Here is a 57,342-nt window from a genome sequence, read left to right as displayed (position 1 = left end):
CCCGTTCCCGCGCCTTACTCTTTTACTTCTCCGTCACGTGTTGCTCAAGCGCGTCGTGCTGCTCGGCGACGTCGTGTTGCTCTGCCGCGTCATGCTGCTCGGCAACGTCGTGCTGTTCCGCCGCGTCATGCTGCTCGGCAACGTCGTGCTGTTCCGCCGCATCATGCTGTTCGGCGACGTCGTGCTGCTCTGCCGCGTCATGCTGCTCGGCGACGTCGTGCTGTTCCGCCGCGTCATGCTGCTCGGTAACGTCGTGCTGTTCCGTCGCGTCATGCTGCTCGGTAACGTCGTGCTGTTCCGTCGCGTCATGCTGCTCAGTCACGTCGTGCTGTTCCGTCGCATCATGCTGCTCGGAAGCGTCCTGCTTCCCGGCGCTCAGCATATAGTCCCACTGTGACGGAGCAACCGGGGCGCCGCCGTCAACCGGGTCATGCATTTCCTTGGCATCGTGCAGTTCCGATGCGTCATGCAACTCCTCCGGATCGTGCATTTCCGAGGCGTCGGCGCGGACGGGCTTCAGCGGCGTGACGGCGATTTCGCGCGGCGGGGCCTGATCGGCGGCCATGCCGGGGCGCACGATCTGAAGCGACACGGCATGCAGGGCCGGCGCCTTGCGGCCAACCAGGGCCGCCTTTTCATCCTCCGTCAGGCCCGCGAACAGGCTGACATAGGTCTTGGGATCGCGGCGGAAAGCATCGGCAGCACCGGGATTGCCGGCCATCTGCGAGAGGATGCGGTACAGCGCCTTGGAGGTCTGACGCTCCCGCCCACCCAGCGGCTCGCGGCCAAGACGGGCGATGGCATCCATTTCGAACGGGCCGTAATCGCCGGTCGGGCTGACCGGAAGCTGGTCACCGGTCCGGGTGCGGTCAGCCGGACGTTCGATGCCCAGCCGTTCGGCCATATCCGGATCGATGGGCAGAATGTCCTTGGGCGGCAGATAGAAGCTGCAGGCCTGATGCACCGATGCGCGGACAGCCGGATCGCGATAGGCCTTCAGCGGGCGGCGGATGATCTGGCTGTCCAGGCCGGGGAAGGTGGCGCCGACATAATGATAGGTGGGGTGGTTCTCGCCATAGATCTCGATCAGGCGCTCGAACAGGATGGCGCGCTTGTTGTTCTTGAAGCCCTTCACCGAATAATAGCTGTCACCCACGGAGCCGACCTGCAACAGCACGACATGGCTAGAGGTCACGACAGGCCGGTTGCGCAGCAGCAGGTCACCGGCATCCAGGATCTGGCAGCCATTGACCGACGGATCGATGCGCAGATCGGCAAACAAATAGTCGGTGGAGGAAATGCCGGGCAGCATCTCCGTCCGGTGGCCTTCCTTGCGCGCGATATTCAGGGCGCGGCGGGCGGGCGACACGAAGAAACCCGGATGGCCGTAGAACACGGCGGTCACGCGCTTGCCCTCGCGCACGGCACGCAGGATCAGTTCGGCCATCTGCACATAGGTGATCAGGCGGCGCTTGTCCTCGCCATAATGCAGAGCCAGATTATAGGAATTGGGGTTCAGTTCCCGGATGAAACTGGCCGTGACACCATCGGGAACACCAAAGAACACGACATCGGCATCACGGATATGGCCGATGGCCTCCTGCGTGAAATGCGAGATCGACCGGATACCCGTGCCGACGACGGTCAGGCTGCCATGGGTCTGGCCGGTCACAATCGGCTTGGACAGATCGAAGGAATTGGGCATCGTCCTTGGTCCCCCTGGGTACGTATCTGAGGTTGGTCAATTTCCAAACGGGCTACGCCGAAGGCGCCATGACCCTAACGCATTCGAGGCATGAATGCATGCCGCAAAATTAGAGCGAGTTGCAATGCGATACATCTCAGATTTGTTACCAGTCATTGGGTTAGATCCCATGTACGCGCGCACACCAGTAAAAGTCATTCCATGATGAGTAGCATGGCGCAATCAACACACAGCGGCCCGCCCCCGGTGGCGATCATCCTGGCGGGTGGTCTTTCCAGCCGCATGGGCGGTGGCGACAAGGGCTTGCGGCTGCTGGCGGGGGAGCCGCTGCTGGGCCGGATCATTGCGCATGTCCGGCGGTGGGGTGATATTGTCCTGCTGTCCGCCAATGATGATGCGGAGCGTTTCGGTCATGTACCGGGGTTGCCCCCCCTGACGGTGGTGGCCGACACGGTACCGGACCGGCCAGGGCCATTGGCTGGGATATTGGCTGCCATGGACTGGACCGCCACACACAGGCCGGACCGTACACATATCCTGTGCGTGCCCTGTGACACGCCCTTCCTGCCCGCCGATCTTTATCCGGCACTGGCGGCTGCGTTGACCGGCGGCGGGGCAGTGGCCATGGCGGTGGGGCCGGATGGCATCCGGCACCCGACCGTCGCCCTGTGGCCCGTCAGCCTGCGCGAGGACCTGCGCATCGCCCTGCGGGACGAGGGGCTGCGCAAGGTTGGGATCTTTGCCGCCCGGCATGGGCGGGTCGACGTCCCCTTCCCCGCCGGTCCGGACGGCATCGACCCGTTTTTCAATATCAACGGCCCGGACGATCTGGTCCGGGCCGAAGGGTTTATTCGTAGCGCAGGGCCTTGACCGGCTTTTCCACGGCCACGCGTGCCGCATGTCCGGCCACGGTGGCCCAGGCGATCACCATGGCCCCCAGACCGGCAACCAGGAACAGCAGCGGGTCCAGGTCCACACGATAGGCGAACCCCTGCAGCCAGCGGTTCAGCCCGTACCAGGCAACGGGCCAGGCGATCAAGTTGGCGATCAGCACGGGGCGGGAGAACTGCCAGACCAGCAGCCGCACCAATTGCAGGACGGACGCGCCCAGCACCTTGCGGATGCCGATCTCCTTCGTCCGTCGTTCCGCCGTGAAGCTGGCCAGGCCGAACAAGCCCAGGCAGGCGATGATGACGGCCAGCCCCGCGAAGGCCGCGAACAGCTTGCCCTGGCGGATATCGTCGGCATAGAGCAGTTCCACGCGTTCATCCAGGAAATGCCGGCGCGCCGGGACATCGGGCACCATCTCCCGCCACAGGCTGTCGATGCGGTTCAAGGTGGCCGACACGTCATCCGGACGGATGCGGACCATCAGCACCCTCGTTTCCAGCGGTTCCGGGTGATAGATGGTGGCAACCGTGCTGTTGCGGGCGGATTTATACTGAAGGTCGGTGACGACGCCCACCACCTGCAAGGTGATGTCGCCTTCATCCTGTGGATAGTTGATGGTGCGTCCGATGGCCTCTGCCGGGCTGCCCCAGCCGAACTGCTGTACCGCGGTCGCGGAAATGATGGTGGCGGCCGTCCGCCCCTCCTGGCGGGTACCTTCGGGCAGAGACTTGATTTCGTCGGTCCCGCGCACCTTGTCAAAGCTACGGCCCGCCACCATGCTGGCGCCCAGCGTTTCGAAATAGCCGAAATCCACCGGCTCAGTCCGGATGGTCACGGTTTCATTCTGTCCGCCCGTGATGATGCCGTAGGTCGAGGTCCGTTCCGACGAGTCCGATGGGGCCCAGGGCGCGCCGGCCACGGAGACCACTGCGGGATCGACCAGCAGCCGCTGTTTCATCGCCTCCAGCTTTGACTTTGCGGCTGCATGTTCAAAACCGCGCAGCAGAACGATATTCTCCTTGTCGAAGCCCAGTTCCTGGCTGCTGGCATAACGGGTCTGTTCCAGCACGACCAGGGTGCCGACCGTCAGGCCGATGGCGACCGCGAACTGTGCCACGACCAGGGTGGCGCGCAGCCGCCCGCCACCGACACCGGCAGATTTGTTGGACCGCAGCACCTGCGACGGTCGGAACCCCGACAGGACAAAAGCCGGATAGATCCCGCCCAGAAGGCCCAGCAGCACGGACAGACCCAGGGTCAGCGCGCCCAGCAGACCCATCCCATGAAAGGCCGAGTCCATCTTGATGTCCAGGGCCGTCTGGAACGGCTCCAGCCCGACCTCCACGATGGCCATAGCCAGCAGGCCGGCCAGCAGGGTCAGCAGCAAGCTTTCGCCCAGAAACTGCAAGATGATCAGGCGGCGCGGCGCGCCCAGCGTCTTGCGCAGGGCCACTTCGCGGGCCCGCATGGTGGCGCGCGCCGTGGCCAGATTGACGAAATTGATGGCTGCGATCGCCATGATCAGAGCCGCCAGTGCCACAAGGCCGGAAATGACGGCCATGCTGGTCCCGGTGCCACCCGGAAGCGGATGGGTGCGGATATCCAAAAGCGGCTGCAGGCTCAGGTCGGCACGATATCCGCCATCCGACCCCGGCGTCGTGCTGGGGCGGACCCTCGCCAGAAAGTCCTTCAGGTTAGCCTTCAGCCTTTGCACATCAGTATCGGGTGCCAGTTGGAGATAGATTTGCAGCCAGTTATTTCCCCAGTTATCCCGCTGCCGTTCCAGGTAGGGCAGCGGTGTGGAAATGGAGATCAGGGCCTCGACCTCGCCCGTCACATTGGACGGCGGGTCCTTCATGACACCCGTGACCGTCAGGGCACGGCCATCGACAAGGGTGATGGTGCGGCCCTGCGCGTCCTGGTCGCCAAAGATTTTCGTCGCCAACGCCTTGGTTAGAACCGTGCTGTTGGGTTGGGACAGGGCCGTGCGCGGATCGCCCGACAGGAAAGGCCAGTCGAACAGGCGCAGATAATCCACATCCACGGCATTGAAAGTGACATAAAGGCTTTCATCCCCGCGCCGCACGATTTCGCGCGTGCGGCCCGATCGGACAATGGTCTCGATCTCGGGGAATTCCTGCTTCAGGGCCGCTGTCATAGGCATGGACATGGCCGAATGGGTCGCGGGCGGACGGCCCGGCAGATGTTCGGTCCGCACAAGACGCAGGGTCCTGTCCGCATCCGTGAACATGCTGTTGTAAGACAGCTCATGCCGCACAAAGACCGTGATCAGCAGGGCCGCCGCCAGTCCGGCGGCCAGCCCCAGGACATTGATGCTGGTATAAAGCTTGTGGCGCAGCAGGTTGCGCAGCGCCACCATGATCCAGTTCCTCAGCATATCCCCTGCTCCCCCTTATTCATACCGCAAGGCGCGAACCGGCTTTTCCGCGGCTACCCGCGCCGCATGGCCCGCAACCGTGGCCCAGGCAATGACCAAAGCCCCCAACCCCGCCGCCACGAACAGCAGCGGGTCCAGCGCCACACGATAGGCAAACCCCTCCAGCCAGCGGCTGAGCCCGAACCAGGCCAGCGGCCAAGCGACCAGATTGGCGATCAGCACGGGGCGCGAGAACTGCCAGACCAGCAGACGCACGAGATCCCCGACACTGGCGCCCAGCACCTTGCGGATGCCGATCTCCTTGGTCCGGCGTTCGGCGGTGAAACTGGCCAGACCGAACAGGCCCAGGCAGGCGATGATCACGGCCAAACCGGCGAAGGCCGCGAACAATTTCCCTTGCCGGACATCCAGCGCGTAAAGCTGCTCAATCCGTTCATCCAGGAACTGCCGGCGCACCGGCACCTCGGGCACCATCTCCCGCCACAGGGCGTCAATGCGGTTCAGCACGGCAGGTGCGGCATCGGGCCTGATCCGCACCATCAGGGTGCCGATCTGGCCCTGGTCGATCTGATAGACGGATGCGACGGTACGATCGCGCGCCGTGCGGTATTGCAGGTCGTCGACGACGCCGACGATGGTCAGGGTCACGTCACCCTCATCCTGCGGATAAAGCAGGGTGTGGCCAATGGCATCCTGCGGACTGGCCCAGCCCAGCTGCCGCACCGCCGACAGCGACAGCAGGGCGGACGCGGTGCGGCCCTCCATCCGCTGTCCCGACGGTACATCGGCGGCGGCTTCGGCCCCGTATTTCTCATCAAAGGTGCGACCGGCCAGCAGCCGGGCACCCAACGCTTCGAAATAGCCGTAATCGACATTGTCGGTGCGGATGGTGACGCTGGCATTCTGGCCGTCATCGGTACGGCGATAGGCGGCGGTGGTTTCGGCCCCGTCGGACGGAACCCAGGGGGCACCCGCCACCGCGACGACACCGGGATCGGCCAGCAGCCGCTGTTTCAGGGCGGCCAGCTTGGGCTTGGCCGCCTTGTTGTCGGCACCGCGCAGCAGCACGACATTATCCTTGTCGAAACCCAACTGCTGGCTGCTGGCATACCGTGCCTGTTGCAGCACGACCAGGGTGCCGACGGTCAACGCGATGGCCACCGCAAACTGTGCCACCACCAGAATGGTGCGCAGCCGCCCGCTGCCGGCATTGCCCTTGCTGTTGCCGCGCAGCACATGGGCGGGCCGGAAGCCGGACAGGACCAGGGCCGGATAGAGGCCGCCCAGCACACCCAGCACGAAGGACAGACCGGCCACGATGACGGCCATGGCCCAAAGCTCACGATAGGCGGGATCGATGGCGACCGACATGGCATTCTGGAACAAAGGCAGCGTCACCTCCACCAGGGCCAGGGCCATCAGGCCCGACAGGAAGGTCAGCAGCAGGCTTTCCCCCAGGAATTGCAGCACCAGCAGCCGGCGCGGCGCGCCCAGCGCCTTGCGCATCGCCACCTCACGGGCCCGCATGCTGGCCCGCGCCGTCGCCAGATTGACGAAATTCACCGCCGCGATGGCCAGGATGACGGCAGCCAGCGCCGTCAGGCCGGAAATGACGGCCATGCTGGTCCCCTCATCATCGGACAAGGGGGCCGTGTGGACATCGCGCAGTTTCTGAAGCGTCAGGACGTTGCGGTCGCCCTGGCTTTCATCCTCCACCGCGTTGGGATTGTTCCGGCGCACGAAGTCGGGCAACGCCGCCTCCAAACGTGCGACATCGGTACCGGGAGCGAGGCGGACATAAGTGTCGATCCAGTTCCAATTCCAATGTTCCCGCGCCCGGTCGATGGAGGGCAGCGGCGTGGACAGGGCGATCAGCGCCTCTGGCCGGTGGGTGACGTTGACGGGCGGGTTTTCAATCACACCCGTCACGCGCAGGGTGATGCCGGACCCCAGCTCGATGGTCCGGTCCAGGACATTGGTGGTCCCGAACAGCTTTTCCGCCGTCGCCACCGTCAGAACGGCGCTGTTGGGCTGCGTCAGGGATGATGAAGGATCACCGGACAGGAAGCGCCAGTCGAAAATGTCGAAATAGTCGGGGTCCACGGCGGAGAACAGTTGATAAAGACTGTCCCCGTCACGGCGTACCACCTCCCGCACGCGGGCCACACGCACGGCCTGCACCACCTCCGGGAAGCTCTGTTTCAAGGCGGGGGCCAGGGGGATGGCCTGTGACGCCGTCGGTTCCGGCGCCCGGCCATTGATCAGCAGGATGCGGTTGAGCCGCCAGGTGCTGTCGACATTGGCGAACCGGTCATTGAACGACAGCTCATGCCGGACGAACACAGCAATCAGCAACGCCGCCGCCAGCCCCGCCGTCAGGCCCAGGACATTGATCGCCGTATAGAGCCTGTGGCGCATGAGGTTGCGCACCGCCACCATCAGCCAGTTCCGCAGCATGGCCCCTCTCCCCTATTCATAGCGCAAAGCGCGGACGGGCTTTTCTGCCGCCACCCGCGCCGCATGGCCCGCGACAGTGACCCAGGCGATGATCAAGGCACCCAGACCGACACCGATGAAAATCAATGGATTGATGGAAACCCGGCTGGCGAACCCTTCCAGCCACAGGCTGACCCCGTACCAGGCCAGCGGCCAGGCGATCAGGGTGGCCAGCAGCACGGGCCGTGAGAATTGCCAGACCAGCAGGCGCACGATATCGGCCACACTGGCCCCCAGCATCTTGCGGATGCCGATCTCCTTCGTCCGCCGCTCTGCCGTGAAGGCGGCCAGACCGTAAAGACCCATGCAGGCAATGATGACGGCGAGGCCGGCGAAGGTGGCGATCACTGTCCCCTGACGCGCCTCCGCCTCGTACAGGCGGTCGATCGTCTCGTCCAGGAACCCGCGATATAGTGGGGTGTTCGGCGCCAGTTGCCGCCAGACATCGCCCACCGCCGCCAAGGTCGCCTTCTGATCTCCGGGCAGCAGCCGCAGCAGCATCGCCCCGAACTGCGACTGGTCGATCACGAACAGGGCGGCTTCGGCTTCGACGCGCGCAGAGCTGAACCGGAAGTCCTCCACCACGCCGACAATCGTCAGTATCTGTTGACGCGCGGGTTCACCAACCACACCACCCCGTAACTGCTGCCCCAATGCCGCCGCGGGGTCACGGACACCCAGCTTCGGCAGCATGGCCCGCGTCACGACAATATTGGCCTCCGCCCTTTCGTGCGGTTCGTTCGGCAGCCTCATGATGTCAGGCCCATGTGCCCGGTCGAACAGGCGCCCTGCCAGCAGGGTCGCACCCATCGTTTCCAGGTAGCCGAAATCAATGGCTTCCTTGCGCAGATGCACTGTCGCTGTCTGACCCGGCAGACGGAAACCCATGCTTGCCTTCGATCCCCCTGCCGGCGCCCAGGCGGAGAGGGCGACCGACTTCACACCGGGAAGACGGCTCAATGCATCCCTCAATGCCTCAAAACGACCGGCCCCACCGTCGGTGGGCAGGCGATTGATGATCAGAACATTCTCGCGGTCAAAACCCAATTGTTGCGTCGCTGCAAACCGGGTTTGATGCAGGATGAACAACGCGCCGATGGCCAGCACGATGGCGATGACGAATTGCGACACCACAAGTGCCGTGCGCAGCCCGCCCCCTGCCGCCGGCATGCCTTTCGCCCCCGTGGCCACGCCTGTGCGTGACAGGACCAGGGCGGGGTAAAGGCCCGCGACAAAACCCACCAGCGGCGGCAACAGCAGCAGACCGGTCAGCAGCGCCCGATCCGCGAACGGATCGGCCGGCACATCGATCTTCAGCAGCCGCAGAAGCGGCAGGATCAGTTCGGTGGCCGGCAGCGCCAGGGCACCCGCCAGACTGGCCAGCACAATGGATTCCGTCAGGAACTGCATGGCCAGCCCGGCACGTTTGGCACCCAGCGTACGGCGGATGCCAATCTCCCGCAGGCGCAGCCCAGACCGTGCCGTTGTCAGATTGATGAAATTGATCCCGGCGACGAGCAGGACCAGCATGCCGGTCAGCAGCATTCCCTGGATAACCGGCATCGGCGTTCCCGCCTCTCCCGCCACCGGGTTCGTGCGGATGTCGGTCAGGGGCTGCAGCGCAAGTCTGAAAGTGTAGATACCTTTGGCGTCGTCGGGTGACCGATAGTCAGGCACCAGGGACGGCAACAGCGTATCAATCTGCCTTTCCAAAGCCGCCACATCCACACCGGGACGCAGCAGCAGGTAGGTGGTGAGCCAGGAACTGTTCCACTGCCCTTCCCGTTCGCGAAACTCCCGATCCGCCTGATCGCTGACGCTGGTCGCAATCGGGGTCAGAAGACCGGCCCGCAAGCTGGAATTGCCGGGTGGGTCCGCGATGATACCCGTTACTGTCAGGGTGCGACCGGATTTCAGCCGCAGTACCTGCCCCATCGCCTCGCCATCGCCGAAATATTTCCGGGCGGTGCTTTCGGTCAGGACGGCATCACCGGGCCGGGCCAGCGCCAAGGTCGGATCACCCTTCAAGAAAACCAGATCGAAGACCTGAGGATAGTTCGGATCGACCCGCAAGGCGGCCTGGGTGAACACCTGTCCGTCGGCCCGTTCGACAGAGGTCAGGAACGGGATGGTGCGGACAACCTGCTCCAGGTCGGGCAGACGCTCCGCCAGGGCGGGCCCCACCGGCAAACCGGTGACACTTCCGAACCAGGGGGCCTGCCCGGACATGTATTCGATGCGGTTCACCCGCACGATGCGGTCGGCCTTTTCGTGATAGCCGTCGAAACTGGTTTCAAACCGGACAAGGGTGCCGATGATCATGCAGACGGACAGGCCCACGGCCAGGCCCACCACGTTGATCGCGGTATAGAGCCTGTGCCGCAGCAGATGACGCCACGCGATCAGAAGCCAGTTCCACACCATACGCCACCCCCTTCCCGGTCCCCCGCCAAGACGGCCCCTACTCGTGCCGCAGCGCCTTGATGGGGGGGGCCATGGCGGTGGTGGCGGCGTGGCCGGCGACGGTGACCCAGGCGATGATCAGGGCCGTCAGGCCTGCCGCCACGAAATAGGCCGGCGACAGGTCTACACGTTGTTCGAACCCGTCCAGCCAGCCGCGCAGCAGCCACCAGGCGATGGGCCAGGCGACGAGGTTGGCGATCATGACGGGGCGAGAGAATTGCCAGACCAGCAGGGCCACGATCTGTGCGACCGTCGCGCCGAACACCTTGCGCAGGCCGATCTCCTTGGTCCGCCGCCGGGCCGCAAAGCCGGACAGGCCATAAAGACCCAGACAGGCCACCAGGATGGCAAGGCCGGAGAAGGAGGCAAAGACGGTGGCCTGTACCCGCTCCTCATTATATTGGGCGGCGATCATGTCCTCCACGAAGGCGGCGGTGAAGGGCCGGTCGTTGATCATGCGGGCCCAGAGCGACTGCACCTGCGACAGCAGCGCCGACGGATCGCGCCCGTCGAAACGGATGGAGAGCGTGTCGAACTGGCGTTCGGCCTGGAACATCACAGTCGGCTGTATCCCGTATTTCAGGGACCGGAACCGGATATCCGGGATGACGCCGACAATGGTCAGGTCGAAGGGCGCGTTGCCCAGCGTCTTGGTCTTCAGGACACGGCCCACCGCCTCGGCATTGGTGGCAAAGCCCAACAGGCGGGCTGCCGCTTCGTTGATCATGGCAGAGGCCTGCCCCGTCTCCCCATCCGCCGGCGGGCGGATCAGGTCGGTGCCGAAGGAGGGGTTGAAGACACGGCCAGCCACGGGGGCGACCTTGTACAGTTCCATGAACCCGTCACCCAGGCTCTGGTAATTCAACACCTGCCCCTTCTCACCGGAGCCTTCCAACGTGAAGATCATGTTGTTTTCGTTATTGTCGGTGGGCACGTCGGAGGACAGGGCAACATCCGTCACGCCGGGCAGGCGGCGGACCTGTTCCATCACGGCCTCGCGCGTCGACTGGAACCCCGCCCCGCCCAGGTTACGCAGGGCCAGCACATGCTGCCGGTCAAAGCCCAGTTCGGCATTGGTCGCGAAAATGGTCTGGCGATAGACGACCAGGGTGATGATCGACAGGCCGATGGCCACCGCGAACTGCATCACCACCAGCAACTGCCGCAGACGCGCGCCACCGCCATCCGCCGCGTCCTCACCCTTCAGGATGCGGGCCGGTTGGAAGCCCGACAAATACAGCGCTGGGTAGGCACCGCCCAGCAGGGTGACCAGCAGCGACAGGCCCAGCAGCGCCGACAGGAACAGCGGGTCCAGCAGCGGGATCGACAGGTCCTTGCCCGTCACGCCATTGAAGGCCGGCAGCGCCAGCTCCATCAGGCCCAGCGCCACCAGGATAGACAACACGACCATCACCGACCCTTCGGTCAGGAACTGTGCCACCAGGGAGCGGCGGCGTGCGCCCAGCACCTTTCGTACTGCCACCTCCCGCCCGCGCAGGGAGGAGCGGGCGATGGCCATGTTGGTGAAATTCACGCAGCCCAGCGCCAGGATCAGCAGGGCCACCATGGACAGGGCCGTCACCAGCCCGGCATCGCCCGCCGGCTTCATATCGCCGATATCGCCGGCCTGCTGCTTGGCATGCAGGCGGATATCGCGGATGGGCATGAAATGCTGGCGCGTGCTGTCGGAGGTGCGGACATTGTTGTTTTTGTTGGGGATCATCCGGTCGATGAAGGCAGCATTGTCATCGGCCAGCCGGGCGATGTCATCCGCGCGGCGCAGCTTCAGATAGGTGAAGACATTGACCGAGGTCCAGGTATCCAGGATGTTGGGAAACCCGGCCAGACGCTGCGGCACGACGGGGGCCAGCATCTCCACTTTCAGATGCGTGTTGAGCGGCAGGTCGGCGATCACCGCCGTAACGCGGTGGTCATACCGGTCGGGACCGATACAGCAGATGGTCAGGGTGCGACCGATGGGATCGGCATCACCGAAATATTTGCGCGCAGCACTTTGCGTCAGCACAAGCGATGACGGGTCCGACAGGGCCGTTGCCGCATCACCTTCCAGGAATTTCAGGCCGAAGATGGCAAGGGCCGCCGGGTCCGTATAGGTCACGGTCTGCGGAATGACGGTACCGTCGCGCAGGATGGAGGTGTCATAGGGGAACATGCGGACCGCCACCTCCACCTGCTCTGGATAGGCGGTGGTGAGGGCGTCCATCATCCGGCCCGCCGAGCGGACCGTGTTGAAGGGCGCGCGGCCCGGTATCTCATAGCTGGTATGGACGCGCACGATGCGGTCGGCATCGGGCACCCAGGCGTCATAGGACAGCTCGTCCCGGACATGCAGCATGATCATCAGGCAACTGGCCAGACCCACGGCCAGACCGGTGACATTGATGGCCGTGTACAGCTTGTGCCGCAGCAGATTGCGTACGGCCACCATGACCCAGTTCTTCAGCATGATATCCCCCCTCTCTATCCCTTTAACCGTCACTCGTACCGCAATGCCTTGACCGGCTTTGCCTGCGCCACGCGGGCGGCATGCAGGCCCACCGTCACCCAGGCAATGGCCAGCGCCACCGATCCGGCGCCCAGGAACAGCAGCGGGTTCAGGTCGATCCGGTAGGTAAAATCCGACAGCCAACGATCCATGCAGAACCAGGCCACGGGCCAGGCGATCAGGTTCGCCACCAGCACCGGCTTTGAAAACTGCCAGACCAGCAGGCGGACAATGTCGGGCACACTAGCCCCCAGCACCTTGCGCAGGCCGATCTCCCTGGTCCGGCGTTCGGCGGTGAAGCTGGCCAGACCATAAAGACCCAGGCAGGAGATGAAGATCGCCAGACCCGCAAAGGTCGCGAACATCTGCGAGGTCTTCTGTTCGCGCTGATACTGGTTGGCGATGTTCACATCGAAGAAGCTGCGCTCAATCGGGCGGTCGGGGATCAGTTCGGCCCAGGTGCGGTCGATCTTGTCCACCACCGCCTGCAACTGCCCGGCCTTGGCCCGTATGGCCATGGCATGGTGACGGCCCTCGTCGCTGATATACATCACGGCGCGGATGGGCTCATGAACGGAGCGGTAGTGGAAATCCGCCACCACGCCGATGACGGTGCCCATCAGATAGGTGGTCATGTTGTCCATGATCTTCACCTGCTGACCCAGGGCCGCAGCCGGGCTTTCATATCCCAGGGTCTTGACGGCGGTTTCGTTCAGCACGACGCCGACCGGCAGAAGGATTTCCTTGGTGCCTTCCGGCGGCGGCTTGTTCTCTTTCATCCAGTCGGGACGCTGGACCAGATCGGTGGCACGGGTGCGGTCGAAGGTACGACCGGCAACCATGCGCATGCCCAGCGCTTCGAAGAAGCCGGGTCCGACACTGTCCTGACGCATCACATGCTGTTCAGGCTTGGTCCCGGTCAGCGGCTCGATCACGGTGTTGTTTTCCCCGCCATCGCCGGGGATATGGGCCGCCACACCCACACCGGCGACATTGGGATCGGCGCGCAGCATGTCCATGAAGGTCTCGCGCTTCTCCCGCACGCCTTCATCCAGGAAATGGCCGACGATCACGACATTCTCCGTGTCGTAGCCAAGGTTCTTGTGCTGGGCATAGATGAACTGGCCATAGACGACCGAGGTGGCGACCATCAACGTGATGGAAATGGCGAACTGCACCACCACCAGCACCGTGCGCAACCGACCGGAACCGCCACTGGTGCCGGACCCGGCGCTTTTCATGGTCTGGGCCGGGTTGAAGGATGACAGAAGGAAAGCCGGATAGGCCCCGCCGCCGATACCGACCAACAGCACCAGCCCCAGCAGCATGGGCAGCAGCAGCGGGTCCTGGCTGAAATCCAGCACCAGTTCCTTGCCCAGGAACGTGCTGAACCCCGGCAGGGAAACTTCCACCAGCGCAATGGCGATCAGCAGGGCGAACAGGGTCATCAACACGCTTTCGCCCAGGAACTGTGACACCAGCTGTGCACGGCTGGCGCCCACCACCTTGCGCACGCTGACCTCCCGCGCGCGCTGGGTGGCACGGGCGGTCGCCAGGTTCATGAAATTGATGCAGGCGATGATCAGCACCAGAAAGGCGACCGCCGTGAAGATGGTCAGCTCTGTCTGGCTGATCCCCGGCGTCACATCGCCGCCCATGGGTTCCGTATGAATGCTGGTCAGCGGACGCAGGCCGGGAAAGGCCAGGGCGGACAGATCAATGGGGCCCTGCGGTGTCTGCAACGGCGTGAAGGTGCGCTTGACCCATTCCTGCATGCCGGCGTGCAGCGGCTCCACCGACGCACCCGGCTTCAGCCGCAGATAGGTCTGGCCCTGCGTATTGCCCCAATTCTTTTCTTGTTCGATCATCCAGGTGCCGGCGGGATGACCCATAGGCAGCAGCACGCCGAAATCCAGATGCGTGTTGCGCGGCAGGCTGGCCACCACCGCCGTCACCTTCAGTTCATACTTGTGATCCAGCGTCAGGGTCTGGCCCAGGGCCGGCGCATCGCCGAAATATTTCCGGGCCATTTCTTCGGTCAGGACCACGGAATAGGGATCTGTCAGCGCGGTAGCGGCATCACCGGCCAGCAGCGGAAAATCAAAGATCCGCAGGAAGGTGGGATCGACCGTGAAGGTCCATTCATAGAATTGCCGGTCACCGACCGATATGATGGCCCGGCTTTGAAGGAAGCGGGTGAAATCCTCCACCTCCGGATGGGCGTTCTTGAAGGCGGGGCCGAAACCCATCTGGGTATAGGCATTGCGCTCCGGCTTGCGGCCCGGCACATGCCATTCGATGGTCGCCTGATAGATGCGGTCCGCGTCCTTGAAGAACCGGTCGTAACCGGTCTCATTGCGAACGTACAAAAGGATCAGAAGACAGGCGGCCAGCCCCACGGCCAGGCCCGACAGGTTCAACAGGGCGTGCAGACGGTGACGCAGCAGATTGCGCAGGGCCACCATGATCCAGTTGCGAAGCATCGTTCTCCCCCCTCTTGGTAGCCCCATCCCTGAACCAGGGAACCCTTGCGGGTCCGGTCCCCACCGGACCCGCAAGGGCCAGTCGCTCACTCGTAGCGCAGCGCCGTCACCGGCTTGGCCTGCGCCACGCGGGCCGCATGCAGGCCGACCGTGGCCCAGGCGATCAGCAGCGCCACCGCACCCGCCGACACGAACAGCAGCGGATTCAGGTCGATGCGGAAGCTGAAGCCGTTCAGCCACTGATCCATGAAGTACCAGGCCACGGGCCAGGCGATCAGGTTGGCGACCAGAACCGGCTTGGAGAACTGCCAGACCAGCAGGCGGACAATGTCCATCACGCTGGCGCCCAGCACCTTACGCAGGCCGATCTCCTTGGTCCGGCGCTCCGCCGTGAAGCTGGCCAGACCGAACAGGCCCAGGCAGGCGATCAGGATGGCGAGACCCGAGAAGGCAGCGAACATCTGCGAGGTCTTAGCCTCCCGCACATACTGCGCCTGGATACGGTCATCCAGGAATTCGCGGTTCAGCGGACGGTTCGGGAACATGTCGCGCCACACCCGCTCGATCTCCACCAGCGTCTTCTGCACGTTGCCGGGCTTCAGACGGACCAGCACGTCGGAGAAACGGTCGCGGTTGATGACGAACAGGGCCGGCGGGATCGGGTCATGGACGGAGCGGAAGTGGAAATCCGCCACAACACCGATGATGGTCAGCTTGTTGGTGCCATCATCATCGGCCCCGACCTCGAACTGCTTGCCGATCGCATCCTCGTTGCTGGCGAAGCCCAGACGCTTCACCGCAGCCTCGTTGATCATAACGGCACCGGCATAGGTGCGGGCAGCCGTATCGCCTGCCGGCACCTGGGCCGGGTCGGCAAGGGGCGGCAGCTGGTCGGCGGGGCGGTTGCGGTCGAACTCACGGCCAGCCACCAGTTGCAGACCCAGCGCCTTCACAAAGTCCCAATCAACACCACCCTGACGCAGGACCAGCATCTGATCCGGGTTGGCACCCGGCAGGCGGACATTGGTGTTGTTCTCACTACCATCGCCGGGGGTGCTGCTGCTGCCCGCCGCTGCGACAACGCCATCCAGCTTGGCCAGCGCCTCCACCAGCGTCTGCTGGCGGGCCTGATCAACGGAGCGCGGGAAGCCGCGCAGGACCAGGGTGTTTTCCTTCTCAAAGCCCAGATTCTTGTTCTGGGCATAGAGAAGCTGACCATAGACCACGGAGGTGGCGACCATCAGGGAGATGGAGATGGCGAACTGCACCACCACAAGCGCCATGCGCAGCCGGCCTGAACCGCCGCCCACACCAGACGATGCGCCCTTCAGCACGCGGGCCGGATTGAAGCCCGACAGGAAGAAGGCCGGATAGGCACCGCCCGCGACACCCACGACCAGCGCCAGCCCCAGCAGGGCCGGACCCAGCAGCGGATCGGTGAACAGATTGAAGCTCAGCTTCTTATCCAGGAAGGCGGAATAGGCCGGCAGGGCCAGTTCGACCAGGGCGATGGACAGGACAAGGCCGATCACCGTCAGCAGCAGCGATTCTCCGATGAACTGCATGATGATCTGGCTGCGGGATGCCCCCACCACCTTGCGCACGCTGACCTCACGGGCACGCTGGGTAGCGCGGGCCGTGGCCAGGTTCATGAAGTTGATCGAGGCAATCGCCAGAACCAGGGCCGCCACCGCCGCAAACGTGATGATCTCCGCATAGGAGGTGGCCGGACGCATTGAGGTCATCACCGGGTCGGTATGGATGTCCTTCAAATTGCGCAGGCGCGGCGTGAAAATCTCACCCAGCACGACATTGCCGGTGGGGGAATTCAGCGTCGGGGCCGTGGTCTTGAACCAGGCGGGCATCCGGTCGCTCAGCGCCTTGCCATCCACGCCCGGCTTCAGCCGGACATAGGTCTCGCAGCAGACAGCGCCCCAGTTGGTCTCGATGCCGCGCATGGCCTGGGCCACCGCCGCATAAGGACGGATGATTTCCAGATCAAAATGCGTGTTGGAGGGCATGTCGGGGATGACGCCCGTCACTTTCGCAGGGGCCGAACCGTCAATATCCAGGGTCTGGCCCAGCGGGTCCTGATCCTTGAAATATTTGCGCGCCATGCTTTCGGTCAGGACGATGCTGTTGGGATCGTCCAGCGCCGTCATGCGGTCACCGCGCAGGAAGGTGAAGTCGAATATCCGGAAAAAGTCGGGGTCCACGGCGCGGGCGGTTTCAGAGAAGCTTTCGCCACCCTGCTTGATGACGACGCTGTTCTGGATCACCCGGGCCGTCATCTCCACCTCCGGCAGCCCTTCCTTCATGGCGGCGGCCAGGGGCAGCATGGAGGCGGCGAAATGATCCACCTGACGGCCCGGCAACTGCGCCTTGAAGGCCACCTGATAGATGCGGTCATTGTCGGTGAAGAAACGGTCGTAGGACGTCTCGTTGCGCACAAACAGCAGGATCAGGACGCAGGTCGCCAGACCCACGGCCAGACCCGTGACGTTGATCGCCGAATAAAGCTTGTGCTTCAGAAGGTTGCGCAGGGCAACCATCAGGTAGTTCTTCAACATGGCAGATCCCCCCGGATGCCGTGGGCCGCGATCATCAGGCAGCGCGCAGGTTCTCGGCCACGACCTGTCCGTCGAACAGGTTGATGATGCGTGTGGCGTACTGGGCGTGCGGCATGGAGTGGGTGACCATGACGATGGTGGTGCCTTCGGCATTCAGTTCGGTCAGCATGCGCATGACCTCGTCGCCATTGGCGCTGTCCAGGTTACCGGTCGGCTCGTCCGCCAGCAGCATCTTGGGCTTGGCGACGACGGCGCGGGCGATGGCCACGCGCTGCTGCTGACCACCCGACAGCTGCTGCGGCAGGTGACTTTCACGGTGGCCGATATTTACCTTCTCCAGGGCGGCCTTGACGCGTTCCTTGCGTTCACGCGCCGGGATGTCGTGATAGAGCAGGGCCAGTTCGACATTCTCGAACACGGTCAGCTCGTCGATCAGATTGAAGCTCTGGAAGATGAAGCCGATATTCTTCTTGCGGATATCGGCCAGCTTGCGCTCACCGTATTTCGACACCTCCTCGCCATTGAACCAGTATTGGCCGCTGCTGGGCGTATCCAGCATGCCGACAATGTTCAGCAGCGAGGACTTGCCGCAGCCCGACGGGCCCATGATGGCGACGAATTCGCCGTCACGAACATGGATGTTCACCGAATTCAGCGCCGTGGTTTCAACTTCCTCGGTGCGGTAGGCCTTGACCAGATCAACCAGCTTCAACATTCCCTTGGTCCTTCCTGCTAAGATTTCGTTTTCCCTCAAGCGCCGGGCGCCGCCATCCGGCGGCACCAAGCCTCAATTCAACTGGATACGATCCATGCGGATCATGTCGCCATAGGCCGACGTGACCACCCGTTCACCCTTGTCCAGGCCGCTTTTCACCTCGATCACCTGGGCATTGCGGCGACCCAGCTGGACCGAGCGCTTGGTGGCATATTTGCCGTCGGAACCGACGACGAACAGCCACGCCCCGCCCGTATCCTGATAGAAGGCGCCGTTGGGGATCAGCAGCGCCGTGGTCGTATCGCCCAGCTTCAACCGCAATTGCAGGCTCTGGCCGGGGCGGATGTCCTTGGGCGCTTCGCCCGCGAATTCCAGTTCGACCCGGAACTGACCGTCACGGACCTGCGGGAAGATCTTGGCAACGCGCAGCATGAAGGTGCCGGCCCCGATAGCCGCTTCCGCCGTCTGGCCGGTTGCCAGACGCGGCAGGTAGAATTCATCCACCTGCGCCACCACCTTGAACCCGTCCATCCGGTCGATGCGGCCCAGACGCTCACCGCGCGTCTTGTTCTGGCCCACTTCGGCCTCCAGCGAGGTCAGCTGACCATCGACCGGGGCTTTGACGATCAGGTTGTCCAGGTTGCGACGGGCAAATTCCAGGTTCTCCTGCAATTTGCCGGTGCTCTCCTTCAGCTTGCCGAACTGTTCGTCACGCAGACGGTCGGTGACGGTCTGCGTCTCCTTCAGGACGTCGCGGCGACGCTGGAGATAGGTGTATTCGTCCTGGGCCTCGTCATACTGCGCCTGACTGATGGCCTTGGTCTTGATCAGTTCGGCACGGCGGTCCAGCGTGCGCTTCAGCTGCACCAGCTTGTATTCCACCTCCACCAGGGCCTGGCGGTTGCTGAGACGGGAGACCTCCAGGTTCAGTTCCACCGTGCGCAGCTGGTTCAACTGCTCGATCACCTGCGCTTCACGGCTGATCACCTCCAGCTGCAGGTCGGTATTGGTCAGCTCCAGCAAGGGCTGGCCCGCCTTCACGAACTGCCCAGCCTCGGCGAAGCGGCGTTCCACACGGCCCCCCTCGACACTGTCGAGGAAGATGCTGGTCAGCGGTTCAACCGACCCACGCACGGGGATGAAATCCTCGAACTGGCCCTGATTGACGGTGGATACGATCAGCCGATCCTCCGCCACGCGCACCGTCTGTCCGCCGGTGCCGCCGAACGCCATGTAAAGGCCGCCGGCCCCCACCAGCAGGGCGATGGCCGCCCCGGCAATGGCCTTCTTGTGCTTCTGGAGACCCGTCTTCTCGATCCGGCGATCCATCGCCATGATGCCCACTCCCTACCCTTGTTTGGTGCCGGTCAGGCCAGCCAGTTGATCAGCACGGCCAGCATCAGGCCGGCGAGCCACAGGTCCGGATGGACGCTGAGGACGGCGTCCTCCACCCGGTCCATCAGGTCCGTTCCTTCGGTGATCATTTCCAACTGCTGCTGCGCCTGACGCATGATCAATCCCCATCCCTTGCCGTCGGTCCCGTCGCCGGCGTTCCGGGTTTCTACTGGCAAGGGGCGTGCCAATAAGAAGTTTGTTTATTTTCAACACATTGGTCGAATAGCGCGATTGTTCGGAAACGAACAGTGTCCGATTTCGGACAGAGCGCGGCCCAAAGGCGGACACTGGACGAATTACCACTTTTTAGGTAAAACTATGTGGTTAACGTTGATGGGAAAAAGTCTCACGCCGTTGACACCGGTTTTCAGCACCAATGAAGGCCGGAGGGGCAAAAAGTCGGCCAAAGGCGGGCACGGAAGATGGGGCAAATGTCGGTCAATCTGCCGGCATCTTTGCGCAGCACCACATCGATGCTGCGAACCCTTACGGCTGACCGCGAAACGGCCCTTTCCCGCCTGACCAGCGGTTTGAAAATCAACACTGCTATCCAGGGACCACAGCAGTTTTTTGCCTCGCGCGGGCTCACGCAACGTGCGGGCGATCTCGACGGGCTGAAATCCGGAATGGCGCAGGCCATTTCAACCGTGCAGGCGGCCAGTGCTGGCGTCGCATCCGTTAAAGGTCTGCTGGATCAGGCGCGTGGCCTGACCACGGTAACGCTGGCCACCCTGGATAACACCCCATCCGCCATCTCCATGCGCCGGGAACTGGCCCAGCAGTTTGATGGCATCCTGCGGCAGATCGACAAGTTCGTGTCCGACAGTTCCTATGGCGGCAAAAACCTGCTGATGTCCCGTCCCCCCAGCTTTGCCGCAACCGACAAGAGCGTGCGCAATGTTGGCGACATTACCGGCATTGATAAGGCCGCGATCAGCAGCGTCACATCCGCCGACAGCTATCGCGTGGCCGTCACCGGCAATGGCGCGATTTCCACCGATGCGACGGACCTGTTGCGGGCGCAGGACACACTTGGTCTGGCGCAGTTGAATCTCAGCGGGTTCAACAGCGCGACCGAAGGCCGATTTGACGACATCAAGTTCGAACTGCACGGCAAGCCCGGACGGGATGCAAAGCTGGTCGTGCTGGACGGGAACGAAAGCTGGACAACCAGTTATAGTCAGTCTGAACTGAAGGCTTTGGCGGATTCCGGCAATAAACTGGCCGTCAGCCACAGCTTCAATTCCGGGGCGCAGATCAACCTTCAGATTGACGGCAGGCTGATGGCGGAGGCGCTGGATACAAGCGGGGTCGTAAGGACCAGCCTTGCCCGCGATGTCAACCTGATCATCAGCGTCACCAATAACCAGGGTGTGACGCTGGAGCGCAGCGCCGCAACACAGGACACCTCGATCCGTCTTCAGGAGGGGGAGAACAGCTTCCGGTTTCCGGCCGGCACCGTGCGACTTGAGGTCGATCCGAAGACCATCCAGGGTGCGGCAGAGACAGCAGGTGGGATCACCGGGGATCTTGGGTCCTTGACCGGCGCGATCATGCCGGGCCGCCCCACGACCGAGGATCTGGCGGACACCGCCGTCAAGCTGGAGGTGGCACGATCGGGCTTTGGCGCTGGTGCCGTGGTTTTGAACCAGTATGCCGGCATCGGCGGCGGCGACCAGGTCTGGTCGCAGATTAATGGCAATCAAAGCCTTGCGTCGATCGGGGGCAATGATCCGCTCGCCAGCAAAGGCGAAATCATCATCACGCCCAGCGCCCTGGCCGGAAAGACAGCGAATGCGGTGTTTCTTTATAATCGCAGCGCCGGCGGCGGGGGCCTGACCACCGTTGCCGATGGCGATTTCGACGCTGGAGAGTTCGCCAACCCCTTCACCCAGGGTTGGCAGCAAAGCGCGCAATTATCCCTGACCTACGGCGCGGTTTCGAATGGACGCCGGACGGTCAGCATCGACGACGGGCTGGGCGGCAGCTTCAACGGCTCTGTGGAGGACAAGGGCGACGGTCAGCCCGTGGTTATCCGTTTGAGTGGCGGCGTCAATAACGGTGCCACGATCGGTCTGTTCCATAAGGATGGTAGTGCCGGCAGCCGTACGATTGATGTCCATCTGGGACTGGACAGCTATGCCGTCGCCGATGACGCCGCCACCGCCGCTGCCAGCAGCTTCACCAGCCTGGAAGGATGGTCGGGGATCGGCACCGACAGCAATGTCAGCGTCTCCATCGGCGCCAGCAACAGCGCAGGCCTGGGCCTGCGGACCATCTCTATCACCCATACCGCCATGGATGGCAGCATTGGCGTGACCGACAATCTGACCATGGGCAATGCCGCGGGGCCGACCGGCTTTACATTGTCCAGCGGCGCCCGAATTCAGTTTGATGCCGCCGCCGGTGCCAACAATTATTCCTGGCGCGTCGCCGCCATGAGCAGTACGGCCAGCCGCGCCGCAGAGCTGACGGTCCGCAGCGTCTCTTTGGGGGAGAAAGCCACCATGACGACAGAACAGGTCAGTGTTGGCACCGCCGAGAATGATCTCACCGTCAACCTGAACGCCAATGGCAGCAGCGCCTTGGAAATCAAGGCCGTCAATTTGGGCAGCGGGCCGCTGGGGCTGGGTATCGACAATGCGGCCAATGGCTGGCGTGATCGCAGTGACGTGAACCTGGCCATCGACGACCTGGAACGCGCCAATATCCGTCTGATGTCTTCCTTGCGCAGCCTGGATGTGAACATGGACATCCTGAACACCCGGGCCGACTTCACTGCCGAGTTTTCTGAGGTCCTGCGGGATGGGTCCCGCAAGCTGGTCATTGCCGATGATAACACCGAAAGCGCCAAGGTCCTGACCGCCGACCTCCGCCGCCAGCTGGCAACGACCATGGTCAGCCTGATGACGCAGCAGCAGCAACGTATCCTCAGCCTGTTCTGATATCACACCGCCGCCAGGGTCAAGCCGGGTGGCCCGGATCAGGCGACCGGGTGGTCCGGACGGCGGGAGGCAGGCCAGGGCTCGCCCTGATCCTCGATCCGGCATTCGATGGCAGAGCCCTCCAGCCGGATATCGGCGCCCCCCGACAGGCGCAGCAGCAGCGCCCCCTCCAACGGTTCCAGGGCCAGCAGCGACAGAAACTGTCCGCGCCGGGTCAGGTCCACCCCGCGACGTTTGACCTTCTCAACGCCCGTGAAGCGCACGGCGCAGCGGATGCGCGTCGGCCCCTCCCCGCCCTCATCAGGCGTGGGGCCGCCATCGGGTGCCGGACCTTCCCATTGATACCGGCTGGCCAGCAGGACGAACATCCCGTCATCGGGCAGAAAGGCCAGATCGGTGATGGGGATGATCGCGTCCTGCAACAGGGCGGAAACCACCCGCAGATCATCCGCATCCACTGCCCGAAGCCGTACCGCCGCGTTCATCATCATCTCTCCACCAGCATCCGCCGACAAAATACGGGGGTGCGGGGCACTTGCCAAGGACAAGCCCTTGATGATGGTCCCGGCTTTTGTCAGAATCCCCATCGCCGCCCACCCATGCGCGCAAGAGGGACCGCCCAGGCTGGCGACAGGGGCGGGATATTGGTAGTTTCCCGCGCATGTTCGGGCGTGCGGCCCGGACGCCCCTTTCATCGCCCGTCAGGACCCGCTCCCATGAAGTTCTTCGTCGATACCGCCGACCTCGCCGAAATCCGCGATCTGGCCGATACCGGCCTGCTGGATGGCGTCACCACCAACCCGTCGCTGGTCGCCAAGGCCGGTCGCAACTTCGTGGAACTGATCGCCGAGATCTGCGACGTCGTCGAAGGCCCGGTCAGCGCCGAAGTGGCCGCCACCGATTTCGACACGATGCTGAAGGAAGGCCGTTATCTGGCCCAGATCGCCCCGAACGTGGCCGTCAAGGTGCCGCTGACGCCGGCTGGCCTGAAGGTCTGCCGTACGCTGGCCAATGAGGGCACCATGGTCAATGTGACCCTGTGCTTCTCCGCCGCCCAGGCCATTCTGGCCGCCAAGGCCGGTGCCGCCTTCATCTCCCCCTTCGTGGGCCGCCTGGATGATATCGGCCAGAACGGCCTGAACCTGATCCAGGAAATCGTCGAGATCTATTCCAACTACTCGGCCTTCACGACGGAAGTGCTGGTCGCGTCGGTGCGCAACCCGATCCATGTCGTGGAATCGGCCCGCATGGGCGCCCATGTCGCCACCATGCCGCCCAGCGTCATCCGCCAGTTGGGCAACCATGTGCTGACCGACAAGGGTCTGGCCACCTTCGTGTCCGATTGGGCCAAGACCGGCCAGTCCATCCTGGATCAGCCCCTGCCCAAGCGCGGCTGATCCGCCACGCAAGGTCGGGCTTCGACAACGATAATAATAAGGATGGAGGAAAGGCCGCATGACCACCGGACCCGGACAGATCACCACCAACCCGATGGATGAACTGACGGCCGAGGATGTGGCGGCCTTTCTGATGGACCATCCTGATTTCCTGGCGCGGCGGCCCGACCTGCTGCGCCATCTGCTGGCCCCCACCGCCCCGGAAATGGGCCAGGGTATTGTCGATATCCGCGAACGCATCCTGGAAAAGCTGCGGGGTGAGGTGGGGCGGCTTTCCGACCAGCAGCAATTGCTGGTCGATACGACCCGCGCCAACATGATGAACCTGCGGCGCGTTCATGCCGCCGTCCTGCATCTGCTCTCCTGCCGGGGGCTGGAGGCGATGGTGCAGGCCATCACCAGCGATCTGGCCGTCCTGCTGGACCTGGATGGGGCGGCCCTGGTGGTGGAACAGCCCGAGGGCCCCATCGCCAGCATCGGCCCCGCCGGCCTGGGCATGGCCCATCATGGCACCATCAACCGCGTCATGGGCCGCGCCGATGTGGCCCTGCAATCCGATATCCTTGGTTCGGTCGAGGTCTGGGGCCATCAGGCCGGCCTGATCCGCAGTCAGGCCCTGGTCCGCCTGCGCCTGGGTGACGGGGAAGAAGCCACACCCGCCCTGCTGGCCTTCGGCTCCGCCGAACCGGAAACCTTCCATCCCGGACAGGCGACGGACCTGCTGTTGTTCCTGTCGGGTGTGGTGGAACGCGTCATCGCCGCCTATCTGGACCCGGCACCAGCATGGTGAGCGTCAGCCTGGGCTTTGCGGCGCAGGCCGATCTGCACGAGGCCATCGAGCGGTGGCAGCGCTGGCTGAGCACGGAAAAGGGCGCCAGCCCGGCTACCATCCGCGCCTATAATACCGACCTTGCCGAGTTTCTGGCCTTCATGGCCGACTATCGGGAACGCAAGCCGGGCCTGAATGATCTGGGCAACATCTCCTTGATGGAATTCCGTGCCTGGCTGTCCGCGCGCGCCATGGAAGGGGCGCAGGCCGTCACACGGGCGCGCGGCATCTCCGGCGTGCGCAATCTGTTCAAATGGCTGGACCGTCACGGCATCGTGCATAATCCCCATATCGGAGCGCTGAAGGCCCCGAAGCTGAAATCATCCCTGCCCCGTCCGTTGCATGAGAAGGATATGGGGGCATTGCTGGATGAGGCAGCCAGCCTGCCCGATGCCCCCTGGATCGGGTTGCGCGACCGGGCCTTGTTCACCCTGCTGTATGGCTGCGGCCTGCGTATTTCAGAGGCGCTGGCCCTGAACCGCAACGACCTGCCACCGGGGTCGGCCACGGTGCGCGTGCTGGGCAAGGGGTCAAAGGAACGGCAGGTGCCGGTGCTGCCCGCCGTGAATGAGGCCGTGGCAACCTATCTGGAGGCCTGCCCCTGGCAGGGAACGGACGCCATCTTCGTGGGCAGCCGGGGCGACCGGTTGAACGCATCGGTGGCGCGCAAGCAGATGCAGGCCCTGCGCGGTGCCCTGCAACTGCCCGACAGCGCCACGCCCCACGCGCTGCGCCACAGTTTCGCGACCCATCTGCTGGGCGGTGGCGCCGACCTGCGCGCCATCCAGGATTTGCTGGGCCATGCCAGCCTGTCCACCACCCAGCGCTATACCGATGTCGATACGGAGAAATTGCTGGCTGTTTATGCCGACGCGCATCCGCGGGCGCGGGGGTGATTGCGGGTTACACAGGCCTGTGCGACTATTCTAGTTGTTGGTGAGGAGGCTTAACCGTGGCCGAAGAACCTGAGAATATCGTGCTGGCCTATCTGCGCCGCATAGACCTGAATGTGAAGGACCTCCAGCGCGGGCAGTCGGAAGTACTGAACCGATTGAACAGGCTTGAAGAAGGCGTTGCCCGAGTGCGCCCTGATCAGGCAAATGAAGCCGAAACCGTCGCCCATCTTCAGGCGCAGGTGGACCGTCTGCGCGAACAGATTGACCGCATCAACCGCCGCATTGATCTGGTGGATTAACCCATCGCCCAATCGGCAATCGCCGCCGCATGGATGGTGGTCGTATCGAACAGGGGCAGGTCGGTATCCGGCGGCCCGATCAGCATCGTGATCTCGGTACAGCCCAGGATCACCCCCTGGGCGCCTGCCGTCCGCAATCCCGCGATGATGCGTTTATAGCTGTCGCGGGAACTGTCCTTCACTTCGCCCCGGCACAGCTCCTCATAAATGATGCGGTGAACCTCCGCCCGGTCGGCCTCGTCTGGGGTCAGGATATCCAGGCCGCCGGCGGACAGGCGGGCGCGGTAGAAATCCTGTTCCATGGTGAAGCGGGTGGCCAGCAGCGCCACGCGTGACAGGCCGGCGGCGCGGATGGTCGCCGCCGTCACATCGGCAATGTGGATCAGGGGCAGGCCGGTGGTGGCCACCACCTCGTCCGCCATCTTGTGCATGGTGTTGGTGGCAATGGCCAGCGCCTCTGCCCCCGCCGCCTTCAGGTCACGGGCGGCGCCCACCATCATGGCGGTCAGCCCATCCCAGTCGCCCGCCGCCTGCATGGCGGCAACGGGTGCGAAATCAACCGAATGGATCAGCAGCGGGGCCGAGGACAGTCCACCTTGTACCGCGCGCACCCGTTCATTGATCAGCCGATAGTAAAGCTGGGTGGATTCCCAGCTCATGCCGCCGATGATGCCGATGCGCCGCATGGGGACTGCCTTGCAGAAAGGATGGATACCTTCTGCTTGGCCTGGATACGCCCCCGCCGCAATGGCGAACTTGTCCTGACGACAAGCTCAATCCAGGTCCATTTCCAGGGTCAGGGGCTTGTCGGTGACATCCACCTTGGCATCCTCAAAGACGGGGGGACCCATGCGGCCCTTGGCATCCCGGCTGACAGCCCAGGGTTCGCTGGGTGCGCCGAACATGCCCCGGTCCAGCTTGGCATTGTCATTCACGTCCTGAAAGGCCGTGGCGGCATAGGCACCCGGCGGCACATCCTTGAAAACAATGCGGACCGTATCATCCTTCGCCGCCGCCTTATCGCGCAGGGTGCAGCGTTTCAGGAATTCCTCCTGGGTGCAGAGCTGCACGAAGACACCGCGGCCATTGGGTTCGGCGTCGGTGACGATGACCGTGACATCGGCGGCCATCGCCATCGGGACCGTGGAGGCAGCGAGAAGGGAAAGGGCGAAAGCGGAAAGCACGACGCGGCGCATCTGTGAGGGTCCCGTGGCTGGTATGGATGGACATCCCATCACCCAACCGGCCGGGACCGGTAAATAACGGCTTCGTGCAACCGGCGGCGCGTTTCGTGAAATCCGTTTCGCGAAGCGTGAAATGCGCGCGGGTCAGGCGGCGCGCGGCAATCCCGCCGGTTCCAGCATCATGGTCAGGGCCGACCCGCCCCGATCCATCGCCTCCAGCGCCAGGGAGAAGGCGTCAGCTGGCGCCAGTTGGAAGTCGCAATGCACCTCCCCGCCATCGAAGCTGACCAGGGCCGAGAGGCGGCCCGCGATGCGCAGCATGCGGTGATTATCGCCCAGGCAGTAGAATTCCACCCCGCGCAGGCCACGGTTGCGGGCCATGGTGAAGGCACGGCGGACCAGCATGCCGCCCAGGCCCTGATTCTGCCAGTCGGCCTCGATGGAGATGGCCAGTTCGGTACGGGTGCCGCCATGGCGCAGTTCCACGGCCCCCCGGATTTCCCCACCCACAATGGCGGCCAGCACGATGGCCTTATGCCAGTCGATCCGGCCCACATGTGCGCGCACGGCATCATCACTCAACCCGCCCATGAAACGGGCGCGGCGGTCGGATGCGGACAGGCGCAGCAGATGGGCGGTGTAACGGGCGGCCTCGGCGGGCAGCAGGGGGCGGAACACGGTCATGACGGAACAAACCTCGGGACAAACGGACAATACGCCCCTTCCGCGTCCCCTCCCCCGGGATCTGTCCCCCGCCAACCGTATGAGGGGCGGGATTGTTCTTGTGCAGCGCAATATAGGGGGTGAATACGCGGCTGTGAAGATTTGGGCAGCTATGCCGGAAACGCAGCACCGGCGCGGGTGGCACCAACATCGTTGCATCCTTTCCCGCCGCCGCTATCCTGCGGATGGACATCGGCGACAGGCGGATATCATGAGCATCTGGGGCAAGGTCATCGGCGGGGCAGCGGGTTTCGCGATGGGGGGGCCGCTGGGCGGTCTGCTGGGTGCCCTGGCCGGCCACGCCGTAGACGGGTTCAGGGATGCCGAACAGGCCCCGCGCGGCAGCGATGATGAGGGTCGCCCGGACCAGACGCAGACCATCGCCTTCACCGTCGGCGTCATCGTGCTGTCGGCCAAGATGGCCAAGGCCGATGGCGTGGTTCACCGGGTGGAGATCGAGGCATTCAAACGCATCTTCCATGTGCCCGACCATGAGCTGCGCAATGTCGGCCGCCTGTTCGACGCGGCCAAGCGCGACAGCGCCGGGTTCGAATCCTACGCCAAACAGCTGGCGCAGATGTTCCAGGACAGGCCGGAGGTGCTGGAGGAGCTGCTGGCCGGCCTGTTCCACATCGCGGTCGCCGACGATATCGTGCATCTGGCCGAACTCGCCTTTCTGCGCCGCGTGGCGGAGATTTTCGGCTTTCCGCCCGACGAGTTCGAACAGGTCTGGCGCCAGCATGGCACCCGCATCGAGGGGGCGAACGCGCCGGAAGATGATCCCCATGCCATCCTGGGCGTGGCCCGGGACGCGGATTTCGACACGATCAAGGCGGCTTATCGCAAGCTGATGCGCGAAAACCATCCCGACGCACTGATCGCCAAGGGCATGCCCCAGGAATTCATCGATCTGGCGCATGAGAAAACGGCAGCACTGAACACCGCCTATGAAAAACTGGAACGGGAGATGCGGGGGAAGTGATCCCCCGCGCCACCCATATCAATCACGGAAATTAATATACTGCAGCGGCTGCTCGATCTTCAGCCCCTTGACCAGGGCGATGCAGGCCTGCAGGTCGTCGATCTTCTTGCCCTGCACGCGCAGTTCATCGCCCTGGATGGAGGCCTGGACCTTCATCTTGCTGTCCTTGATGGCCTTGTTGATCTGCTTGGCCAGGGTCTGGTCGATGCCCTGCTTGACCTTCACGGTCTGACGCAGGGTGCCGCCGGCGGCGTTTTCTTCCTTGCCCCAATCCAGGCAGCCGGGGTCCAGCTTGCGCCGCACGAAATAGCCTTTCAGCATTTCCGTCAGCTGCGCCAGCTTGGTGCTGTCCTCGGTATGGATGTGGATTTCGTTCTCCTTCTCCTTCAGCTCCATCGTGGATTTGGAGCCTTTGAAGTCGAAACGCGTCTGCAATTCGCGCAGCACACCCTGCACGGCATTGTTCACTTCGGCGATGTCGGTCTTGGAGACGATATCAAAGGTGGGCATGGGGAAAAGGTTCCGGGTACGGTTTGAAACACTGGCCGCACATTAGCACCAGCCATCCCGGCCCGTCACCCTTCCCCGAAAACGGGTCAGCCCTTCGCAACGCTCACCTGATTATCGGCCATGGTCGCCCCATCGCCGGCATGGGCCTGTTCCCCGGCGGACATGGCCGCCACCACGAACAGACCGGCCAGGACCAGGGCTTGCAGGACCATGGCGGCACGCTGCTTAAAATTCGTCGCTTCACGCATTACGGCCTCCCTAAAAGGCTGGATGTTGATCCTGGGCATCGCCCCGATACCCGATGAACTGACTATATAAGCGACTCTTTAACATGCAAATGTTTAATATTGTCACGGACAGGTTTCGCATCGGTAACGCCTGTCCTCTGTTGCACGAAGGGCACAGGTGCGGGCTGTCGCGGGACCGCTTTGGGCCTTTGCGGGCCAGGATGCGGGTGCTAGATGTCTGATGTCGCCGGTCAAAACTCTTGACCGGCGACATCCGCGCCGACGGGCGCGGCGGCGGCCCATGCCGCCGAAGCTTGAAATACCGACTTGTCGGCATTTCAAGCCGCTGGCATGAGAACAGGCCCGTTACGGGCAGTTGACAGGATCAAGTGATGACCAAGCCGTCCTTCGACCAAGATGCCGCCAACCTGCTGGACGACCTGATCCAGCGTGCCCGCCGCGCCGGGGCCGATACTGCCGATGCGCTGCTGGTGGATGGGGCGTCACTGTCGCTGTCCACGCGCCTGGGCAAGCCTGAAGGGCTGGAACGGTCGGAAGCGGGCGATCTGGGCCTGCGCGTCTTTGTGGGCCGGCGGATGGCCGTGGTCTCCTCCACCGACCGTGGCCCGCGCATGATCGCCGAACTGGCGGAGCGGGCCGTGGCCATGGCCCGCGCGGTGCCAGAGGACCCGTTCTGCGGGATCGCCGAACCGGGCCAGATCACACAATCCTGGATCGACCTGGACCTGAACGATCCGGACGAACCCAGCGCCGATGCCCTGATCGAAGCCGCGAAGGCCACGGAGGATGCGGCCCGCGCGGTGGCCGGCGTCACCAATTCCGACGGTGCGGATGCCAGTTGGAGCCGCAGCGCCGTCACTCTGGTGGCCAGCAATGGCTTTGCCGGCGGTTATGGCGTGTCGCGCCGGTCGCTGTCAGTCTCCGTCCTGGCCGGTGAAGGCACCGGCATGGAACGCGACTATGCCTATCACTCCACGGTCTATGGCAGCGACCTGGAAAGCCCGGCGGAGATTGGCGCGCGTGCCGGCCGCAAGGCTGTGGCCAAGCTGAACCCCCGGAAGGTGAAAAGCCAGACGGTGCCCGTGATCTTCGATCCGCGCCTGTCGGGCGGGTTCCTGGGCAATCTTTGCGGGGCCATTTCCGGCGCCGCCATTACGCGCGGCACCAGCTTCCTGAAGGACAGGCTGGGCCAGGCGGTGTTTGCCCCCGGCATCCAGGTGGTGGAAGACCCGCATGTGCGGCGCGGCCTGCGTTCAAAGCCGTTCGATGCGGAAGGTCTGCCCAACTATCGCCGCAACCTGATCGAGGATGGGGTGCTGACCACTTGGATCCTGGACCTGCGTTCATCACGCCAGCTGGGCCTGACGCCCACGGGCCATGCCACGCGCGGCACCAGTGGCCCGCCATCGCCCAGCCCGACCAATGTCTATCTGGCCCCCGGCCCCCTGTCGCCCACCGAACTGATGGCCGATATCAAGGATGGGCTGTATGTCACAGAACTGATGGGCCAGGGCGTGAACGGGGTCACCGGCGATTATTCGCGCGGGGCCGCCGGTTTCTGGATCGAGAATGGCCAGATCGCCTATCCGGTCAGCGAGATCACCATTGCCGGCAATCTGAAGGACATGTTCCGCCGTATCGTGCCAGCCAGCGACCTGCGCCTGCGCTATGGCATCGACGCGCCGACCATCCGTATCGACGGGATGACGGTCGCCGGCATGTGAGACAGGGCAACATGTGCCAATAAAAAGGCGCGTCGGGTTTATCCCGCCGCGCCTTTTTATTTTGTTACATCCGTATCACGCGCATTCGGCGCGAAAGCCGGTGCGGGCCGCCAGGATGGCGATCTGGGTGCGGTTACGGGCGCCCAGCTTCTGCATCATGGCGCGGACATGCACCTTCACGGTGCCTTCCAGAACGCCCAGTTGACGGGCGATTTCCTTGTTGGAACAGCCGGACAGCAGCAGGCGGAAAATATCGCGCTGCCGATTGGTCAGGCGGGAAACAGAAGCGAAATCGGCGCGATCCTCCGCCGCGGGCACGGCAACGGCAGTGGTCAGCATGCCATAGGGCATCTGGACATAGCCTTCGCGCGTCAGGGCCAGGGACACCGCTTCGGCCAGAACAGCGCTGGGATCGCTTTTCAGCAGGCAGGCGACGGCACCCGCCGTCAGCAGCGTGCGGGTTTCCGCCGGGGTGAAGGCAGAGGACATGATGATGGAAGGGACACCCTGCACCTTGGCCAGGAAATCGGCGATGGCGGTCATCCGTTCCGGCCCCAGCCCATCGGCATCCATCAAAACCACATCGGGAACGTTGGAAGCCTGCGACAGCAGACCCAGCGCTTCTGCCGGGGTACCGGCCTGCCACGTCTGCGCCCCATCATGCAGGGAGGCCAGCGTCAGCGCCAGACCATGACGGACCAGGGCCTGCGGATCGATGATCAGGAAACAGCGGCGGCGCACACCGGAAACGCCATCAACCCCGGTGGGGCGTGCGTAGGAGTCCGTGGTCACAACACGAAACGGGCTGCCGCCCCGGCGCACGGCGATGGTCATCCCGACCTCCAGCAAAGGGGCATCCAGCCCGGTGTTAACCTCTCGTACATATTCATACGGATTAAGTCTTCTCGCAACCTCCTTCTGTTCAATTCCATGAGAATCTGTTTATATTATTCTTAGGAACTGAGTTGTTATGAAATTAGATCGAAATTCGAAGCTTTAATCCTTGGTGGTTACTTCGCATCTCGATCTATCGATTGTATTTTAACTAAACTTTCAGCGACAGGCCCAAAAGGCTTGGAATCATGGGAAAAATTCCCGTCGGATGCGACATGCGCCTGGTTCAGCGGCGATGGGAATTGGCTGGATCACAGGGGGTACGGGGCATGACATCTGGGTCGGTGATGCTGGTTGACCATGATCAGCTGTTCAGCGCGGCATTGGCCGCCTTGCTGGAAGAAGAAGGGATGGCGGTGGAGTCCCCCCTGCCCTCGCTATCTGCCGCCGAACAGGCCCTGACCAGCGGGGCCAGGCCTGCCTTGATCATTACCGACCCTTCCGGCCTGGACCGCGTTGATGATGGCGACCCTCTGACGCGGCTGCGTGCCCTGGCGCCGGATACGCGGCTGCTGGTCCTGTCCGCCGATCTGGCACAGCCGGCGCTGAACCGCAGCCTGTCTGCCGGCGCACACGGCCATGTCTCAAAGGGGGCGTCGTTCAATGCCGTGCTGCGGGCCGTACGCCTGATCCTCATGGGACAGGCCGTCTATCCCGCCGCCGCCACCCAGGGCATGGGGCAGACCCAAGCGCAGTCCCCCACGCAGGCCGAACCGGGCGCCGATACGGCCAGCAGTGCCGACTTGTCGCCCCGCGAAACCCAGATTTTGGCCTGTGTCATCAGCGGCCATTCCAACAAGGCCATCGCCCGGCGCCTGTCGATCACCGAAAGCACCGTGAAGATGCATTTCAAGAATGCCATGCGGAAGATCAACGCCGGCAACCGCACCCAGGCCGCCATCTGGGCCATGGAACATGGCATCGCCCCCATGGCCTGAAACGCGAAAACAAAAACGAATTCTCGTAAAAAGCAATATAATCCAAATAAATATAGTCCAAATAAAAAAGGGCCGCTGCAGACAGCGGCCCTTTCTCGTACCGTCTGCCAGCCCCGAAGGGCCGGCAGGTGTCACCCGATCAGATGATCAGGGGAACACGATCACGGCGCGGCGGTTCGACGGCTCACGCACGCCATCGGCGGTCGGGACCAGCAGATCCGCCTCACCCTTGGCTTCCACGGAAACCTGATTGGCCGGCAGACCCTGGCTCACCAGATACTCCCGCACGGCCTCGGCGCGGCGCTGCGACAGCTTCTGGTTATAGTCGGTCGGACCAGACGTGTCGGCATGGCCGGCCACGTTGATCTGCACGATCTTGCCAGCCTTGGCGTCGCGGGCGACGTTCTGCAGAACCTGCTGCGCATCAGCCGACAGCACCGAACGATCCCAGTCGAAGAAGACCGTGAAGTTGCGGGTGATGGTCGGAGCGGCAACCGGAGCCGGGGCCGGCGCGGGGGCCGGCGGCGGCGGCGGGGGAGCAACCACGGTCGTGGCCTGCACCGGCTGGGCCGGGGCGGAACCGAACACGGTGCGCACGCCGATCAGCACGGAGTGGGAGTTGTAGTTGCTCTTGTAGCGCGGGTTCTCGCTCTTGAACTTCAGGTCATCGATACCCTGGTAGCGATAGCCAAAGGTCAGATCCAGATCCGGGGTCAACGCATAGGCAACGCCCACGCCCAGCTGATAGGCGAAGTTGTCCTGCGCGGCGTTGGAATAGTAGCCGTTGGAGAACACCGGACCGACATTGTCCGTGTCCACCCAGCCCCAGCCCAGACCGGCGCTGACATAGGGACGGAACGGCGAGCCGACGTCGAATTCCTTCTGCACCACACCCATCAGGGTGAAGGTGGTGGTGTCACCGATCGGGTTGCCCACGGGGCCGCCCTTGATGGTGTCGACCTGGTGAATGGAATAACCGCCTTCAACGCCAAGGCGCAGGCCATCGCCAAACTGATAGCCGGTTTCGAACACGGCGGCGATGGTCTCCTTGTTGTTCACCTTGTTGGTGGCGGTGGCGGTCTTCAGATCAAGATCCTGCAGCCAGCTCACGCCGATCTGAGACCCGATATACGGCCCTTCCGGCAGGGTCTGCGCCGTGGCAGCCACGGGCAGGACGAGAGCCAGTGCAGTTCCCATCAGCAAATGGTGCAGTTTCATCTTTCATTCTCCTTATGGGCCCTTGGGCGATCACCTTGACGAACGGGACCCGGTTGATAAGGCGAGGGTCCCGGTGGCGACCTGTTCTCTCACGGGGCGGCCAAGCAAAAGCCAGCGCAGCCCGGTCACACCAGACTTACAGAAATTGTGCGCCCGACTCAAGGTGGCAACTTGCTGGACAAACATACTAGCCCATAAGGCTAAACAATGGTGAGCCAGAATTTGCGTTTGTTCTACGCCGCGCTGCGAAAGGCTTTTACGGCCTCCCGCCTTGCGGATATGCCGTCGGCAAAGCGCTTGCCATGCAGCCGCTGCACGGCTGGATGGACGGCATGAAACACGAACTCCTCCTCCATAAGCACCAGAAGTCCAAGCGGTTCCTCTTCAATCTCAACAATTGTGCCCGTTTGCGTATGCATCGGTACAGACTCCGGCCTTGATATCCCGCCACGCCAATACATCGGTAAAGATGACGGTTTCCACCACGCGCGGGGTGACAATGCGGTGCGGCATGGCAAAGATCGGCGACATGTCCTATGTCTTTTGATTGCAGCATGACGAGACATCATTCTTTTGAAGAAAGGTCCGCCACCCCGTGACCAACCCGGCCCCGACCACGCCGCAGCCGCCGGCCCTGCAAATCACCCAGGTGGCACCCGGACTCCACGGGCTGCGTCTGCCGCTGCCGTTTCAATTGAACCACATCAATGTCTGGCTTCTGGAAGACCGGATGCCCGATGGCAGCCCGGCCTGGACCCTGATCGACACGGGCGTGGCCAGCAGCCTGACGCGCGGCATCTGGGAACAGGTGGCGGGCGAGTTCCTGCAAGGATGGCCGGTACGGCAGGTGATCGTCACCCATTTCCATCCTGACCATATCGGCCTTGCCGACTGGCTGTGCCGGCGGTTCGATGCGCCGCTGCGCATGACCCGGACGGAATGGCTGCTGGCCCGCATGCTGAGCCTGGACAGTTCGGATGAGATCGCGGAGGCGGGCCGCCGCTTCTATGGTGCCATGGGGCTGGATGACGAGATGCTGGCGGCCCTGACGGTGCGCGGCAATGCCTATGCGCGCGGCGTTCCCATGGTGCCCGCCACCTTTGACCGGCTGGCGGATGGCGTCACCCTGCGCATTGGCGACCGCGAATGGACAATTATCACGTCGGGCGGGCATTCACCCGAACATGCCTGCCTCTACAGCGCCGATGACGGGGTGCTGATCGCGGGTGACATGGTGCTGCCGCGCATCAGCCCGAATGTCAGCGTCTGGCCCGCCGAACCATTTGCCGATCCGCTGGCGGAATTTCTGGGCGGGCTGGCCCGGCTGCGGACCCTGCGCGCCGACACGCTGGTCCTGCCATCCCATGGCAGCCCGTTCAGCGGCCTGCAGGGACGCATCGATGAACTGACCCACCATCATGCGGAACGATTGAATGAAGCGGTCGGCTTCTGTGGTGAGGGGCCGCGCACCATCGCAGAGATCACGCGGATGATGTTCAACCGCGCACTCGACACCCATCAGATGAGCTTTGCCGCCGGCGAAGCCCTGGCCCATCTCAACCATCTGGAACGCCAGGGCCGTCTGGTTCGGCAGCGTCGGGAGGACGGGGTCTGGCTGTTCAGCCGCAGCTGAACCCGACCTCGGCCTTGACCTTTACTCCGCCTTCGACTTGACCTTCGGCTTGGCACCGGAGACGCCGGCGGACGGGGCGCGCGGCGGGGCGGCATTGGCCGCAGCCGCGGCATCAGCCATCAGCACGGTGGGGGCCGGCTTGTCACAGCGCGGGGCATTGGCCATGCGCACGCCCGCCGCGTCTGGCGACAGGCCGCTTTCAATCTCGGCCAAGCTGGCAGCCATGGCTTGGGCTACCAGGGGGGCATGGGTACCACAGAAGACCGGAGTGGTCAGGGCAATCGCCCGCTGCGAGGTTTCATTGGCCAGACGCGTGCGGAAACTGTCAAAACCGCGGGTCGCATTGCCCTTGGTCGTCCGCTTGAAATAGCCGACCAAGGTCTTTTCCCATTCCTGGATGCGGGTCTGGTGCTTCAAGGTGAACTGCTTGTACTGGTTGAACAGGCTGACCTGCCCCGGCGCATCCAGATGCTGGCAGGTCAGACCGATGACCATCAATTCGGTATGCAGACGGATGCCCTGTTCGGCGGCAAATTCCGGCACCGTGTAGCAAGGCCCCTTCGACGCAGGCGCTGCGGCCAGCACGGGCGAAGCTGCAATCAGGGAAGCAAGGGCGGAAGCGCCGATGGCGCGGGCGGCCTGACGAAAGAAGGACATGCGGATTGGATCCGATTGCAACGGGTGGAATGGCCGCGACTGTGCCCCAAGCCGTAGAAGCCCGCAAGTGGCGCCCGGCCCTGCGGCCTGTGATTTCATTGCCGATCCGATCCGGTCCCGGCCGGCGGCCATGACGACATGGGCCCCATGCCGCGATTTTTTGCAGCAGGGTCGCAGTTTCTCTTTCAATTCTCTGACAATTCCCCCATATCTGGGTTCACAAATCCTGGCAGTCCCCTTGCGATTGGCACGCCGTGGCCCCCCTTGGCCCCTGCAAAAGCCTTTAACATGCTGCGGGGCTGTCCCAGACTGTGAACCCGCTGCATGACGCAAGAGCCTCTCTGGCAACCGAGTGATATCTTGAACGCCGAAAATGAAGGTGATGCGGACTCCCCGAAGCGTCGGGGCAGAATTCCGCAATCCGCTTGGCCACGAATTCTTGAGCGCTACAAGGCAGGGGCAACCCTGTCCGCCATCGCGCGTGAATTCGACTGCACGCCCAGCGCCATTTCCTACATCGTCCGCAAGGCGGAGGCCGCTGGCCTGACCGGTGACGGCGATGAGGGAACGGTCGAAGCAGCACCGGCTCCCGCACAACCGGTGGCAATCGCCGCCGCGCCGGTAGCGGAGATCGCTGCTCCTGTCGCGGCGGAACCGGCCCCCCGTGCACGCCGCGCTCCCCGGGCCGCCGCACCGGTCGTCGCCGAAGAGGTGACACAGGCCGTGGCGCCCGCCCCCGTGGTTGAGGCGCCGCCGACACCGGTCGCCGCCCCCGCTGAGGCATCGGTTGCTGCCGAGGCAACGGTTGAGCCGAATCGTGAATCGCCGTTCCATCACGATAGCGGACGTGCAGGCGAAGCCGCACCCCGTCGGTTCGAGAATCGCGACAACCGTCCGCCGCGTGATGGTCGTGAAGGCCGCCCCGAGCGGGGTGAACGTACCGATCGTCCCGAACGCGGTGAGCGTTTCCCGCAGGAAGGCCGTGAGGGCCGCCCGGACCGGGGTGAATTCCGGGGCGAGCCGCGCCAGGATCGTGGTGACCGTTTGCAGGATCGCGGCGACCGTGGTCAGGACCGCAACCAGAATGGCGACCGCCGCCAAGGCCATGTGCCCCGCTTCCCGCAGGGTGGCCAGCCCGGCCCCCAGCGTGAGCGGTTTGGTGGTGAGCGTCTGGGCCGCGACCGTCTGGAAGCCCGTCCGCCGCGTGACTTCGACCGCCCGCAGGGCGGCGAGGGCCGGGTGGAACGCGCGCCTGTCGACGTGGCCCCCAGCGAAGGGCCGATGGACGTCGTCTATCCCTATCGCCAGCAGCAGCGCAATCCGGCCCGGCTGGAAGCGGCGGAAACGCCGACCACGCCCGCTGATGAGCGCATGGATGCGGCGGCCAAGGCCTGCGCCGAAGCCTATAAGGCCTGGAAGGGCCAAACCGGCGGCGGTGTGCAGGGCCTGACCGATGCGTTGCATGAGCTGCGCAAGGTCATTGCCCGTATGGAGATCGAGATTTCGGCCAGCCGCAAGGAAGAGTTGCGTCCGATCCCCTTCCCCTCCTATCGCACCAACCTGCCCCCGCCGCAACAGTCGCGCGGCTGATCCGGGTAGTTTCGGTTAGTGATCAGAAAGCAAAGGCCCCGTCATTTTGGCGGGGCCTTTTGTTTGCATCGATGCTGATTTGTCCATGACAGCGCTGGTTGCATGCCTATACTGATATCGACCGGATGACCGGCCGAAGATGCTGGCGGTGGGCATGACGACACAGCAATTCTTCACTTTGTCCACGCTGATCGGGGCTGTCGCCCTGATCAACAGCATCGCCATTATAATCGTCTGGCGCATCCATTCCGGGATGCCCGGCCTTCGCTTCTGGGTGGCATCGCAATCGGCCTTCATGCTGGCCTGGCTGCCCAGCCTGTTTGTGAATATAGGGGTCCTGAACGATCCTTTCTTCACGGCCTATAATAACAGTGTGAATTTGGGCGGCATGCTTCTGCTGCTGGAGGGGACGCTCCGGTTCCGGGGTATCGGCCAGGGACGCACGCGCCTGCCCTGGATGCTGCTGGTCATGGCTATCATCATTGCGCTGTCATATGTGAACCGCAGCAATGACACCGCCCGCTATCTGTTCCATGACGCGGTTGCCGCATTGCTGCTGTCGGGCACGGCGGCGGGCATGTTGTGGCGCATGGCGCCGCATCAACGGTTGGCCCACAGCATGGCCGCCTTTTATCTGCTGGCGGAGGCCGCGATCTATCTGGCCCGCTGGGGGCTGGCAGGGGCCATCACCCAGGGCTGGACAGAGATGAGCAGCCGGTCGTTCAATTTCGCGCTGTTCGGTGGCGTGGCCATGTGCTGCCTGGGCACACTCTATGGCCTGATCCTGTCGATCAATGCCGAGGCGAAACGGCAGGTGATCCTGACAGGGCTGATCGACCCGCTGACGGGCCTGGATAATCGCCGCGCCCTGGAACAGGAACTGGTCCGCGCCCTGGCACAGCGGTCACGGACCGGTGGTCTGCTGGGTCTGGTCTATTTCGACCTCGACCGGTTCAAGCCGATCAATGACCGCTGGGGTCATGCGGTCGGCGATGCCGTCCTGATGGCCGTGGCCGAGCGGTTGCGGCAGGACATGCGGACGCAGGACGTGGCGGCCCGCATCGGCGGGGACGAGTTTGTGGTGCTGCTGCCGGGGCTGGAGCAGCCGGCAGCACTGGAAACCGTGGCGCGCCGTCTGCACAAGGCTGTAGAGGGGCCGCTGCTGCTCGACCTGGGCAGCGTGGATATCAGGGTCAGCATGGGAACCGCGCTGGCGCCGTTGCATGGGGAGGTCGCGGAGGACCTGCTGCGCCGGGCCGACAACATGATGTACGAGCATAAGCGCGCCCGGCAGGCCCCAGAATTGCTGTCCCCCATGCTGACAACGGAACTGACAACGGAATTGCAGGACCCCACCCCATCCTGACGGATAGGGAAAGCCGCTTGGCGGCGGACCCTATGCACAATATGGTTAACACGGGGCAATTGTATACAGGCGGGCGGGGCGATGCCTGGGCTTGATTTCTTCACCATGTCAACGGTGGTGGCGGCGCTTGCCGTCATCAATGCGCTTGCCCTGGTTCTGGTCTGGCGGATCAATCCGGGCGTGGATGGTCTGGATGTCTGGAGCCTGTCGCAGACGCTGCATGTCGGCGCCTGGCTGCTGTCCGTGATGGTCATCCAGCAGGTGCTGACAGGTCCGTTCTATACGGTGCTTAACAACTCGCTCAACCTGGCCTCCATGATCTTGATGCTGGAAGGTGCCTTACGGTTCCGGGGGTTCGGGCGGGCGGGTACCCGCCGGCTGCTGGTGCTGGCGGCGGTGCTGACCGTTGTCGCCATCTCTCTTCTGAACCGGGAGGTCGTGACGCGCCGTTACCTCTGGCACGATGCGATCTGTGTCCTGTGCCTGACGGGCACGGCCTTGGTCATGATGTGGCGTACCGCCCCGCATGAACGGCTGGTCCATGGAATGGCGGCCGCCTTCATGCTGCTGATGGCGGCGGCGGCCGGTTGGCGCTGGATCGTGGCGCTGACCTTGGAAGAGGGGGGGAAGTTCCCCTATCTCGCCGTCAACAGCATGATCTTCATCATTGTCGCCCTGTGCGGCCTTGGCTGGGTCTTTGGCTTGATGCTGTCCGTCAATATGCGGGTGCGCCAGCAGGTGCAGGCCGTCAGCCAGATCGACCCGCTGACCGAGCTGGCCAACCGCCGGCATCTGGAGGCGGTGCTGGGCCGCGCTCTTGCCCGGCTGGCGCGGGGCGGACACGGCTTCGGGCTGGCCTTCTTCGATCTGGATCAGTTCAAGTCGATCAATGACCGCTATGGCCATGGCGGCGGCGATGCCATGCTGTGCGCCGTCGCAGACCGTCTGCGCGAGGGGCTGCGCAGCAGCGATGAGGCCGCGCGCATCGGCGGGGACGAGTTCGTGGTGCTGTTCAGCAATCTGGACAATGGCGAGGGGCTGGACACGGCCTGCCTGCGCCTGCGCCAAATGGTCGAGGGCCCCATCGTGCTGGGCGATGATGTCGAGCCGGTGCGTATCAGCCTGGGGGCCGCCTTGGCCCCACGGGATGGGCGGGACATTGACAGCCTGCTGCGCCATGCCGATCAGGCCATGTATGCCGATAAGCGGCAGCGACAGGAGGGCCGTCACCCACCCACCGGCAACAGCCGCGTCATTCCCTTCCCCATGGACGAAAAAGGCCGCCCACGGGGGGCGGCCTTCAACTGACGTCAGTGACGTTTGACTGGGATCAGCCCTTCTTGGGCGTAACCTTGGCCAGAACGCCCTGCAGCTCTTCGATGCTTTCCTTGACGCGCTTGGACAGCACTTCAGCAGCTTCGCTGTTGGACTTAGCCACCAGCTCGGACAGTTCCTTCAGATTGGCGGAGGCCTTCTCGAACGAAGCCTTCACCAGGGCGGCCTGCTTGGCCACCTTGTCTTCCGGGGTACCGGGGGTCATCAGCTCGCTGATGATGGTCGAGGTCTCTTCCAGGGACTGGCGGATGATCTCGGCCTGACGGCGGGCGACAGCCTGATAGCCTTCGACGGCCAGCTGATTGGCGGCGACGATGGCTTCCACATTGCGGCGCTGGGCAGCAACCACACCCTCGAAATCGGGGCTGGGCAGCTTGAATTCGGTGAAGGCCTTCTGGAAGTCGGTCAGACGGTTCATGTCGAAGAACTTCGCCGGATCGAAGTCCAGAAACGGATTCTTGGTGGCCATGGCTTTCCCCAATGTGTCTGTCGTCAGTGTCGCCGGATCGGCGCGCAGCCAGGAGCATCCTGTTGCGTCGCAACATATCCAGCCGTAATAATGCCCTTTGCCGCTTTTTTCGTCAACTTCTTTGTTGCAGCGCACAAAATGACTGGCAAATCAAGCGTCTGACTGTTTCGGTCCGATAGGTTTACGCGTGAACATGGCTGCCATCCCCGACCGGTGATGGCAAATGGCTTCGGCGCCAGATTTGGGTGCACATTCCCAGCAACAGGACGATAAGGCAGGTCGCAAAGAACGCGATCCGCAGGACAGGGCACCGGTCTTACGTAGGGGCCGGATAGGGACAGGCGTCAACCGTAAACGAAGTCTTAACGCCATAGTCGGGGGAGCGGTTCCCAGGCCGGGACGAATTGCGTCCTGCCGGCTGCGTTCATGGTCCTAGGTTTTTTGCACAGGCAGACAACAGGCCGCGCTACAAACCGATTCTTGGTGCTGTCAAGCCCCGGAATAGCCTTCATGACAGTTCGGTGTCTGCTTGACTTCCAAAAAACCCAATAAAATCAATGCAATGATTTTTTATGCCTATTTTTTAGGCAATACGATGGAACCCGCAGAACCCCTGGCTTCACACCATCCTCCCCAGTACTTGTCCATAGACTTATCCACAGGTTTCGTGGAAATCATCTCCAGCTGTCCCCACCCATCATCGGCTGGCCGGATGGGTGGCCCAGCCCGGTTACCGGTACCGCTTCCGGATATGCTCTATGACCTCCGGCAGGGGCAGAGGGATGCAGGCGCCGCGGTTCAGCGGGTGATTGACCGGCGGGGCCGGATGCGCCACATGCTGGACCATGATCGACGAAGCTGCCGCCAATCCGCCCGCCCCCCTGCCCCCCGCCGATGCCCCCGCGCCTGCGCCGGGCAAGCGCAAACGCGCCGTGGCGGATCTGAACCGGGGGGTCGAGATCATCAAGGGCTATCTGCGCACCCTGCCCGACCGGCCGGGCGTGTACCGGATGCTGAATGATGAGGGGGATGCGCTTTATGTCGGCAAGGCCCGCAGCCTGAAAAAGCGCGTCACCAACTATACGATGCCGGTGAAGCTGCCGATCCGGCTGCAGCGCATGATCGCCGAGACCACGCAGATGGAGTTCGTCACCACCCATACGGAGGTGGAGGCGCTGCTGCTGGAATCGAATCTGATCAAGAAGCTGATGCCGCGCTATAATGTGCTGCTGCGCGACGACAAGACGTTCCCGCATATCCTGATCACCGGCGGGCAGGATTATCCGCAGTTGACCAAGCACCGGGGAACCCGGACCGAGGCCGGGTCCTATTACGGCCCCTTCGCTTCCGCCGGGGCCGTCAACCGCGTGCTGACGGCGTTGCAGCGGGCGTTTCAGCTGCGGACCTGCGCCGACACGATCTTCAACAGCCGCACCCGCCCCTGCCTGCAATTCCAGATCAAGCGCTGTACCGCGCCCTGTGTGGAGAAGGTGACGGCGTTTGAATATGCCGATCAGGTCAAGGAGGCCAAACAGTTCCTGGAGGGACGCAGCCGCGACATCCAGACGGCATTGGCCACCGACATGCAGGCAGCGGCGGAGGCCCTGGATTTCGAGCGCGCCGCCAAGCTGCGCGACCGTATCCGCGCCCTGACCGCCATCCAGGCGCATCAGGATATCAACGTCGAAGGCGTGGATGATGCCGATATCATTGCCGCCTATCAGGAAGGCGGCAGCACCTGCATCCAGGTCTTCTTCTTCCGGGGTGGGCGCAATTACGGCAACCGCGCCTATTTCCCCAGCCATGACAAGGTGCTGGAGGTGGAGGAGGTCCTGGCTTCCTTCATTGCCCAGTTCTATGACAACAAGGCCGCCCCGCCCCTGATCCTGATCAGCCATGATCTGGCCGAAGAAGCGCTGTTGCAGGAGGCGCTGACCGTCCGCGCCGGGTCGAAGGTGGAACTGCACGCGCCCAAGCGGGGCGACAAGAAACGGCTGCTCGATCACGCCATCACCAATGCCCGCGATGCCCATGGCCGGCGTCTGGCCGAAACGGGCAGTCAGGCCAAGCTGCTGGCAGGTGTGGCGGAGGCATTTGGCCTTTCCGATCCGCCCAAGCGCATCGAGGTCTATGACAACAGCCACATCCAGGGTGCCCATGCCATCGGCGGCATGATCGTGGCGGGGCCGGACGGGTTCATCAAGAACGCCTATCGTAAGTTCAACATCAAGGCACCCGAGGCCGCCGGCGACGATTTCGCCATGATGCGCGAGGTCTTCACCCGCCGATTCGAACGCGCACTGAAGGAAGACCCGGAACGGGCGGGAGAAACCTGGCCTGATCTGGTGCTGATCGATGGTGGCGAGGGGCAGCTGGGTGTGGTGATGGAGGTGATGGCCGAACTGGGCATCGAAGATGTGCCCCTGGTCGCCATCGCCAAGGGGCCGGACCGCGATGCGGGGCGGGAACGTTTCTTCATGCCGGGCCGCCCGCCCTTCGGCATGGAGCATAAAAGCCCCGTCCTCTATTACCTGCAGCGCCTGCGTGACGAGGCGCACCGCTTCGCCATCGGCACGCACCGGGCAAAGCGGGAAAAGGCCATCAGCGCCTCGCCCCTGGACGAGATTCAGGGAATCGGGCCCCGCCGCAAGAAAGCTTTGCTGCTGCATTTCGGTTCCGCCCGCGCCGTGTCGCGTGCGGGGCTGGCCGATCTCCAGGCCGTGGAGGGCATCAGCGAGGCTGTCGCCAGAATCATCTATGATCACTTCCATGGGGAAGGATAGGATGCGCGCCACCGGCCCTCCCCAGGCGCCGGCCCCTTCACCATACCGACTTGGCACCCATGCTGACCAGCCTGCCCAATATCCTGACCCTGTCGCGCATCGCCGTGATCCCCGTGATCGTGGCCCTGCTGTTCTTTCCGGGGAAATGGAGCGCCTGGACCGCGCTGGGTCTTTACGCGGCGGCCTGCATCACCGACTGGTTCGACGGCTATCTGGCCCGTATCTGGCGGGAGGAAAGCCTGATCGGCAAGTTCCTGGACCCGATCGCCGACAAGCTGCTGGTGGCCGCCGTACTGATGATGCTGGCGGCTGTGGGCAAGATCGCGGGGCTGGCCGTCATCCCCGCCATCATCATCCTGCTGCGTGAGGTAATGGTGTCGGGCCTGCGCGAATTCCTGGCCGGCCTGCGCATCTCCTTGCCCGTCAGCCAGCTCGCCAAATGGAAGACGGGTATCCAGATGGGGGCCATCGGCTGGTTGATCGTGGGTGCCGACGGGCCGGAAGGCTGGCCCGTCACCCTGATCGGGGAGGTCGGCCTGTGGCTTGCCGCCGCCCTGACCCTGCTGACCGGATGGGATTACCTGCGCGCCGGCCTGCGCCATATGCTGAACCCACAGGGGTGATCTTATGCTGAAACTGCTCTATTTCGCCTGGTTGCGCACCAAGATCGGCATCGCGGAAGAACGGGTTTCCGTGCCAGATGGGGTGACGGATGTTGCGGACCTGATCGGCTGGCTGCGCGGACGCGGCGATGGCTATGCCGAGGCACTGGCCAATCTGGATGTCGTCAAGGTGGCCGTGAATCAGGAATATGTGCCCTTCACCCACCCGGTGGTGGCCGGTGACGAGGTGGCCCTGTTCCCGCCGGTGACAGGTGGCTGATGACCGTCCGGGTCCAGCGGGATGATTTCGACATCGGGGCCGAACTGGCGGCTTTATCCGATGGCGATACCGGGATCGGCGGTGTGTGCAGCTTCACCGGTCTGGTCCGTGACCTTCACCCGCAGGCAGGTGAAGGGCCGGGCACCGTCCGCGCCCTGACGCTGGAACATTATCCCGGCATGACCGAACGGCAGCTGGAAGCCATCGAGGCGGAGGCGCGGGAACGCTGGCCCCTGTCGGCCTGCCTGATCATCCATCGGTATGGCCGCATGGAGCCGGGGGAACGCATCGTCCTGGTCGCCTGCGCGTCCGCCCATCGCGAGGCGGCGTTCGATGCCTGCCGCTTCATCATGGATTGGCTGAAAACCAAGGCCCCATTCTGGAAGCTGGAAGAGACGGGCGATGCCGGCCAGCGCTGGGTCGATGCACGTCACAGCGACCAGAACGCCGCCGACCGCTGGTCCGAACTTCCGGGGTAACACCTACCACGAATTCGCATCGCCCATGCGGCGGGGACGGCAAGGTTGCAGGCGACAAGCGGAACCACCTGTGCCAAATATTAGGAACAGTGAAACCTTGCTCGCATCGAAATGCATGTGAAGGACGATCCCGCCACGATCCTGGTCGTTGGCGGGGATAAATCCAATTATCCGGCACCAGCCGCGCTTAAACGGCTGTCGCCCCAGGTCGATCTGCGCCTTCTGAAATCGGAAGAGGAATTGCTGGCCTCCTGCCGGTCGCGGCGTCCTGCCCTGCTGGTGCTTGACCTGGACGGGCTTAGCACGCCGCTGGGCCTGATCGCCAATGTCAGGGCTGCCGACCTGCCAGTGGAACCGACCATCATCATGATCGGCGACGATGTTCTGCCGCATCAGCGGACCGCCGCGGTGGAACTGGGCGTGCTGGAGGTGATGGAGCGGCCGGAAACATTGGTGGAGCTGCAAACCCGCCTGCTGGCCCATCTGCGGCTGCGCGACCGGGTGATCAAGGCGGAGCTGGCCGCGGCAGAGCGCAACCAGCGCCTGACCGAGGCCATGGAATTGCTGAAGATCGCCGAGCGCCGGTTGCTGGAGCAAAGACCAGCGCCGCGTGACAGCCGGCCCACGACGGAAATGATCGCCAATGCCTCGCATGAGTTGCGGACACCGTTGCATGCCATCATCGGCTTTTCCGAACTGATCCGCGATGCCGCACACGGGGCCCATACGGACCCGCGCTATCCCGAATATGCCGTGGATATCCATCAGGCCGCGACCCATATGCTGGCCATTGTCGATGGCACCCTGGATTTGGCGCGCGCAGAGGCCGGGGCCGACCCGCTGGATATTCGCGACATCGATATCGGACGCACGGTTCAGGACAGCGCCCGCATGCTGCGGCAACTGGCGGAGGGTACCGGCATCACCTTGGATATTAAGGTGCCAGAGGTGCCGCTGCGCATCCGCACCGATCCGGAAAAAATCCGCCAGATCGTCATCAACCTCGCCTCCAACGCCATCAAGTTCACCCCGCGCGGTGGGCGTGTCACGGTGGAGGTGGCGGGTCTGGATGATGGTGGTGCCATCATCCTGGTAATCCGCGACACCGGCATCGGCATCGCCAACCAGGATATCGCAACGGCCATGAGGCCCTTTGGTCAGGTCCGCCAGCCCGACAAGCCGCACCCCAAAGGCAGCGGCCTGGGCCTGCCTTTGACCCGCCGTTTTGTGGAGATGCTGGGCGGGGCGCTGGACATTTCCTCCGTCCCCGGCAAGGGAACGGTCGTCAGTGTGCGCCTGCCCCCGGAAGCCCCGGCTTCGGCACATCAATAAAACCGTGCAGATTTAATATTGTTTTCAGCCGCCCTGCGCAGGCAGCCCTACAGGCGTATGCGTAACGGACAGGCTCGCTTTGACGCCGCACGGATATTTATCTGACAGCCGGATATGGGTGTCAAAGACGCAGATAATGTCAGAAACCATTTCCGAACCTGCTGATTTGATTGTCCAAAGCGCTCACGCATGCAGGAGAGTTGATTGAATTTTAATATTTTTCTCGTTAACTTTAATAAGCTTTCGCCACATTCTCCAGAATCTTTCAAGCCGCCGAACCGGAGAGCAATAATGTTTAAAAATTTGTCGATCAAACTCCGCGTTCTCGCGGCGTTTGGGATCATTCTCGCCCTGACCGTGGCTCTTGGCGCGGTTTCACTGGTACGGATGAATGAAATGTCGAGCGATGGGATGGTGATTGGCACCAACGCTCTACCTTCAGTGAAATTTGCGGGCGACATTTATACAGCGGCTGTCCGGGCCCGCATGAACCAGTATCAGCATATCCTGGCCACCAACGATGAGCAGCGTAAGACCCTTGAAACACGTATGGATGGCGCGCTGAAGGATCTGGAAACAGCCAAATCCAACTATGCAGCGCTGATCAACGACAGTGATGAGAGGGCGATTTTCGACCGGGTCGGCACCCTTTGGAATGAGAATATGCAGCTCTGGGCGAAGGTCAGTGCCCTGTCGGTGGCTGAAAAGGATGTCGAGGCCGGCGACGTGATGCGCGACGTGCTGACCCCGAAATTCCAGGAGATGCAGATTGAGATCAACAAGCTGATCCAACTGAACGAGCGCAATTCCGAGGAACTGGTCAAGGACCTGGACCAGAATGCCAGCACCTCCCTGCTGCTGATCGGCGTGATGCTGGGTTTGGCCGTGGCGCTGGCCATCGGGGCCGGCTGGTCTCTGATTTCCGGTGTTGTGAAACCGGTGCGCGGGATGACCGACACGATGAACCGTCTGGCCCGGCATGAATTGACGGTGGCTGTGGAGGGTGGCGACCGGGGGGATGAAATCGGCGACATGGCCCGCGCCGTCCAGGTGTTCAAGGATGGCTTGATCGAGGCCGACCGTCTGGCCGAGACGCAGCGTCAGGAGCAGGCCGCCAAGGAGGCCCGCGCCGTCCGCGTCAACGACCTGATCAAGGCGTTTGACGAGCAATCCTCCGCCGTGCTGCGCACCGTCAGCTCTGCCGCCACCGAGTTGGATGCCACAGCGCAGAGCATGAGCGCCATTGCCGAGGAAACCAACCGTCAGGCAGCAGCCGCCGCTGCCGCTGCCGAGCAGACCACCGCCAATGTCCAGACGGTGGCCGCCGCCGCGGAGGAGATGGCCGCCTCCATCACCGAGATCAACACCCAGGTCAACCGCTCCAAGACCATCTCCGACCGCGCCTATACCGAGGTTCGCCAGACCGACAATACCGTCGCGGGTCTGGCCGAGGCGGCGGGCAAGATCGGGGCCGTGGTGCAACTGATCCAGGACATCGCCGGCCAGACAAATCTGCTGGCGCTGAATGCCACCATCGAGGCGGCGCGGGCGGGAGAGGCCGGCAAGGGCTTTGCCGTGGTCGCGTCGGAAGTGAAGGCCCTGGCCAATCAGACGGCCAAGGCAACCGAAGAGATCGCGGCCCAGGTATCGTCGGTGCAGCAGGCAACCGACAGTTCCGTGTCCGCCATCCGCTCCATCGGCACCACCATCCAGTCCGTGTCGGAAATCGGTGCCTCCATCGCCGCCGCCATGGAACAGCAGGGTGCCTCCACCTCCGAGATCAGCCGCAATGTCACCCAGGCCGCAACCGGCACACAGGAAGTGTCGGCAAACGTCTCCCAGGTGACCGAAGCCGCCGCGCAGACCGGGGCATCCGCCACCCAGGTACTGGGTGCTGCCAAGGAACTGGCGCAGCAGGCCGAACATCTGCGCGCCCGGGTCGAACAATTCCTGGCCGATATCCGCGCCGCCTGATCATAGAGCCCTGAAATCTGCTTGCAACAAGGCCCGCCCCTTCACGGGGGCGGGCCTTTTTTCTGCATAGGCGAGACAGGTACAGGCCGGAAATACGCCATTATTCGCTGCACCGCAAACACACGGAATTCTTAACTATCCTAACGCATAGATTGTTTCCGAAAACACACAGGCATATGACATTCGACATAGTCCAAGCTAAGGACGCAGTCATAACGGGGCAGGTCATGTTCAGTAATATCTCCATTCAGACGCGTGTCGTGGCGGCCTTTGGGGTCGTCTTGGCTCTGACGTTGTTCCTCGGTGTGCTGTCGCTGACGCGCATGAGCAGCGTTGCTGACAGTGGGGTGACTATCGGAACCAATGCCCTTCCCTCCATTAAGGAAATCGAAGACATCTACACCTCCGCCCTGAGAACACGTGTCAACCAGTATCAACATATCCTGTCAACGACTGAAAAGGAGATGGACACGCTTGAAGGACGGATGAAAGGTGCCCAAGAAGAATTCGAAAATTCTCGGAAGAATTATGAAATTTTGATCAGCTCCAAAGAAGAAAGGTCTATCTACGATAGCGCCATGTCAAAATGGGCTGAATACATGTCAAATTGGAAATCCGTCCATACACTTTCTCGGCAAAACAAGTCCGACGAAGCCAATGCGATTATGCGCGACCAGCAGACACCGCTTTTTTATAAATTTCAGGAGGATATCAATAAGCTGATTAAGCTGAATGAAGATACTGCTGTCAACTTGGTAGGTGATCTGCAAGCTACCACCCGTATGTCCTTGATCATTACGGCGGTGGTTCTGGCCTTGGCCACAATACTGGCCCTGGCTGCCGGCTGGTCGTTGATTTCCGGTGTTGTGAAACCGGTGCGCGGGATGACCGACACGATGAACCGTCTGGCCCGGCATGAATTGACGGTGGCTGTGGAGGGTGGCGACCGGGGGGATGAAATCGGCGACATGGCCCGCGCCGTCCAGGTGTTCAAGGATGGCTTGATCGAGGCCGACCGTCTGGCCGAGACGCAGCGTCAGGAGCAGGCCGCCAAGGAGGCCCGCGCCGTCCGCGTCAACGACCTGATCAAGGCGTTTGACGAGCAATCCTCCGCCGTGCTGCGCACCGTCAGCTCTGCCGCCACCGAGTTGGATGCCACAGCGCAGAGCATGAGCGCCATTGCCGAGGAAACCAACCGTCAGGCAGCAGCCGCCGCTGCCGCTGCCGAGCAGACCACCGCCAATGTCCAGACGGTGGCCGCCGCCGCGGAGGAGATGGCCGCCTCCATCACCGAGATCAACACCCAGGTCAACCGCTCCAAGACCATCTCCGACCGCGCCTATACCGAGGTTCGCCAGACCGACAATACCGTCGCGGGTCTGGCCGAGGCGGCGGGCAAGATCGGGGCCGTGGTGCAACTGATCCAGGACATCGCCGGCCAGACAAATCTGCTGGCGCTGAATGCCACCATCGAGGCGGCGCGGGCGGGAGAGGCCGGCAAGGGCTTTGCCGTGGTCGCGTCGGAAGTGAAGGCCCTGGCCAATCAGACGGCCAAGGCAACCGAAGAGATCGCGGCCCAGGTATCGTCGGTGCAGCAGGCAACCGACAGTTCCGTGTCCGCCATCCGCTCCATCGGCACCACCATCCAGTCCGTATCGGAAATCGGTGCCTCCATCGCCGCCGCCATGGAACAGCAGGGTGCCTCCACCTCCGAGATCAGCCGCAATGTCACCCAGGCCGCAACCGGCACACAGGAAGTGTCGGCAAACGTCTCCCAGGTGACCGAAGCCGCCGCGCAGACCGGGGCATCCGCCACCCAGGTACTGGGTGCTGCCAAGGAACTGGCGCAGCAGGCCGAACATCTGCGCGCCCGGGTCGAACAATTCCTGGCCGATATCCGCGCCGCCTGATCCGCCGCACGATCACCGGCCCCTGCGATCCCTGGTGGCAGCACCAGCCCGGAACGCAGGGGCCGCAATCATTCAGGGGCTGTTACGGGGTTCTGCCCCGCCCGCAAAGACTTCACCCGGTCGTGACTGCTGCCGCGGCACGCATCAACAGCGAATGGTCAAAGTCCCCACAGCGAACATCCAGCAATCCTTGCTGCGAATATTTGTCCACCGCGCATTGGCGCCGGTTCAAGGCTTGACGCCCCCCTGTTTTGCGATCCGGCATCGGTTAATGCATGCATGTGTCGCATAACGACGGGCATATGGCCCTTCCGCTTTTCCGTTCCGGAAATCCGCGAGCGATTCCCAAATCTTCAATCAACACACTGAAAGTAAAAGATTTTTAATCTACCCTCCGCTCACCGGTCAATTTGATCCCCGATCTAGCCAATGATTATGCCAAAAAAATAGGCAAATCCCGGAGACCCGCAGGCCGCAATGTTCCGGCGCGGTTACCGCCCCCTTAGCCACAGACTTATCCACAGATTCTGGGGAGAGCTTGTTTCTCTCCCCAGGCGCGGTTCAGGCGGTGGTTTCAGTGGCCGCAGGGCGGGCAGGCACCATCACCATGGCCTCGCCATCAATCACGACGCGGTCCCCGACAGTACAGATGGTCGACAGCATGGCGCGGCGCTTTTCCGGGACCAGACCCGTCACCGTGACGGTGGTCGTCACCGTCTCCCCGATACGCACGGGCGAGCGGAAGCGCAGATTCTGGGACATGTAGATGCAGCCGGGTCCTGGCAGGCGCGTGCCCAGGACCGTTGTGATGAAACAGGCCGACAGCATGCCATGCGCGATACGCCCGCCGAACGGCGTCGCCTTGGCATATTCCTCGTTGAGATGCATGGGGTTTGTATCACCCGAAATGCCGGCAAACATGACGATATCGGTTTCGGTAATGGTGCGGGCATAGACGCCTTTCATGCCCACGAACATGTCCTCGAAATAAAAGCCGGTCAAATCGGCCGGGTCCAGGCCGGTGCGGCGGGCGATACTATCCATCGTGACGATGCTCCCAGGCTTGGCGGATGGGGCCCCTGCCCCTTAAGCTGCCGTCACAACCATAAGCGTGGCCCTGCAAGACGGTCAAACCAGCGAAAAGGATGAGAGGCGGCGTGCAGAATAACGGAGCTTGGGCGCATGAGATGCTGTCGCTGCCCGATGGCACAAGGTTGCGCCTGTCGCGCTGGTGCCCGTCCGGCCCGCTCCCGCCCGATGATGCCGCCACCATGCTGGTCCTGCCGGGCCGGGCGGCACAGGTTGAACGCTATACAGAACTGGCCGAGGATTTGAGCGGGCGCGGGCTGCATGTCCTGTCCATGGATTGGCGGGGCCAGGGGGGGTCCTCGCGCCTGCTGCCCGACCCGATGGTGGGCCATGCCGTCGATTTCGCGGCCTTCCTGGATGATCTGGATACGGCACTGGCGCATTGGAAGGACCGGATAAAAGGGCCGCTGATCGGGCTGGGCCATTCCATGGGCGGGCATATCCTGATGCGCCATGTCGCGGAACGGCCCCACCCGTTCGCCGGCATCATTGCCTGTGCCCCCATGCTGGGCATCAATGTGCCAATGCCGCAAGCGATGGCGTGGCAATTGACCCGTTGGGCCATGCGTAGCGGGCGGGCGGAGAAATACGCCCTGTTGCAGGGGCCGCAATGGGCACCCGATCCCCTGCCCTTCAAAGGCAACCGCCTGACCAGCGACCCGCAGCGCTTCGCCCTGATGCAGGCGGTGATGGCGCAGGACCCGACGGTGGCACTGGGCGGGGCCAGTTGGGGCTGGTTGCACGGGGCGCTGTCGTCCATCCGGCATTATTTCGAACAGGATCGGCTGGAGGATGTCACCGTCCCCACCTTGATCCTGTCGGCCCGCGCCGACCGCATCGTGCGCCCGCAGGCCCATGACCGGGCCGCAAAGCGGCTGCCGAACTGCACCCTGGTGCCGTTCCCCGTGGGTGAGCATGAATTGCTGATCGAGGCGGACCCGATCCGGAGCGCCGTTCTGTCGGCCATTGATAATTTTCTGGCGGGCTTGCCGGGAATGGACAAGCATAGGGGTAATTCTTAAGGGTTACCCCCTGGGTTGCCAAACCAAAGCCTGTCAGAAGAAGACGATATGGATATCAGCCGTCTGTCCATCTCCGCCCGAATCCTGGGCATCATCGCGCTGCTCTCAATGCTCGCCATCGGTGTCGGTCTGTTCGCCTCCACCCGGCTGGTCAGCACCGATGCCCAATATTCGCGATTGCTGAATGGCGACCAGACGGCAGCGCTGGAGGTTGTGCGCGCCGTGCGCGAACTGACGGCGGTCAGCCGGCAGAGCTACAAGCTGCTCTCCATGCCCGATGAGAAACGCATCCAGGAAGCCCATGATCGCGGTGTACGCAATTTCGGGCAGGCATCGGGCCATCTGGACCGGACACGCGAGACCGCACCGCGCTATGCCGCCCGTATCACGGAGATCCAGAAGGATCTTCTGGCCAGCCAGGAGATTTTCAAGGAGATCGCGCCGGCGGTGCGGGCCGGCAACCCGGCTGATGCCCTGGCACTGGTCAGTGGTCGTTTTGATCCCGCCATGGACGGATTGCGCGACAAGGCCCTGAAATTGTCGGATGAACTGCGCGAAGCGGTCCATGCCGAGTCTGTGGCCGCCACGGCGGATGCACAGCAATCCCGGCTGCTGGTGCTGGCCACCATGGGTGCCGGCATCCTGCTGCTGGGGGGATTGGCCTTCTATATCTCCACCTACACAATCGCGCGGCCCGTGGAGGCGGTGACGGGGGCCATGGCGCGGGTGGCAGGGGGCGATCTGTCCGTTTCGGTACCGGGGCTTGGCCGCCATGACGAGATCGGGCGGCTGGCGACAGCGCTGCAAACCTTCAAGGCCAACGCGTCAGCGGCACAGCAGCTGGCAGAAGAGGTCAAGCAGGGCGAACAGCGGGCCGAGGCGGAACGGCGCCAGGCGATGCTGACGCTGGCCGACAGTTTCGAGGCCGGGGTCATGGGGATCGTGTCGCGCGTCGCCTCGGCCGCCAGCCACCTGAATGACAGCGCCATCACCCTGTCAGCGTCGGCAGAGCAGGCGCGGGGGCAGACGAGCGTCGTTTCCGCCGCTACCGACCAGACCAGCGCCAATGTGCAGACGGTGGCGGCATCGGCAGAACAGATGACCGCCTCCATCGGGGAGATCACGCGTCAGGTCGGCGCATCGGCCAGCATTGCGCGCGCCGCCGCCGAACGGGCCCAGGCCACCAACGGTACGATCCAGGCCCTGGCGACGGAGGCCGATGCCATTGGCGCCGTCGTCAAGCTGATCGCAGAGATTGCCAGCCAGACCAACCTGCTGGCGCTGAACGCCACCATCGAGGCAGCACGCGCCGGAGAGGCCGGCAAGGGCTTTGCCGTCGTCGCATCAGAGGTCAAGAACCTGGCCAGCCAGACGGCCAAGGCAACAGAAGACATCTCCGCCCGCATCGCCGCCATCCAGCAGGCCAGCGGCGGGGCCGTGGCGGCCACCACCGAGATCACGCGGACCATTGCGGAAATCAATGAGATCGCCACCAGCATTGCCGCCGCTGTGGAGGAACAGGACGCCGCCACGCGTGAGATCGCCCGCAATGTACAGCAGGCGGCCATCGGCACGGCGGAGATCGCGGGCAATATCGGCGGCGTGAGCCACGCCGTGGAAAGCACCAGCGGCAGCGCCACAGACCTCCTGTCGTCTGCCAGCGAACTGACGCGGGAGGCGGATGATCTGCGCCAGCAGGTGGAGAAGTTCATCGCCCGTGTACGGATCGGTTAACGTTACGGAAACTTGGAAATGATGCTTATGGTCATACAAGGTGATGTTGCAGCATCGCACTATCACCCATAGTTTCAGAGATCGGTTCCTTGAATTTGGGGAGGATCATGCGTCGGCTCAAGTCACTGGCATTGCTGTGCGGGCTGCTTCTGGCACCGCTGCCGGTGGCAGGGGCGGAGGAATGGTCCTTCACAAGCCTTGAATGGCCGCCCTTTTCGGGCAGCCTGCCGCAGGGCGGATCCATGAGCACCGTCCTGCGGGCAGCGTTCGCCACCCAAGGCGACAGGTTCACCGTCACGATACTGCCGTGGAAGCGGGCTGTGTCCACCGCCATGCAGACCGATGGTCATTATGTGGGCTTCTTCACGGCCACGCCGACGGAATGTGCGGCGGCTGGCGGCATATTGTCAGAATTGCCCATCGGCACCTTCCGCTATGCCCTGGCTGAACGCCAAAACGACCCGATCAAATGGCAAAACCCCAACGATCTGCAAAACTTGCTGATCGGGATCGTCGACGGTTACGACAACGGACCCATCATTGACGGGCTGCGTGGCAAAGGCACGTTGCGCGTCGAGGTCGCGGCCTCGGATATTGCCAACCTGCGAAAGCTGCAGGCGGGACGCATTAACGCGGCCGTTGTGGAAGTATCACAGTTCAGTTTCCTGAAATCTGAACTAGAGCGCGACCGCAATGCCAAAGACTTCGCTCCGCTTTCGCTGAGTGCATTCTCGATCGGATCGTCTGAAACATTGCATGCCTGTTTTAATCAGAGCGACCGCGCCAAGCGTGCCCGCCTCAGCCTGCTGCGCGGATTGAAACGCATTGATCGGGAAAGGGTGGCTGACCAGTATCTGGAAAGCCTGCATCAGGATATGGCGGCATCGAACTGAGGGGCGCCCCATGGGCCACCCCTCAGCCGAAAATCACAGCACCGTCAGCATGCTGGCCACCAGCGGGTGGCGCACAATGTCGGCATCGGCCAGACGCACGATGGAAATCCCCTCCACCACCTCCAGCCGGCGGGCAATGTCGGCCAGTCCCGACACGCCGGGCAGCAGGTCCGACTGATCCGGGTCACCCGTCAGCACCATGGTGGAATGCCAGCCCAGGCGCGTCAGCAGCATCTTGATCTGGGCATAGGTGCAGTTCTGCGCCTCGTCGATCACCACGAAGGCATTGTTCAGCGTGCGTCCGCGCATGTAGCCGACGGGCGCGATCTCGATGGAGCCATCGGCCATCATGGCCTTCAGCCGCTTTGACCCCAGCCGGTCCGACAGCGCGTCGTAAAGCGGGCGCAGGAACGGTGCCATCTTCTCATTCACGTCGCCCGGCAGGAAGCCGATGCTTTCGCCGGCCTCGATGGCGGGGCGGGACAGGACGATCCGGTCCACCTCCCCCTTTTCCAGGGCCGTGACCGCCGATGAAATGGCCAGATAGGTCTTGCCGGTGCCAGCGGGACCCAGCGCCAGGGTCAGGTTGTGATCCTTGATGGCCTGCATCAGCAGGGCCTGACCCGCACTCATCGGCTTGACGGTGCGGACATAGGATTGCTCGCGCCGTTCATCCCCGGCATTGCCCAACGGGTCCCAGCCCGTGGACTGGCGGGGGAAAAGCGGCTGGACCTTGTTATCACTGCTGCTGGACGCGGGCTTGGACTGGCGCTTGGCCATCTGGCATCTCCTCACTTGCGGCAAAGGACATTGTCCGGTTGAAGCGGGAACGCGGCAGGACGGCGACGGGGCAACAAAAAACCGCACCCTCGGGTCGAGTGGTGCGGTTGGTGTGCGTGCCGTCGGACGGCTGATGCTGCTGCGGGCGGTGCGCCGGGTACCGCGCTTCGCGGTGCCGCGCGGCCTGCTATGGCCGCTGCGCTGCGGGATGATGCTGCTGGGCAATATGCCATCAACATGTATCCGGTCCACCCCCATTTAGGATCAACGATAGGAACGTTACCCCATAAATTTTCAGCCGTCACCAGCCATTGCGGATGAAACGGAATATTCACACAATATCTGGCGACATACACCTTTCGGAGGCAGCACCCGAGTCGGGCTTCGCGGGTGCAGTAGGAATGTTGGCAACGATGGGGCGGCGCCATCGGGGCCGCAGCCGGTTGCAGCGGTGGCATCCCCATACCCCCGATACGGCAGGAAAGGGCGGGAACGGGGCCCCGAAAGCGGCGTGCGGCACCTTCATGCGGCCCCACCCGGAATAGATATTGTGGAACATTGGCGCATTGTCGCAAGATATGCCGCACGAAAAGCTTGCGTCGGCACGCGAAACGCGGTTGAACGGCGGGATGATGTGAATGCGGACGAGAGAATGGGCGGCGGGGCTGCGCCGTTCCCTTGTGCCGTATGCGGGGACAGGTGGGGTCTGACACGGATATGAGCAATCAGGTCGCCTTCAGGGACGCGCCATTTCAGTTGCGCGGCAGCACCTTCACCATGATGGTGCTGAAGGTCAGCGACCCCCACAATCCGAATTTCTTCCCCGTTCTGTCGGGCAAGATCGCGCAGGCGCCGAATTTCTTCCGCAATGCCGGCGTCGTGCTGGATCTGGACGATCTGCCTGCCGGCATGCCGTTCGACATGGATGCGTTCTGCAAGCTGCTGAAGAATCTGGGCCTGATGGCCGTGGGTCTTCTGGGCGGCACCAAGCCGCAGCAGGATGCG

The 57,342-nt window shown here is 63.2% G+C and carries 48 protein-coding genes and 1 pseudogene (1 of these 49 cut by a window edge); 26 read left to right on the top strand and 23 right to left on the bottom strand.

The genetic code is table 11. The features are described from left to right. Positions 1 to 22 precede the first annotated feature (22 nt). Positions 23 to 1,705, bottom strand: coding sequence for an SAM-dependent methyltransferase (locus ACT6Q8_RS07475; protein WP_444739363.1), 1,683 nt, complete (start codon positions 1,703 to 1,705; stop codon positions 23 to 25). A 213-nt stretch (positions 1,706 to 1,918) separates the two neighbouring features. Here ACT6Q8_RS07475 and mobA point away from each other — a divergent pair, with 213 nt between their 5' ends. Then, a complete protein-coding gene (gene mobA, locus ACT6Q8_RS07470) occupies positions 1,919 to 2,575 on the top strand; it encodes a molybdenum cofactor guanylyltransferase MobA (RefSeq protein ID WP_054166025.1) in 657 nt (218 codons plus the stop codon). Here mobA and ACT6Q8_RS07465 read toward each other — a convergent pair. From ACT6Q8_RS07465 to ACT6Q8_RS07425, 9 genes are all read right to left on the bottom strand, one after another. Then, positions 2,553 to 4,994: an ABC transporter permease gene (locus tag ACT6Q8_RS07465; RefSeq protein WP_444734764.1), complete on the bottom strand. Its 2,442-nt coding sequence runs from the start codon at positions 4,992 to 4,994 to the stop codon at positions 2,553 to 2,555. The genes mobA and ACT6Q8_RS07465 overlap by 23 nt on opposite strands. A gap of 15 nt (positions 4,995 to 5,009) precedes the next feature. Then, a complete protein-coding gene (locus tag ACT6Q8_RS07460) occupies positions 5,010 to 7,451 on the bottom strand; it encodes an ABC transporter permease (RefSeq protein WP_444734763.1) in 2,442 nt (813 codons plus the stop codon). 12 nt (positions 7,452 to 7,463) lie between these two features. Next, positions 7,464 to 9,914: an ABC transporter permease gene (locus tag ACT6Q8_RS07455; RefSeq protein WP_444734762.1), complete on the bottom strand. Its 2,451-nt coding sequence runs from the start codon at positions 9,912 to 9,914 to the stop codon at positions 7,464 to 7,466. A 37-nt stretch (positions 9,915 to 9,951) separates the two neighbouring features. Further along, positions 9,952 to 12,420, bottom strand: coding sequence for an ABC transporter permease (locus ACT6Q8_RS07450; protein ID WP_444734761.1), 2,469 nt, complete (start codon positions 12,418 to 12,420; stop codon positions 9,952 to 9,954). Positions 12,421 to 12,449: 29 nt separating this feature from the next. Then, positions 12,450 to 14,942: an ABC transporter permease gene (locus ACT6Q8_RS07445; RefSeq protein WP_444734760.1), complete on the bottom strand. Its 2,493-nt coding sequence runs from the start codon at positions 14,940 to 14,942 to the stop codon at positions 12,450 to 12,452. 86 nt (positions 14,943 to 15,028) lie between these two features. Continuing rightward, the gene (locus ACT6Q8_RS07440; RefSeq protein WP_444734759.1) at positions 15,029 to 17,512 is read right to left on the bottom strand and encodes an ABC transporter permease; all 2,484 of its coding nucleotides are present in this window, start codon (positions 17,510 to 17,512) and stop codon (positions 15,029 to 15,031) included. A gap of 34 nt (positions 17,513 to 17,546) precedes the next feature. Continuing rightward, the gene (locus ACT6Q8_RS07435; protein WP_054166032.1) at positions 17,547 to 18,227 is read right to left on the bottom strand and encodes an ABC transporter ATP-binding protein; all 681 of its coding nucleotides are present in this window, start codon (positions 18,225 to 18,227) and stop codon (positions 17,547 to 17,549) included. 72 nt (positions 18,228 to 18,299) lie between these two features. Then, positions 18,300 to 19,562, bottom strand: coding sequence for an efflux RND transporter periplasmic adaptor subunit (locus ACT6Q8_RS07430; protein ID WP_082371941.1), 1,263 nt, complete (start codon positions 19,560 to 19,562; stop codon positions 18,300 to 18,302). 32 nt (positions 19,563 to 19,594) lie between these two features. Next, complete coding sequence (locus ACT6Q8_RS07425) at positions 19,595 to 19,738, bottom strand: hypothetical protein (protein WP_156344397.1); 144 nt, start codon at positions 19,736 to 19,738, stop codon at positions 19,595 to 19,597. A gap of 357 nt (positions 19,739 to 20,095) precedes the next feature. On the opposite strand from ACT6Q8_RS07425, the gene ACT6Q8_RS07420 reads away from it, so the two are divergent. Further along, a complete protein-coding gene (locus ACT6Q8_RS07420; protein WP_444739362.1) occupies positions 20,096 to 22,567 on the top strand; it encodes a flagellin N-terminal helical domain-containing protein in 2,472 nt (823 codons plus the stop codon). 38 nt (positions 22,568 to 22,605) lie between these two features. Here the strand turns inward: ACT6Q8_RS07420 and ACT6Q8_RS07415 are convergent, their stop codons facing one another. Then, positions 22,606 to 23,058, bottom strand: coding sequence for a DUF2948 family protein (locus ACT6Q8_RS07415; protein WP_444734757.1), 453 nt, complete (start codon positions 23,056 to 23,058; stop codon positions 22,606 to 22,608). 225 nt (positions 23,059 to 23,283) lie between these two features. Here ACT6Q8_RS07415 and fsa point away from each other — a divergent pair, with 225 nt between their 5' ends. From fsa to ACT6Q8_RS07395, 4 genes are read left to right on the top strand one after another with little or no spacing between them, the layout of a single operon-like run. Beyond that, the gene (gene fsa / locus ACT6Q8_RS07410) at positions 23,284 to 23,964 is read left to right on the top strand and encodes a fructose-6-phosphate aldolase (RefSeq protein WP_054166035.1); all 681 of its coding nucleotides are present in this window, start codon (positions 23,284 to 23,286) and stop codon (positions 23,962 to 23,964) included. A 58-nt stretch (positions 23,965 to 24,022) separates the two neighbouring features. Further along, positions 24,023 to 24,754, top strand: coding sequence for a DUF484 family protein (locus ACT6Q8_RS07405; protein WP_444734756.1), 732 nt, complete (start codon positions 24,023 to 24,025; stop codon positions 24,752 to 24,754). Beyond that, positions 24,748 to 25,689, top strand: a complete 942-nt coding sequence (locus ACT6Q8_RS07400) for a tyrosine recombinase XerC (RefSeq protein WP_054166036.1) — start codon at positions 24,748 to 24,750, stop codon at positions 25,687 to 25,689. The genes ACT6Q8_RS07405 and ACT6Q8_RS07400 overlap by 7 nt, the downstream gene beginning before the upstream one ends. A 56-nt stretch (positions 25,690 to 25,745) precedes the next feature. Next, positions 25,746 to 25,988, top strand: a complete 243-nt coding sequence (locus ACT6Q8_RS07395; protein WP_054166037.1) for a hypothetical protein — start codon at positions 25,746 to 25,748, stop codon at positions 25,986 to 25,988. Here ACT6Q8_RS07395 and ACT6Q8_RS07390 read toward each other — a convergent pair. From ACT6Q8_RS07390 to ACT6Q8_RS07380, 3 genes are all read right to left on the bottom strand, one after another. Then, positions 25,985 to 26,674 carry an aspartate/glutamate racemase family protein gene (locus tag ACT6Q8_RS07390; protein WP_444734755.1) on the bottom strand — a complete coding sequence of 230 codons (690 nt, stop codon included), beginning with the start codon at positions 26,672 to 26,674 and terminating at the stop codon, positions 25,985 to 25,987. The genes ACT6Q8_RS07395 and ACT6Q8_RS07390 overlap by 4 nt on opposite strands. An 87-nt stretch (positions 26,675 to 26,761) precedes the next feature. Continuing rightward, a complete protein-coding gene (locus tag ACT6Q8_RS07385; RefSeq protein WP_444734754.1) occupies positions 26,762 to 27,184 on the bottom strand; it encodes a DUF2141 domain-containing protein in 423 nt (140 codons plus the stop codon). Between the two features lie 132 nt (positions 27,185 to 27,316). After that, positions 27,317 to 27,856 (bottom strand): GNAT family N-acetyltransferase, encoded by a 540-nt coding sequence (locus ACT6Q8_RS07380; protein WP_054166040.1) that lies wholly within the window; start codon positions 27,854 to 27,856, stop codon positions 27,317 to 27,319. Positions 27,857 to 28,106: 250 nt separating this feature from the next. Between ACT6Q8_RS07380 and ACT6Q8_RS07375 the strand changes: the two genes are divergently transcribed. Continuing rightward, a complete protein-coding gene (locus tag ACT6Q8_RS07375; protein WP_444734753.1) occupies positions 28,107 to 28,877 on the top strand; it encodes a TerB family tellurite resistance protein in 771 nt (256 codons plus the stop codon). A gap of 18 nt (positions 28,878 to 28,895) precedes the next feature. On the opposite strand, the gene ACT6Q8_RS07370 is transcribed toward ACT6Q8_RS07375, so the two are convergent. Next, complete coding sequence (locus ACT6Q8_RS07370) at positions 28,896 to 29,387, bottom strand: YajQ family cyclic di-GMP-binding protein (RefSeq protein WP_054166042.1); 492 nt, start codon at positions 29,385 to 29,387, stop codon at positions 28,896 to 28,898. An 86-nt stretch (positions 29,388 to 29,473) separates the two neighbouring features. Next, positions 29,474 to 29,635: a hypothetical protein gene (locus ACT6Q8_RS07365; protein ID WP_444734752.1), complete on the bottom strand. Its 162-nt coding sequence runs from the start codon at positions 29,633 to 29,635 to the stop codon at positions 29,474 to 29,476. 371 nt (positions 29,636 to 30,006) lie between these two features. Between ACT6Q8_RS07365 and ACT6Q8_RS07360 the strand changes: the two genes are divergently transcribed. Then, the gene (locus tag ACT6Q8_RS07360) at positions 30,007 to 31,359 is read left to right on the top strand and encodes a TldD/PmbA family protein (RefSeq protein WP_444734751.1); all 1,353 of its coding nucleotides are present in this window, start codon (positions 30,007 to 30,009) and stop codon (positions 31,357 to 31,359) included. A 75-nt stretch (positions 31,360 to 31,434) separates the two neighbouring features. Here ACT6Q8_RS07360 and ACT6Q8_RS07355 read toward each other — a convergent pair whose 3' ends face one another. Continuing rightward, the gene (locus ACT6Q8_RS07355; RefSeq protein ID WP_054166044.1) at positions 31,435 to 32,193 is read right to left on the bottom strand and encodes a response regulator transcription factor; all 759 of its coding nucleotides are present in this window, start codon (positions 32,191 to 32,193) and stop codon (positions 31,435 to 31,437) included. 329 nt (positions 32,194 to 32,522) lie between these two features. Between ACT6Q8_RS07355 and ACT6Q8_RS07350 the strand changes: the two genes are divergently transcribed. Beyond that, on the top strand, positions 32,523 to 33,191 hold the full coding sequence (locus ACT6Q8_RS07350) for a LuxR C-terminal-related transcriptional regulator (RefSeq protein WP_444734750.1): 669 nt from the start codon (positions 32,523 to 32,525) through the stop codon (positions 33,189 to 33,191). Positions 33,192 to 33,338: 147 nt separating this feature from the next. On the opposite strand, the gene ACT6Q8_RS07345 is transcribed toward ACT6Q8_RS07350, so the two are convergent. Both ACT6Q8_RS07345 and ACT6Q8_RS07340 read right to left on the bottom strand, forming a co-directional pair. Further along, a complete protein-coding gene (locus ACT6Q8_RS07345) occupies positions 33,339 to 34,409 on the bottom strand; it encodes an OmpA family protein (RefSeq protein WP_054166046.1) in 1,071 nt (356 codons plus the stop codon). A gap of 233 nt (positions 34,410 to 34,642) precedes the next feature. Further along, complete coding sequence (locus ACT6Q8_RS07340) at positions 34,643 to 34,828, bottom strand: hypothetical protein (protein WP_054166047.1); 186 nt, start codon at positions 34,826 to 34,828, stop codon at positions 34,643 to 34,645. A 176-nt stretch (positions 34,829 to 35,004) separates the two neighbouring features. On the opposite strand from ACT6Q8_RS07340, the gene ACT6Q8_RS07335 reads away from it, so the two are divergent. Then, on the top strand, positions 35,005 to 36,042 hold the full coding sequence (locus tag ACT6Q8_RS07335; protein ID WP_444734749.1) for an MBL fold metallo-hydrolase: 1,038 nt from the start codon (positions 35,005 to 35,007) through the stop codon (positions 36,040 to 36,042). A gap of 21 nt (positions 36,043 to 36,063) precedes the next feature. Here the strand turns inward: ACT6Q8_RS07335 and ACT6Q8_RS07330 are convergent, their stop codons facing one another. Next, positions 36,064 to 36,699: a hypothetical protein gene (locus ACT6Q8_RS07330; protein ID WP_444734748.1), complete on the bottom strand. Its 636-nt coding sequence runs from the start codon at positions 36,697 to 36,699 to the stop codon at positions 36,064 to 36,066. A 360-nt stretch (positions 36,700 to 37,059) separates the two neighbouring features. Here ACT6Q8_RS07330 and ACT6Q8_RS07325 point away from each other — a divergent pair, with 360 nt between their 5' ends. The 3 genes from ACT6Q8_RS07325 to ACT6Q8_RS07315 all read left to right on the top strand — a co-directional run bounded on the left by ACT6Q8_RS07325 (position 37,060) and on the right by ACT6Q8_RS07315 (position 40,963). Further along, the gene (locus ACT6Q8_RS07325) at positions 37,060 to 38,289 is read left to right on the top strand and encodes a transcriptional regulator (protein WP_054166050.1); all 1,230 of its coding nucleotides are present in this window, start codon (positions 37,060 to 37,062) and stop codon (positions 38,287 to 38,289) included. 154 nt (positions 38,290 to 38,443) lie between these two features. Continuing rightward, on the top strand, positions 38,444 to 39,655 hold the full coding sequence (locus tag ACT6Q8_RS07320; protein ID WP_444734747.1) for a GGDEF domain-containing protein: 1,212 nt from the start codon (positions 38,444 to 38,446) through the stop codon (positions 39,653 to 39,655). A gap of 81 nt (positions 39,656 to 39,736) precedes the next feature. Beyond that, a complete protein-coding gene (locus ACT6Q8_RS07315; RefSeq protein WP_054166052.1) occupies positions 39,737 to 40,963 on the top strand; it encodes a GGDEF domain-containing protein in 1,227 nt (408 codons plus the stop codon). Between the two features lie 22 nt (positions 40,964 to 40,985). On the opposite strand, the gene ACT6Q8_RS07310 is transcribed toward ACT6Q8_RS07315, so the two are convergent. Then, complete coding sequence (locus ACT6Q8_RS07310; RefSeq protein ID WP_082371945.1) at positions 40,986 to 41,459, bottom strand: phasin family protein; 474 nt, start codon at positions 41,457 to 41,459, stop codon at positions 40,986 to 40,988. An 845-nt stretch (positions 41,460 to 42,304) separates the two neighbouring features. Here ACT6Q8_RS07310 and uvrC point away from each other — a divergent pair. From uvrC to ACT6Q8_RS07270, 8 genes and pseudogenes are all read left to right on the top strand, one after another. Further along, complete coding sequence (gene uvrC / locus ACT6Q8_RS07305) at positions 42,305 to 44,242, top strand: excinuclease ABC subunit UvrC (protein WP_444734746.1); 1,938 nt, start codon at positions 42,305 to 42,307, stop codon at positions 44,240 to 44,242. 59 nt (positions 44,243 to 44,301) lie between these two features. Next, positions 44,302 to 44,865, top strand: coding sequence for a CDP-diacylglycerol--glycerol-3-phosphate 3-phosphatidyltransferase (gene pgsA, locus ACT6Q8_RS07300; protein ID WP_054166053.1), 564 nt, complete (start codon positions 44,302 to 44,304; stop codon positions 44,863 to 44,865). Between the two features lie 7 nt (positions 44,866 to 44,872). Next, on the top strand, positions 44,873 to 45,124 hold the full coding sequence (gene moaD, locus ACT6Q8_RS07295; RefSeq protein ID WP_444734817.1) for a molybdopterin converting factor subunit 1: 252 nt from the start codon (positions 44,873 to 44,875) through the stop codon (positions 45,122 to 45,124). Continuing rightward, positions 45,124 to 45,603, top strand: a complete 480-nt coding sequence (locus ACT6Q8_RS07290) for a molybdenum cofactor biosynthesis protein MoaE (protein ID WP_054166054.1) — start codon at positions 45,124 to 45,126, stop codon at positions 45,601 to 45,603. The genes moaD and ACT6Q8_RS07290 overlap by 1 nt, the downstream gene beginning before the upstream one ends. 111 nt (positions 45,604 to 45,714) lie before the next feature. Further along, positions 45,715 to 46,935 carry a sensor histidine kinase gene (locus ACT6Q8_RS07285; protein ID WP_054166055.1) on the top strand — a complete coding sequence of 407 codons (1,221 nt, stop codon included), beginning with the start codon at positions 45,715 to 45,717 and terminating at the stop codon, positions 46,933 to 46,935. 291 nt (positions 46,936 to 47,226) lie between these two features. Continuing rightward, positions 47,227 to 48,909 carry a methyl-accepting chemotaxis protein gene (locus ACT6Q8_RS07280; protein WP_444739361.1) on the top strand — a complete coding sequence of 561 codons (1,683 nt, stop codon included), beginning with the start codon at positions 47,227 to 47,229 and terminating at the stop codon, positions 48,907 to 48,909. 176 nt (positions 48,910 to 49,085) lie between these two features. Further along, positions 49,086 to 49,661, top strand: a pseudogene (locus ACT6Q8_RS07275) (MCP four helix bundle domain-containing protein); the annotation flags it as partial. A 30-nt stretch (positions 49,662 to 49,691) separates the two neighbouring features. Beyond that, on the top strand, positions 49,692 to 50,819 hold the full coding sequence (locus ACT6Q8_RS07270; RefSeq protein WP_444739370.1) for a methyl-accepting chemotaxis protein: 1,128 nt from the start codon (positions 49,692 to 49,694) through the stop codon (positions 50,817 to 50,819). Positions 50,820 to 51,380: 561 nt separating this feature from the next. On the opposite strand, the gene ACT6Q8_RS07265 is transcribed toward ACT6Q8_RS07270, so the two are convergent. Next, positions 51,381 to 51,863 (bottom strand): MaoC family dehydratase, encoded by a 483-nt coding sequence (locus ACT6Q8_RS07265; protein ID WP_054166057.1) that lies wholly within the window; start codon positions 51,861 to 51,863, stop codon positions 51,381 to 51,383. 113 nt (positions 51,864 to 51,976) lie between these two features. On the opposite strand from ACT6Q8_RS07265, the gene ACT6Q8_RS07260 reads away from it, so the two are divergent. From ACT6Q8_RS07260 to ACT6Q8_RS07250, 3 genes are all read left to right on the top strand, one after another. Next, positions 51,977 to 52,930, top strand: a complete 954-nt coding sequence (locus ACT6Q8_RS07260; RefSeq protein WP_444734634.1) for an alpha/beta fold hydrolase — start codon at positions 51,977 to 51,979, stop codon at positions 52,928 to 52,930. A gap of 48 nt (positions 52,931 to 52,978) precedes the next feature. Next, positions 52,979 to 54,664 carry a methyl-accepting chemotaxis protein gene (locus tag ACT6Q8_RS07255; RefSeq protein ID WP_444734633.1) on the top strand — a complete coding sequence of 562 codons (1,686 nt, stop codon included), beginning with the start codon at positions 52,979 to 52,981 and terminating at the stop codon, positions 54,662 to 54,664. 107 nt (positions 54,665 to 54,771) lie between these two features. Next, positions 54,772 to 55,557: a hypothetical protein gene (locus ACT6Q8_RS07250; RefSeq protein ID WP_156344400.1), complete on the top strand. Its 786-nt coding sequence runs from the start codon at positions 54,772 to 54,774 to the stop codon at positions 55,555 to 55,557. Positions 55,558 to 55,590: 33 nt separating this feature from the next. Here the strand turns inward: ACT6Q8_RS07250 and ACT6Q8_RS07245 are convergent, their stop codons facing one another. After that, the gene (locus ACT6Q8_RS07245; RefSeq protein ID WP_054166061.1) at positions 55,591 to 56,337 is read right to left on the bottom strand and encodes a PhoH family protein; all 747 of its coding nucleotides are present in this window, start codon (positions 56,335 to 56,337) and stop codon (positions 55,591 to 55,593) included. Between the two features lie 112 nt (positions 56,338 to 56,449). Between ACT6Q8_RS07245 and ACT6Q8_RS07240 the strand changes: the two genes are divergently transcribed. Together ACT6Q8_RS07240 and minC are read left to right on the top strand one after the other, a co-directional pair. Continuing rightward, complete coding sequence (locus ACT6Q8_RS07240; protein ID WP_156344401.1) at positions 56,450 to 56,599, top strand: hypothetical protein; 150 nt, start codon at positions 56,450 to 56,452, stop codon at positions 56,597 to 56,599. Positions 56,600 to 57,054: 455 nt separating this feature from the next. Further along, a protein-coding gene (gene minC, locus ACT6Q8_RS07235) for a septum site-determining protein MinC (protein ID WP_444734632.1) crosses the window boundary here: on the top strand, positions 57,055 to 57,342 show its start. Its footprint extends 537 nt past the window's final position; 288 of the gene's 825 nt are visible here — the first part of the coding sequence; the start codon lies at positions 57,055 to 57,057; its stop codon lies beyond the right edge, outside the window.

The organism is Niveispirillum sp. (assembly GCF_052437035.1).
In the GTDB taxonomy this organism is placed as follows: domain Bacteria; phylum Pseudomonadota; class Alphaproteobacteria; order Azospirillales; family Azospirillaceae; genus Niveispirillum.
Note: the sequence above shows the minus strand (reverse complement) of the source record. Positions and strands in the feature narration are given on the sequence as shown.

Excerpts from the sequence above, each read along its gene's own strand:
- ACT6Q8_RS07435 (WP_054166032.1), bottom strand. The coding sequence starts at position 18,227 with ATGTTGAAGCTGGTTGATCTGGTCAAGGCCTACCGCACCGAGGAAGTT.
- ACT6Q8_RS07350 (WP_444734750.1), top strand. The coding sequence starts at position 32,523 with ATGACATCTGGGTCGGTGATGCTGGTTGACCATGATCAGCTGTTCAGC.
- ACT6Q8_RS07255 (WP_444734633.1), top strand. The coding sequence starts at position 52,979 with ATGGATATCAGCCGTCTGTCCATCTCCGCCCGAATCCTGGGCATCATC.
- ACT6Q8_RS07390 (WP_444734755.1), bottom strand. The coding sequence starts at position 26,674 with ATGCGGCGCATCGGCATCATCGGCGGCATGAGCTGGGAATCCACCCAG.
- ACT6Q8_RS07430 (WP_082371941.1), bottom strand. The coding sequence starts at position 19,562 with ATGGCGATGGATCGCCGGATCGAGAAGACGGGTCTCCAGAAGCACAAG.
- fsa (WP_054166035.1), top strand. The coding sequence starts at position 23,284 with ATGAAGTTCTTCGTCGATACCGCCGACCTCGCCGAAATCCGCGATCTG.
- ACT6Q8_RS07400 (WP_054166036.1), top strand. The coding sequence starts at position 24,748 with ATGGTGAGCGTCAGCCTGGGCTTTGCGGCGCAGGCCGATCTGCACGAG.
- ACT6Q8_RS07370 (WP_054166042.1), bottom strand. The coding sequence starts at position 29,387 with ATGCCCACCTTTGATATCGTCTCCAAGACCGACATCGCCGAAGTGAAC.
- mobA (WP_054166025.1), top strand. The coding sequence starts at position 1,919 with ATGGCGCAATCAACACACAGCGGCCCGCCCCCGGTGGCGATCATCCTG.
- ACT6Q8_RS07445 (WP_444734760.1), bottom strand. The coding sequence starts at position 14,942 with ATGCTTCGCAACTGGATCATGGTGGCCCTGCGCAATCTGCTGCGTCAC.
- ACT6Q8_RS07290 (WP_054166054.1), top strand. The coding sequence starts at position 45,124 with ATGACCGTCCGGGTCCAGCGGGATGATTTCGACATCGGGGCCGAACTG.
- ACT6Q8_RS07355 (WP_054166044.1), bottom strand. The coding sequence starts at position 32,193 with ATGACCATCGCCGTGCGCCGGGGCGGCAGCCCGTTTCGTGTTGTGACC.
- ACT6Q8_RS07340 (WP_054166047.1), bottom strand. The coding sequence starts at position 34,828 with ATGCATACGCAAACGGGCACAATTGTTGAGATTGAAGAGGAACCGCTT.
- ACT6Q8_RS07405 (WP_444734756.1), top strand. The coding sequence starts at position 24,023 with ATGACCACCGGACCCGGACAGATCACCACCAACCCGATGGATGAACTG.
- ACT6Q8_RS07375 (WP_444734753.1), top strand. The coding sequence starts at position 28,107 with ATGAGCATCTGGGGCAAGGTCATCGGCGGGGCAGCGGGTTTCGCGATG.
- ACT6Q8_RS07450 (WP_444734761.1), bottom strand. The coding sequence starts at position 12,420 with ATGCTGAAGAACTGGGTCATGGTGGCCGTACGCAATCTGCTGCGGCAC.
- ACT6Q8_RS07475 (WP_444739363.1), bottom strand. The coding sequence starts at position 1,705 with ATGCCCAATTCCTTCGATCTGTCCAAGCCGATTGTGACCGGCCAGACC.
- ACT6Q8_RS07315 (WP_054166052.1), top strand. The coding sequence starts at position 39,737 with ATGCCTGGGCTTGATTTCTTCACCATGTCAACGGTGGTGGCGGCGCTT.
- ACT6Q8_RS07270 (WP_444739370.1), top strand. The coding sequence starts at position 49,692 with ATGTCCTTGATCATTACGGCGGTGGTTCTGGCCTTGGCCACAATACTG.
- ACT6Q8_RS07360 (WP_444734751.1), top strand. The coding sequence starts at position 30,007 with ATGACCAAGCCGTCCTTCGACCAAGATGCCGCCAACCTGCTGGACGAC.
- ACT6Q8_RS07250 (WP_156344400.1), top strand. The coding sequence starts at position 54,772 with ATGCGTCGGCTCAAGTCACTGGCATTGCTGTGCGGGCTGCTTCTGGCA.
- ACT6Q8_RS07460 (WP_444734763.1), bottom strand. The coding sequence starts at position 7,451 with ATGCTGCGGAACTGGCTGATGGTGGCGGTGCGCAACCTCATGCGCCAC.
- ACT6Q8_RS07465 (WP_444734764.1), bottom strand. The coding sequence starts at position 4,994 with ATGCTGAGGAACTGGATCATGGTGGCGCTGCGCAACCTGCTGCGCCAC.
- ACT6Q8_RS07310 (WP_082371945.1), bottom strand. The coding sequence starts at position 41,459 with ATGGCCACCAAGAATCCGTTTCTGGACTTCGATCCGGCGAAGTTCTTC.
- ACT6Q8_RS07320 (WP_444734747.1), top strand. The coding sequence starts at position 38,444 with ATGACGACACAGCAATTCTTCACTTTGTCCACGCTGATCGGGGCTGTC.
- ACT6Q8_RS07420 (WP_444739362.1), top strand. The coding sequence starts at position 20,096 with ATGCTGCGAACCCTTACGGCTGACCGCGAAACGGCCCTTTCCCGCCTG.
- ACT6Q8_RS07455 (WP_444734762.1), bottom strand. The coding sequence starts at position 9,914 with ATGGTGTGGAACTGGCTTCTGATCGCGTGGCGTCATCTGCTGCGGCAC.
- ACT6Q8_RS07415 (WP_444734757.1), bottom strand. The coding sequence starts at position 23,058 with ATGATGATGAACGCGGCGGTACGGCTTCGGGCAGTGGATGCGGATGAT.
- ACT6Q8_RS07425 (WP_156344397.1), bottom strand. The coding sequence starts at position 19,738 with ATGCGTCAGGCGCAGCAGCAGTTGGAAATGATCACCGAAGGAACGGAC.
- ACT6Q8_RS07345 (WP_054166046.1), bottom strand. The coding sequence starts at position 34,409 with ATGAAACTGCACCATTTGCTGATGGGAACTGCACTGGCTCTCGTCCTG.
- ACT6Q8_RS07365 (WP_444734752.1), bottom strand. The coding sequence starts at position 29,635 with ATGCGTGAAGCGACGAATTTTAAGCAGCGTGCCGCCATGGTCCTGCAA.
- ACT6Q8_RS07380 (WP_054166040.1), bottom strand. The coding sequence starts at position 27,856 with ATGACCGTGTTCCGCCCCCTGCTGCCCGCCGAGGCCGCCCGTTACACC.
- ACT6Q8_RS07330 (WP_444734748.1), bottom strand. The coding sequence starts at position 36,699 with ATGTCCTTCTTTCGTCAGGCCGCCCGCGCCATCGGCGCTTCCGCCCTT.
- uvrC (WP_444734746.1), top strand. The coding sequence starts at position 42,305 with ATGATCGACGAAGCTGCCGCCAATCCGCCCGCCCCCCTGCCCCCCGCC.
- ACT6Q8_RS07245 (WP_054166061.1), bottom strand. The coding sequence starts at position 56,337 with ATGGCCAAGCGCCAGTCCAAGCCCGCGTCCAGCAGCAGTGATAACAAG.
- ACT6Q8_RS07285 (WP_054166055.1), top strand. The coding sequence starts at position 45,715 with ATGCATGTGAAGGACGATCCCGCCACGATCCTGGTCGTTGGCGGGGAT.
- ACT6Q8_RS07440 (WP_444734759.1), bottom strand. The coding sequence starts at position 17,512 with ATGTTGAAGAACTACCTGATGGTTGCCCTGCGCAACCTTCTGAAGCAC.
- ACT6Q8_RS07385 (WP_444734754.1), bottom strand. The coding sequence starts at position 27,184 with ATGCGCCGCGTCGTGCTTTCCGCTTTCGCCCTTTCCCTTCTCGCTGCC.
- ACT6Q8_RS07265 (WP_054166057.1), bottom strand. The coding sequence starts at position 51,863 with ATGGATAGTATCGCCCGCCGCACCGGCCTGGACCCGGCCGATTTGACC.
- ACT6Q8_RS07280 (WP_444739361.1), top strand. The coding sequence starts at position 47,227 with ATGTTTAAAAATTTGTCGATCAAACTCCGCGTTCTCGCGGCGTTTGGG.
- pgsA (WP_054166053.1), top strand. The coding sequence starts at position 44,302 with ATGCTGACCAGCCTGCCCAATATCCTGACCCTGTCGCGCATCGCCGTG.